At 39.5% G+C, this 57671-nt stretch carries 50 protein-coding genes and 1 pseudogene (2 of these 51 only partly in view); 42 read left to right on the top strand and 9 right to left on the bottom strand.

The window, feature by feature from the left end:
- Positions 1-604: the 5' portion of a stage V sporulation protein B gene (gene spoVB / locus AN619_RS03675; RefSeq protein WP_068555119.1), read on the bottom strand. The gene continues 941 nt to the left of window position 1, outside the view; the window shows 604 of its 1545 coding nt (coding positions 1-604); it begins with the start codon at positions 602-604; its stop codon lies off the left edge, out of view.
- 272 nt (positions 605-876) lie between these two features.
- Between spoVB and AN619_RS03670 the strand changes: the two genes are divergently transcribed.
- From AN619_RS03670 to hisIE, 12 genes and pseudogenes are all read left to right on the top strand, one after another.
- Entirely contained in the window at positions 877-1437 is a 561-nt protein-coding gene (locus tag AN619_RS03670) for a YkuS family protein (RefSeq protein WP_068555118.1), read from the top strand.
- A gap of 124 nt (positions 1438-1561) precedes the next feature.
- Positions 1562-2134, top strand: a complete 573-nt coding sequence (locus AN619_RS03665) for a 2'-5' RNA ligase family protein (protein WP_068555117.1) — start codon at positions 1562-1564, stop codon at positions 2132-2134.
- A gap of 96 nt (positions 2135-2230) precedes the next feature.
- Positions 2231-2473, top strand: coding sequence for a hypothetical protein (locus AN619_RS03660; RefSeq protein WP_068555116.1), 243 nt, complete (start codon positions 2231-2233; stop codon positions 2471-2473).
- Positions 2474-2662: 189 nt separating this feature from the next.
- On the top strand, positions 2663-3952 hold the full coding sequence (gene hisZ / locus AN619_RS03655) for an ATP phosphoribosyltransferase regulatory subunit (protein ID WP_068555115.1): 1290 nt from the start codon (positions 2663-2665) through the stop codon (positions 3950-3952).
- A gap of 12 nt (positions 3953-3964) precedes the next feature.
- A complete protein-coding gene (gene hisG, locus AN619_RS03650; RefSeq protein WP_068555114.1) occupies positions 3965-4609 on the top strand; it encodes an ATP phosphoribosyltransferase in 645 nt (214 codons plus the stop codon).
- Positions 4606-5892 (top strand): histidinol dehydrogenase, encoded by a 1287-nt coding sequence (gene hisD, locus AN619_RS03645; protein WP_068555113.1) that lies wholly within the window; start codon positions 4606-4608, stop codon positions 5890-5892. The genes hisG and hisD overlap by 4 nt, the downstream gene beginning before the upstream one ends.
- Positions 5889-6950, top strand: a complete 1062-nt coding sequence (gene hisC, locus AN619_RS03640; protein WP_068555112.1) for a histidinol-phosphate transaminase — start codon at positions 5889-5891, stop codon at positions 6948-6950. The genes hisD and hisC overlap by 4 nt, the downstream gene beginning before the upstream one ends.
- Positions 6947-7531 carry an imidazoleglycerol-phosphate dehydratase HisB gene (hisB, locus tag AN619_RS03635; RefSeq protein WP_068555111.1) on the top strand — a complete coding sequence of 195 codons (585 nt, stop codon included), beginning with the start codon at positions 6947-6949 and terminating at the stop codon, positions 7529-7531. The genes hisC and hisB overlap by 4 nt, the downstream gene beginning before the upstream one ends.
- Before the next feature lie 38 nt (positions 7532-7569).
- On the top strand, positions 7570-8175 hold the full coding sequence (gene hisH, locus AN619_RS03630; RefSeq protein ID WP_068555110.1) for an imidazole glycerol phosphate synthase subunit HisH: 606 nt from the start codon (positions 7570-7572) through the stop codon (positions 8173-8175).
- Positions 8172-8884 (top strand): annotated as a pseudogene (gene hisA, locus AN619_RS16650) (1-(5-phosphoribosyl)-5-[(5-phosphoribosylamino)methylideneamino]imidazole-4-carboxamide isomerase). Before hisH ends, hisA begins: the two are co-directional and overlap by 4 nt.
- On the top strand, positions 8881-9639 hold the full coding sequence (hisF, locus tag AN619_RS03620) for an imidazole glycerol phosphate synthase subunit HisF (RefSeq protein ID WP_068555109.1): 759 nt from the start codon (positions 8881-8883) through the stop codon (positions 9637-9639). The pseudogene hisA and the gene hisF overlap by 4 nt, the downstream one beginning before the upstream one ends.
- A gap of 4 nt (positions 9640-9643) precedes the next feature.
- Positions 9644-10270 carry a bifunctional phosphoribosyl-AMP cyclohydrolase/phosphoribosyl-ATP diphosphatase HisIE gene (gene hisIE / locus AN619_RS03615; RefSeq protein ID WP_068555108.1) on the top strand — a complete coding sequence of 209 codons (627 nt, stop codon included), beginning with the start codon at positions 9644-9646 and terminating at the stop codon, positions 10268-10270.
- A gap of 11 nt (positions 10271-10281) precedes the next feature.
- On the opposite strand, the gene AN619_RS03610 is transcribed toward hisIE, so the two are convergent.
- A complete protein-coding gene (locus tag AN619_RS03610; RefSeq protein WP_068555107.1) occupies positions 10282-12048 on the bottom strand; it encodes an ABC transporter ATP-binding protein in 1767 nt (588 codons plus the stop codon).
- A gap of 12 nt (positions 12049-12060) precedes the next feature.
- A complete protein-coding gene (locus tag AN619_RS03605; protein ID WP_068555106.1) occupies positions 12061-13809 on the bottom strand; it encodes an ABC transporter ATP-binding protein in 1749 nt (582 codons plus the stop codon).
- A 170-nt stretch (positions 13810-13979) separates the two neighbouring features.
- Here AN619_RS03605 and AN619_RS03600 point away from each other — a divergent pair, with 170 nt between their 5' ends.
- From AN619_RS03600 to AN619_RS03535, 14 genes are all read left to right on the top strand, one after another.
- On the top strand, positions 13980-15167 hold the full coding sequence (locus tag AN619_RS03600) for a M28 family metallopeptidase (RefSeq protein WP_068555105.1): 1188 nt from the start codon (positions 13980-13982) through the stop codon (positions 15165-15167).
- 232 nt (positions 15168-15399) lie between these two features.
- Positions 15400-17124 carry a sensor histidine kinase gene (locus AN619_RS03595; protein ID WP_068555104.1) on the top strand — a complete coding sequence of 575 codons (1725 nt, stop codon included), beginning with the start codon at positions 15400-15402 and terminating at the stop codon, positions 17122-17124.
- Positions 17102-17863 (top strand): LytR/AlgR family response regulator transcription factor, encoded by a 762-nt coding sequence (locus AN619_RS03590; protein WP_068555103.1) that lies wholly within the window; start codon positions 17102-17104, stop codon positions 17861-17863. Before AN619_RS03595 ends, AN619_RS03590 begins: the two co-directional genes overlap by 23 nt.
- 191 nt (positions 17864-18054) lie before the next feature.
- The gene (locus AN619_RS03585; protein ID WP_068555102.1) at positions 18055-19479 is read left to right on the top strand and encodes a carbon starvation CstA family protein; all 1425 of its coding nucleotides are present in this window, start codon (positions 18055-18057) and stop codon (positions 19477-19479) included.
- A gap of 110 nt (positions 19480-19589) precedes the next feature.
- The gene (locus AN619_RS03580) at positions 19590-21785 is read left to right on the top strand and encodes a PAS domain-containing sensor histidine kinase (RefSeq protein WP_068555101.1); all 2196 of its coding nucleotides are present in this window, start codon (positions 19590-19592) and stop codon (positions 21783-21785) included.
- Positions 21766-23112 carry a sigma-54-dependent transcriptional regulator gene (locus AN619_RS03575; RefSeq protein WP_068555100.1) on the top strand — a complete coding sequence of 449 codons (1347 nt, stop codon included), beginning with the start codon at positions 21766-21768 and terminating at the stop codon, positions 23110-23112. Before AN619_RS03580 ends, AN619_RS03575 begins: the two co-directional genes overlap by 20 nt.
- Positions 23113-23496: 384 nt before the next feature.
- Complete coding sequence (locus AN619_RS03570; RefSeq protein WP_068555099.1) at positions 23497-24780, top strand: ArsB/NhaD family transporter; 1284 nt, start codon at positions 23497-23499, stop codon at positions 24778-24780.
- A gap of 329 nt (positions 24781-25109) precedes the next feature.
- On the top strand, positions 25110-26297 hold the full coding sequence (locus AN619_RS03565) for a CaiB/BaiF CoA transferase family protein (RefSeq protein ID WP_068555098.1): 1188 nt from the start codon (positions 25110-25112) through the stop codon (positions 26295-26297).
- 202 nt (positions 26298-26499) lie between these two features.
- Complete coding sequence (locus AN619_RS03560; protein ID WP_068555097.1) at positions 26500-27117, top strand: acetate uptake transporter; 618 nt, start codon at positions 26500-26502, stop codon at positions 27115-27117.
- 225 nt (positions 27118-27342) lie between these two features.
- Positions 27343-27771 (top strand): 4Fe-4S dicluster domain-containing protein, encoded by a 429-nt coding sequence (locus AN619_RS03555; protein WP_068555096.1) that lies wholly within the window; start codon positions 27343-27345, stop codon positions 27769-27771.
- On the top strand, positions 27761-29551 hold the full coding sequence (locus AN619_RS03550; protein WP_068555095.1) for an aldehyde ferredoxin oxidoreductase N-terminal domain-containing protein: 1791 nt from the start codon (positions 27761-27763) through the stop codon (positions 29549-29551). Before AN619_RS03555 ends, AN619_RS03550 begins: the two co-directional genes overlap by 11 nt.
- Before the next feature lie 76 nt (positions 29552-29627).
- Positions 29628-29819, top strand: a complete 192-nt coding sequence (locus tag AN619_RS03545; protein ID WP_068555094.1) for a ferritin family protein — start codon at positions 29628-29630, stop codon at positions 29817-29819.
- Between the two features lie 144 nt (positions 29820-29963).
- On the top strand, positions 29964-31448 hold the full coding sequence (pdxR, locus tag AN619_RS03540; protein WP_198153226.1) for a MocR-like pyridoxine biosynthesis transcription factor PdxR: 1485 nt from the start codon (positions 29964-29966) through the stop codon (positions 31446-31448).
- Between the two features lie 68 nt (positions 31449-31516).
- On the top strand, positions 31517-32641 hold the full coding sequence (locus tag AN619_RS03535) for an alanine dehydrogenase (protein ID WP_068555093.1): 1125 nt from the start codon (positions 31517-31519) through the stop codon (positions 32639-32641).
- A 55-nt stretch (positions 32642-32696) separates the two neighbouring features.
- Here AN619_RS03535 and AN619_RS03530 read toward each other — a convergent pair whose 3' ends face one another.
- The 3 genes from AN619_RS03530 to AN619_RS03520 all read right to left on the bottom strand — a co-directional run bounded on the left by AN619_RS03530 (position 32697) and on the right by AN619_RS03520 (position 34669).
- Positions 32697-33068, bottom strand: coding sequence for a bactofilin family protein (locus tag AN619_RS03530; RefSeq protein ID WP_068555092.1), 372 nt, complete (start codon positions 33066-33068; stop codon positions 32697-32699).
- On the bottom strand, positions 33052-34020 hold the full coding sequence (locus AN619_RS03525) for a M23 family metallopeptidase (protein WP_068555091.1): 969 nt from the start codon (positions 34018-34020) through the stop codon (positions 33052-33054). Before AN619_RS03525 ends, AN619_RS03530 begins: the two co-directional genes overlap by 17 nt.
- 130 nt (positions 34021-34150) lie before the next feature.
- Positions 34151-34669 carry a TDE2712 family protein gene (locus tag AN619_RS03520; protein WP_068555090.1) on the bottom strand — a complete coding sequence of 173 codons (519 nt, stop codon included), beginning with the start codon at positions 34667-34669 and terminating at the stop codon, positions 34151-34153.
- A 115-nt stretch (positions 34670-34784) separates the two neighbouring features.
- Here AN619_RS03520 and AN619_RS03515 point away from each other — a divergent pair, with 115 nt between their 5' ends.
- The 13 genes from AN619_RS03515 to AN619_RS03455 all read left to right on the top strand — a co-directional run bounded on the left by AN619_RS03515 (position 34785) and on the right by AN619_RS03455 (position 52487).
- Positions 34785-35246 carry a MarR family winged helix-turn-helix transcriptional regulator gene (locus tag AN619_RS03515; RefSeq protein WP_068555089.1) on the top strand — a complete coding sequence of 154 codons (462 nt, stop codon included), beginning with the start codon at positions 34785-34787 and terminating at the stop codon, positions 35244-35246.
- A 24-nt stretch (positions 35247-35270) separates the two neighbouring features.
- A complete protein-coding gene (locus AN619_RS03510) occupies positions 35271-40682 on the top strand; it encodes a diguanylate cyclase (protein WP_068555088.1) in 5412 nt (1803 codons plus the stop codon).
- 41 nt (positions 40683-40723) lie between these two features.
- Entirely contained in the window at positions 40724-41734 is a 1011-nt protein-coding gene (locus AN619_RS03505) for a LacI family DNA-binding transcriptional regulator (RefSeq protein ID WP_068555087.1), read from the top strand.
- A 128-nt stretch (positions 41735-41862) separates the two neighbouring features.
- Positions 41863-42108: a YkuS family protein gene (locus AN619_RS03500; protein ID WP_068555086.1), complete on the top strand. Its 246-nt coding sequence runs from the start codon at positions 41863-41865 to the stop codon at positions 42106-42108.
- Between the two features lie 424 nt (positions 42109-42532).
- The gene (locus tag AN619_RS03495) at positions 42533-44461 is read left to right on the top strand and encodes a YgiQ family radical SAM protein (protein WP_068555085.1); all 1929 of its coding nucleotides are present in this window, start codon (positions 42533-42535) and stop codon (positions 44459-44461) included.
- A gap of 395 nt (positions 44462-44856) precedes the next feature.
- Complete coding sequence (gene hutH, locus AN619_RS03490) at positions 44857-46383, top strand: histidine ammonia-lyase (protein WP_068555084.1); 1527 nt, start codon at positions 44857-44859, stop codon at positions 46381-46383.
- 126 nt (positions 46384-46509) lie between these two features.
- Positions 46510-46680 (top strand): DUF896 domain-containing protein, encoded by a 171-nt coding sequence (locus AN619_RS15530; RefSeq protein WP_083524954.1) that lies wholly within the window; start codon positions 46510-46512, stop codon positions 46678-46680.
- A gap of 157 nt (positions 46681-46837) precedes the next feature.
- A complete protein-coding gene (locus AN619_RS03485) occupies positions 46838-47299 on the top strand; it encodes a chemotaxis protein CheW (RefSeq protein WP_068555083.1) in 462 nt (153 codons plus the stop codon).
- Positions 47300-47780: 481 nt separating this feature from the next.
- Complete coding sequence (locus tag AN619_RS03475; RefSeq protein ID WP_068555081.1) at positions 47781-48275, top strand: hypothetical protein; 495 nt, start codon at positions 47781-47783, stop codon at positions 48273-48275.
- 287 nt (positions 48276-48562) lie between these two features.
- Positions 48563-49747, top strand: coding sequence for a sensor histidine kinase (locus tag AN619_RS03470; protein WP_068555080.1), 1185 nt, complete (start codon positions 48563-48565; stop codon positions 49745-49747).
- Entirely contained in the window at positions 49728-50387 is a 660-nt protein-coding gene (locus AN619_RS03465; protein WP_068555079.1) for a response regulator, read from the top strand. Before AN619_RS03470 ends, AN619_RS03465 begins: the two co-directional genes overlap by 20 nt.
- A 78-nt stretch (positions 50388-50465) precedes the next feature.
- Positions 50466-50894 carry a methyl-accepting chemotaxis domain-containing protein gene (locus AN619_RS03460; RefSeq protein WP_068555078.1) on the top strand — a complete coding sequence of 143 codons (429 nt, stop codon included), beginning with the start codon at positions 50466-50468 and terminating at the stop codon, positions 50892-50894.
- 165 nt (positions 50895-51059) lie between these two features.
- Complete coding sequence (locus AN619_RS03455; protein ID WP_068555077.1) at positions 51060-52487, top strand: aminopeptidase; 1428 nt, start codon at positions 51060-51062, stop codon at positions 52485-52487.
- Positions 52488-52501: 14 nt separating this feature from the next.
- Here AN619_RS03455 and AN619_RS03450 read toward each other — a convergent pair whose 3' ends face one another.
- On the bottom strand, positions 52502-53413 hold the full coding sequence (locus AN619_RS03450; protein ID WP_068555076.1) for a selenium metabolism-associated LysR family transcriptional regulator: 912 nt from the start codon (positions 53411-53413) through the stop codon (positions 52502-52504).
- Between the two features lie 200 nt (positions 53414-53613).
- Here AN619_RS03450 and AN619_RS03445 point away from each other — a divergent pair, with 200 nt between their 5' ends.
- A complete protein-coding gene (locus AN619_RS03445) occupies positions 53614-54783 on the top strand; it encodes an RNA-binding domain-containing protein (protein WP_068555075.1) in 1170 nt (389 codons plus the stop codon).
- A gap of 3 nt (positions 54784-54786) precedes the next feature.
- On the opposite strand, the gene AN619_RS03440 is transcribed toward AN619_RS03445, so the two are convergent.
- A complete protein-coding gene (locus tag AN619_RS03440) occupies positions 54787-55707 on the bottom strand; it encodes a cation diffusion facilitator family transporter (protein ID WP_068555074.1) in 921 nt (306 codons plus the stop codon).
- A 331-nt stretch (positions 55708-56038) separates the two neighbouring features.
- Positions 56039-56242, bottom strand: coding sequence for a hypothetical protein (locus tag AN619_RS03435; protein ID WP_068555073.1), 204 nt, complete (start codon positions 56240-56242; stop codon positions 56039-56041).
- A 521-nt stretch (positions 56243-56763) separates the two neighbouring features.
- Here AN619_RS03435 and AN619_RS03430 point away from each other — a divergent pair.
- Positions 56764-57006, top strand: coding sequence for a DNA-binding protein (locus AN619_RS03430; RefSeq protein ID WP_242867302.1), 243 nt, complete (start codon positions 56764-56766; stop codon positions 57004-57006).
- A 502-nt stretch (positions 57007-57508) separates the two neighbouring features.
- Positions 57509-57671: the 5' portion of a helix-turn-helix transcriptional regulator gene (locus AN619_RS03425; protein WP_068555071.1), read on the top strand. 26 nt of this gene lie beyond the right edge of the window; only the first 163 of its 189 coding nucleotides appear in the window; its start codon is at positions 57509-57511; its stop codon lies beyond the right edge, outside the window.

The raw sequence follows: 57671 nt of genomic DNA, 5'->3' as shown, positions 1-57671 counted from the left end.
AAAGCCATAGCAGTCCCACGAACTCTCCAAAGGAAATACCAATAACGGCAATGGTGGCTGCATATTTTGGGTCTTGGGGTTTTAGTACGAATAAAATGCCCATGACAAATGCAATTCGAAAAATCTGTTCAAGGATTTGAGCTACACCGGGAGGACCCACATCTTTTAAACCATAATAATATCCTCGGAGAATAGAGGATATGCTGATCAAAGGAATAGCTGGAACAAGGGCAAGCAGGAGGATGTAGGTATCCCTATTTTCAATAATGATGCTGATATATTTTGCATAATAAAATAGAATGAGGGACAAAAATGTGCTAATCAAGAGCCCCATCCATAGGGAGAGCCCCAAAACCTTATTGCATCCCCTTTTGTTGTGCAGGGAGATATAATGGGCCGTGAGTTTCGACACGGCTACAGGAATGCCGGCAGTGGTAAAAGTGATGAAAATCATGAGTACAGGAAATACTAGGTGGAATAAGCCGATGGCCTCGGGGCCGATCCACCGGGACAATATGATTTTATATGCAAATCCTAGGAAGCGTACGATAAAATTAACGAAAATGAGCAGCACGGTACCGTATAAAAAAGAATTTTTTTTCAATTTTTCACCTTCTTTTTATTTATGGTACTATCTATAAATATTCCCGGATAGGTATTGATATTACTTTTCCAAATAGATAGAAATGATATGGCGTTTTTTAAAAACATTATAAGTTTTCAATATATTTTGTTATGCGTGTATGATTTATGGGTATAAAATTTTAAAAATAGGGATAAGTAGTCTAATCCACAAATATAATGTAAACAAATGCATTGCAAAAGTATGGATGTTTGGGCATGAAAACAAGTGGAAAGAGGAAAAGGAGGGATATCATGGGAAGAAAAATGACAATTTCGGTGCAAGGTGATCTGGTAGATATCATAGAACCGCTGAGGTCTAGGGGACACAGGGTCATCACCAATCATGAGGTAAGCAAAGATACCTCCGTTTTTATCTTGTCAAACGTGGATGAAGATTGGGAAGAAATAAAATCACTGGAATGGATGGATTTTGGCAACAATCAGTATATTTTGACCATCAATGCGTCGAAGATTGCAACCGATGAAATATTAGATGTGATAGACCGCTTGGCTTCTAAAGACATTGAAATCATAGAGAAGCCGGCAAGGGTAAAAATATCTGTGGAAGAATCACTGGTCGAGCTGAGGGAGTTGTTAAAATCCAACGGCTATGAGGTGATTTCCTCTTATAAGGTGGATCCGGATGTTTCTGCAATTATATTTTCGGGCGTCGACGAGATTTGGGAGACCATTGATACCTACCAGATGAGAGAATATGGGGACGCAAAGTATGTGCTTACCATGAATGCTTCCAATATGACTTCAGAGGAAATACTAAAAACATTAAACCGTTTGTATGGAGAACAAAGCTAAGGAATTCCTTAGCTTTGTTACTGTTCGGGAACCAATAAATGTTTTTGGCACATTTGAAAACCATGTTCATACAGGGGAAAAAGAGATATAATATATTTAAAACTGTATACGATGGAGGCTAATCATGGAAAATTTAGTATATCTGGTGGCAGTACCCACGGGAAAATTACTGCATTGCAGCCGAAAAATACAAAAATTTCTTTGGGATAAATATAATTTACATATCGATCAACAGCCCGAAATTCATCTGACCATGGATGCCGTCTATTATGAAAATTCACTGGAACTGGAGAAGCTAACAAATGCATTGCAAGAAATTTTAAAAGACATTCCGTCTTTTGAGGTTATGGCAAATGGTTTTAGTTATATTCCATGTCCCTATAACTGTATTACCATTCATATCGTGAAAACAAAAGAGCTGAAAAGCATATATGAACATATTCATGAAGGTTTAATCCGTAAGGGTTTTCGCGTAAGGGCCTTTCATTCCCATGAGATTATATTTCATATCAGCTTGGCCGGCATTTACGGCAGACCGTGGACGGAAGAGGAAAGCCAAAATGCTTGGCAGGATGTGAAGGATTTTCAGTTTCAATGTCATTCACGAATCAATGAATTACAATTATGGTATCCCGATGTGCATTCGGACAAAAAAGTCATTGCGAAATTTCAACTTTTCGAAAGCAAGGATCAGTAGGAAATACAGGTGCTGTTGCATAAATTTGACTGAATTTTTTTTCATGGGCAACGAACAATATCTATAAATATAGAAATTCGACTGGAGGCGTTGAAAATGGAACAGGTTTGCCCAATATGCAATGCCATGGCGGTGTATTTGCTGAAATGCCCTGTTTGCGGAAATCAAATGGAAAATATTGGAGCCCTACAGGAATTTTTTGATGATTATAGTCCTTATTTGCCCATGGATATAACCCAACGAATCGATGATGCTCCCCACAGTCAATGTGTTCATTTGTTTTATTGCAAAACATGCCATTATGACAAACGTATTCCTATTGACAGGGTAATCATGTAAATCATCGAATTGTACGATGCTTTCTTTTCCAAGCTGCTTCTATACAAAGAGCGGCTTTTTTGTTTTTCATTTTTGAAAAAATACATAAAAAAATTTATTTATCCTATTGACGGGAGGCAAAACTACAATTAGAATAAATATATGCTTTAATATGATAAAGTGATAAACTAGTAAAGCGGAGGTGATTGGATGGAGAAAGGGATTGATTTTATGCCGGAAGGGGTTGCGGATATTCACTGCAATGCCTATGTAGCCAAGGAAAGTGTCATGGGGAGGATAAAAAGTATTTTTCGAAGTTTTGGGTATCGTCAAATTTCGACACCTACCTTTGAATATTATGATTCCTTTTCCATGGTGGAGGGGGGCATGAACAAGGATGAGATGTTCAAATTGATAGACCCCAGTGGCAAGATTTTGGTATTGCGCCCCGACATGACAATACCGATTGCCCGCGTGGCAGCAAGATGCCAGAAGAATGGGGGATATCAGAAGTACAGCTATGTTTCCAATGTATTCCGGATGAATGATGAACAAAACGGAATGCGAAGGGAGTTTACGCAAGGGGGAATTGAGTATTTAGGCAACGAAAAAGCAGATGCCGATGGGGAAGTTATTGTCCTAGCGGTGAAAATATTGGAAGAATGTGATATTGCCAATTTTCAAATTGATTTGGGCCATGCCGGTTTCTATCAAGGACTTATGGATGAATTCAACTTATCCAAAAAGGAAGGGGAGCAAATCCGTCTGTTGATAGAAAACAAAAATTTTGCTGAATTGGCCCATCAGCTGAAAACTTTTCATATATGTGATGCACTGAGGGAAGCTGTTTTGCAGATGCCTTACCTGTATGGGAAGCCTGAAAAGGTGATGGATGCAGCAAAGACATATGTTCAGAATGCTAGGATGGAAAAGTCCCTTCAAAACCTAGAGCGTGTATATTGTATCCTGAAAGATTATGGATATGAAAAATATATTTCCATTGATCTGGGGATGATCGGCCATATGGATTATTATACGGGTGTAATCTTTAAAGGTTATATTATGAATTATGGAAAAGCAATATTGAGGGGAGGCAGGTATGATCAGCTTACGAAATACTATGGTTGCAGCATGCCTGCTACGGGCTTCGGCATCAATATTGATGCATTGATGGAGGTGTTGGAAATGTACAATATGAAAAAAGCCCCAAGCTGTTATACAGATTATCTTGTTTTATATAAGGATGCAAATAGGGTCAAAGCATTAAGGCTGGCAAGTGAATTGAGGGAACAAGGGTTTATTGTAGAATGCGATGTGGTTGAAAATGATCTCAAAAGACATATCGGCAATGCAAGTTATAGGGATATAAAAGAAATTATTGAGGTAAGGGAAGATGCATTAAAAATTATCAATCTAAGAAACAATGAAATCTATGGAAGTACTGTCCCCGAGTTTTTCAAAAACTTAGGGATGGGAGAAGCATATATTTCGATCCATTAGGGAGGATTTTGAATGGATTATGTAACCATAGCCCTAGCAAAGGGAAGGTTGGCAGATATCACCGTGGAATTATTTGAAAAGATTGGTATTTCCTTTACAGATTATTTTTCAAATAGCAGGAAATTGATTTTTGCCAATGAAGAGGAAGGGATGAGGCTGGTCTTGGTGAAGGCAAGGGATGTACCTATTTATGTGGAACAAGGGGCTGCGGATATAGGCATCGTGGGAAAGGATACGCTTTTGGATACCAAAGCCAATGTGTATGAGATGATGGATCTGAAGTTTGGGAAGTGCAGATTTGCAGTAGCCGCCTTGGAAGAATATACAGGCAATATAGATCGGAAGACGAGGGTTGCCACCAAGTATGTCAATGTAGCAAAAAACTTTTTTCAAAAAAAGGGAGAACCTATAGAAATTATTAAATTAAGCGGGTCCGTAGAATTGGCACCCATCATGGGGTTATCCGATGTCATCGTAGATATTGTGGAAACGGGGACCACATTGAAGGAAAACGGCCTGGTGATACTGGAGAATATTTGTGAAGTAAGTGCAAGGCTCATTGCAAATAAAGCAAGTTTTAAAACGAAGGCAGATCAGGTGGAAAAAATCATAAAAGCACTGGAATGCACAGTACAGGAAAGGAAGTATAGCCCATGAAAATCATATCGGCGGATCTCAACGAGATCGATGGAATATTGGATCAATATTTGAAAAGGCAAGGGGAAGTCATTTCTTCCGCAGATGAAGTTGTGGAAGAAATTTTATACGATGTACAAAAAAAAGGTGATGAAGCCCTCAAGGCTTATACGGCAAAGTTTGACGGTGTTCAACTGGACTGCATTCAGGTATTGTCGGGAGAAATTGAGGAAGCAGTAAATTTTGTGGAGAAGGAATTCCTGGAGATCTTAGAAGAAGCAAAAAAGAATATTTTGGATTATCATATGCGGCAAAAACAAAATTCTTGGATGACCCATAAAGATGACGGCATTATTTTAGGGCAAATGGTTACACCCATCGAGAGGGTAGGGATCTATGTTCCGGGAGGAAAGGCGGCGTATCCTTCGTCGGTGCTGATGAATGCCATTCCTGCCCAAGTAGCAGGTGTTCCATCCATTGCCATGGTAACACCGCCGGGAAAGGACGGAAAAATCCATCCCTATATATTGGCTGCGGCCTATGTCTGCGGGATAACAGAGATATATAAGGTGGGGGGAGCCCAATCCATTGGTGCTCTTGCCTTTGGAACCCAGACCATACCACCTGTATGCAAAATCGTGGGACCGGGAAATATGTATGTGGCCAGGGCAAAAAGGAAAGTGTTTGGGATGGTGGATATTGATATGATTGCCGGCCCCAGCGAGATCTGCATTGTGGCCGATGAAGATGCCGATCCCCGATTTGTGGCGGCTGACCTGCTTTCCCAAGGGGAACATGATGAGGAGGCCTCTTCCATACTGATTACAACTTCTGTGGCATTAGGAAAAAAGGTAATGGAGGAAATAAGCAGGCAAATGGCATGTTTGGACAGAAGGGATATCATGAAAAAATCGATTGAAGACCGGGGGCTTATATTTATCGTTTCTGATATGGATGCAGCCATTCAACTGGCCAATAAGATTGCCCCGGAACACTTAGAGATTATGGCAGAGAATCCTTTTTTGATGCTGCCGAAGATTAAAAATGCCGGAGCCATATTTCTGGGGAATTATACCCCGGAACCCTTGGGAGATTATTTTGCAGGACCCAATCATACATTGCCTACCCAGGGGACGGCCAGATTTTCTTCTCCCTTGGGAGTAGATGATTTTATGAAAAAATCCAGCATTATTTATTATCACAAAAATGCTTTGGAGAAAGTTCAGGAAAAAGTGATTTATTTTGCCGAAAAAGAAGGATTAACGGCCCATGCAAATTCTATCAAGGTGAGGGTTGAAAGATGAATAATTTGATAAAGGATGCTGTACGCTCTTTAAGACCTTACAAAACAGGGCAAAAGGTATTGAATGTAAAACTGGATGCCAATGAAAGTCCTTATGCCATTTTTCATGAAATCAAAGATGACTTTCTGGAAATGATAGGGAAGGCGGTGTTCCACCGGTACCCTGATTCAGACAGCGTACAATTAAGGAAGGCCCTGGCGAACTATACAAATGTGAAAAAAGAAAATATCATCTGCGGCAACGGATCTGATGAAATCATTCAGATGATTGTCCACAGCTTCATTGATAAAGATGATTGTATAGTGATCCATAAGCCTACTTTTTCCATGTATCAAATATTTACTCAGATGGTGGGGGGAAAAACCATAGAAGTCCCTTGTTTGGAAGGTTTTGGGATAGATATCGGGGGAATCATTGAAGGAGCAAACAAGAACAAGGCAAAGGTAATTTTTCTTTGTAATCCCAACAACCCTACGGGAGCCACCCTATCTAGGGATGCAATTATGGAGATATTGATGAACACAAAGGCCTTGGTGGTCGTGGACGAAGCTTATTACGAATTTTTTGGGGAAACGGTTGTGCCCCTGGTGAGGGAATGGAAGCGTCTTGTCGTCTTGAGGACATTGTCGAAGGCGTTTGGTTTGGCGGGGCTGCGCATCGGCTATGGCATTGCCCATGAAGAAACCATGGAGATTTTATATCGGGTGAAACCGCCTTATAATCTCAATATTTTATCTCAAGCTGCCGGAGAATTCATCATGAAGGAGATAAACCGGATTCAACCCTACATTCAAAGAATAAAGCTGGAGCGGGATTATTTGGCGGAGGAATTAAGCAAAGTAGAAAATATCAAAGTATTTCCTTCTGCTGCCAATTTTCTATGGATTCAAGTGAAAGGGGCAAGGGAAGTAGCTAAAGCCATGGAGGAGAAAGGTATCGGCATAAAGATATTTTCCAATGGGCCGGAGCTGGAAAACTTCATAAGGATTACTGTAGGCAGCAGATACGAGAATGATCAATTGTTAGAAATGCTTAGGGGGGTGGTGAAGAATACATGAGAAAGGCAAATGTGGAAAGAAAGACTTTAGAAACAGATATAAAGCTTTTGTTTCAGATGGATGGCCAAGGAAAATATGAGATTGATACAGGTATCGGTTTTTTTGACCATATGCTGCAGTTGATGTGCAAGCACGGCTTTTTTGATATGGATCTGGCGTGCAAGGGAGATCTGGCGGTAGATAATCATCATACGGTGGAGGATGTGGGGATTGTGCTGGGAAAAGCCTTTGCCGAAGCGTTGGGAGATAAAGCAGGCATTGCCCGGTATGGGACGGCATATACACCTATGGATGAATCTTTATCCATGGTTTCAGTGGATATCAGCGGAAGGCCCTATTTGCATTATAATGTATCCTTTCAAAATCCCTATGCAGGAAAATTTGAAACAGAGTTGGTGGAGGAATTTTTCAGGGCTTTCGTAAATCATGCCCGTATTACCCTCCATATCCATCTGATCTGTGGAAAGAATACCCATCATATTATAGAATCGATTTTTAAGGGATTTGGAAGGGCATTGGACCAGGCTTCCGCTATACAAGGACGGATCCATGGCATTTTATCTTCCAAAGGACTGATTTGAGTGGAAGGGAGAACAGATCTCTGGCGAGGAGGAAAAAAATGATTGCAATTATTGATTATGGTGTAGGAAATCTAAAAAGTGTCTACAAGGCTTTTTACAACTTGGATGATACTGTAAAAATTACGTCGAAGGAAAAAGACATTTATGACAGCAAAGCGCTGATTTTGCCTGGAGTAGGGGCCTTCAAGGATGCCATGGACCGTCTGAAGACCAGTGGATTGGTGGGCAGTTTGAAGGAGAATATGTCCAAGGGAAAGCCTACCTTAGGCATTTGTCTAGGAATGCAATTGCTTTATGAAAAGAGTTATGAAGACGGGGAATGGGAAGGTCTTGGTGTGCTGCAGGGAGAAATTGTGGCCTTGAATACTTCTTTGAAGGTCCCCCATATGGGATGGAACCGGTTGAAAAAATGGAAGGAAGATCCACTGGGAGAAGGTATCGGTGACGAAGAATATGTATACTTTGTACATTCCTATTGCCTACAGCCAAAGAATAAAGAAGAAATCTTATTTTGTGCAGAGTATGGCGTGGATATACCAGCGGTTGTCAGGAAAGAAAATATCGTAGGAATGCAATTCCACCCGGAAAAAAGCGGGAAAACTGGTTTGCGATTGCTAAAAAATTTTTGGGAGATGATAAAATGATAATTTTTCCCGCCATCGATATACGGAAGGGCAAATGTGTAAGGTTAGAACAGGGGAATTTTGCTAAGGAACAAATATACGGTGAAGATCCCGTGGAGGTTGCAAGAAAATGGGAAAATCAAGGGGCCCGGTATCTGCATTTGGTCGACTTGGACGGAGCTTGCCGAGGAATGCCGCAGCATAGAGAAATCATCGGTCAGATTGTCCGGGTCGTCAAGATACCTGTACAGGCAGGGGGGGGATCAGAACCATCCAAGATATAAAAAATATGCTGGATTTGGGGGTAGAAAGGGTCATTCTTGGCACGTCGGCAGTGGCAGAGGACGGTTTCATCGAAAAAGCTGTTGCACGGTTCGGGGAAAAAATTGTTGTCTCCATTGATGCAAAAAACGGCTATGTGGCTGTAGACGGCTGGACAAAAACTTCCGGCCTGAAAGCGGTAGAATTTGCAAAAAAACTGGAGGAAAAAGGCCTTACCACCATCATATATACGGACATAGCCAAAGATGGAATGCTTTCGGGACCCAACGATGCAGCATTGGCGCTGCTGAAGAAAAACATCTCCATGAAATTAATTGCTTCAGGGGGAATTGGCAGTATAGAGGATGTGAGAAAATTAGAAAAATTAGGTATTGATGGCGCAATCATCGGCAAAGCATTATATACGGGACACATTGCGTTAAAAACACTGCAGGAGGGATTGAAATGATAACCAAGAGAATCATTCCTTGTCTTGACGTAGATGGCGGACGGGTGGTGAAGGGAAAGAAGTTCCAAGGTCTTGCCGATGTAAATGACCCTGTAGTATTGGCAAAGTACTATGATGAGGAGGGGGCAGATGAGCTGGTGTTTTATGATATTACGGCCACCAGCGATGGGCGGAAAATATTTTTGGGAGTGGTGGAAAGGACGGCGGAAGCAGTATACATTCCCCTTACGGTAGGCGGCGGCATCCGGACAGTGGAAGATTTTACTGCCGTATTGCGGGCTGGAGCAGATAAGGTTTCTGTGAATTCCGCTGCCGTGAAAAATCCCTATCTGATTACGGAAGCGGCTTTAAAATTTGGCAAGCAATGCGTGGTACTGTCCATGGATATAAAGAGGAATCAGGAAAAGGAATGGACAGTATATATTCAGGGAGGAAGGATAGACACAGGGATGGATGCATTGGCATGGGCAAAAAGGGGAGAAGCATTGGGCGCAGGAGAAATTGTAGTAAACTGCATAGATACTGACGGGATGAAAGAAGGATATGACCTCGAGGTGACAAGGATGATCTCTGAAAAGGTGAAAATTCCTGTGGTGGCTTCAGGAGGAGCCGGAAAAAAGGAAGACTTTGCTCGGGTTTTCACCGAAGGAAAGGCTGACGCTGCCTTGGCGGCTTCCGTATTTCACTACGGGGATGTAAAAATTAGAGAATTAAAAAATTATCTTTATGGGCAAGGAATCGAGGTAAGGAGATGAGCATATGGAGAATAATCTGTCAAACCTTCAATTCGATGACAGGGGACTGATTCCTGCTATCATACAGGATATTGTCACCGGCAAGGTATTGATGCTGGCTTATATGAATCGGGAGGCCCTTCTCAAAACCATAGAAAGCAAAAAAACATGGTTTTACAGTAGAAGTAGAAAACAGTTGTGGAATAAAGGAGAGACCTCGGGAAATTACCAAATCGTCAAAAAAATTTCCTATGATTGCGATAAAGATGCGTTGCTTGTGGAAGTAGTACCTATGGGGAATGCCTGCCATACCGGAGAAGAGACCTGTTTTTTTTCAACAATTCTTCAAGATATGGAAGGCTATGAAAAAAAAGAAATTCTCCCTATGCTGTATGCCAGGATTCAACATCGAAAGAAAAATCCTGTGGAAGGTTCCTATACCAATTATTTATTTGAAAAAGGGATCGATAAAATTTTAAAAAAAATTGGAGAGGAAAGCAGTGAAGTGATCATTGGTGCCAAAAATGAAAGCAAATCGGAAGTCATTTATGAGATCAGCGATCTGATTTATCATATTCTTGTATTAATGGTTGAAAAAGGGATAGATATGGAGGAAATCAAAACAGAATTGCATAGAAGATATAATCAATAAAAACAAAGGGTCTATTCTTTATACTGCAACTGATAAAGGCGATAATAAATTCCCCTTTTCTCCAGAAGTTCTTGATGCGTTCCAGTTTCTCGAATCTGTCCTTTGTGCATTACAATAATCCGGTGAGCATGCTGGATCGTAGATAGGCGATGGGCGATCATGATGCTGGTTCTTCCCTGCAGTATTTTTTTGATAGCGTCCTGTATGAGGGACTCTGTTTCTGTATCAATATTGGACGTGGCTTCGTCTAAAATCAAAATAGAAGGCTGATACGCCAAGACCCGAGCCAAAGCTATGAGCTGCCTTTGGCCCAAAGATAAAGTAGAACCTCTTTCTTGAACTTCTTCATAGTACTGTTTTGGAAGCTTTTGAATAAAATCATGGGCATTGACGTATTTTGCAATATTTTGGACGGCCTCATCGGTGATGGACGGATTGTTTAATCGAATATTGGAAATCATGTGGCCGGAGAACAAAAAGGTGTCCTGCAGTACCATTCCCATATTGCACCGCAAGCTGTTCAGGTCCATGTCTTTAATGTTAATTCCATCGATGAGGATTTCCCCTTGTTGAATATCATAAAAACGCCCTAGAAGATGAATGATGGTGGATTTGCCGGAGCCGGTAGCGCCTACAATGGCAATGGTTTCCCCGGGATTGATTTTGAAACTTACATCTTTCAGCACCCATTCTCCGGGCTGATAAGCAAACCAAACATTCTTAAATTCAATGACACCTTCCAGTGTATCCATGACAACGGGATGATGGGGCTGGGGGATATCTGCAGGGGTATCCAACAGCTCGAATATTCTTTCCGATGAAGTCATAGCAGCTTGGAGAATATTGTATTTTTCAGACATGTCTGCGATGGGGCGGAAAAAATCCTTCAAATAGCTGATAAATGCAAATAATACACCAAACTCCATGGCATGTTGCAGCACCTGATTTCCTCCATACCAGAGAATAGCCGTAAGCCCAAGGGTACTCAACAGTTCTATGCCAGGGTGGAATAGGGCATAAATTTTTAACTGTTGATTGGATGCATCTAAATATTCCCTATTCATTTTGTTGAATTCTCGGTAGATGTATCCTTCCTTTCGAAAGATTTGAATGGTTTTTATACCGGCGATATTCTCATTGAGGGCAGAATTTATTTTGGCTAATTTCGTACGTACTTCCCGGTAGATGGGGCGTACAGTTCGAGCAAATAAGATCGTACCTGCCACAAGAAAAGGAAAGATGGAAAAAACGATCAAAGATAAAGAAAAACTCAGCTTTATCATAACAATGATGGCACCGGAAATTATAAACAAATCTTTGAACAAATTTACCAGTACGCTTGTATACATTTCACTGAGGGCTTCCGTATCATTGGTAACCCTTGTTACAAGACGTCCCACGGTATTTTTATCGAAAAAAGAAAGGGACATTTTTTGAAGATGGGAAAATACCTCCTGGCGAATGTTGAAAATAATTTTATTGCTGGTATATTGCAGTAAATACACTTGAAAATAGTTCAACATAAAGGCAGAAAAAATAATGAACAGATACAGCAGGCCCATGCGATGGATCCCAGGGATATCTTTTTTTGGAATATAGTCATCAATCAAAAGCTTTATTAAATATGGTCTGGAAAGGTCCAGAAAAGCAATCAAAAGAAGCAGGACAATGCAGATGATCAGCTGTCCTTGAAAAGGTTTTGCGTATGTCAAAAGACGTTTCAACAACATAGCATCATAATTTTTGTAAATTCGTTCTTCATGGAAGAAATTGTGCATACTATCCACCCGCTATTCTATGGAAATTTGTTCTTCTAACAGTTGCTTTTCATAAATTTGCCGATATAACCCATCTTTTTGGATCAATGTCTCGTGGGTACCCCTCTCTACAATTTTTCCTTCGTCTAAAACAATGATTTCATCACAATGCTTTATAGTAGAAATGCGATGGGCAATAATGATATTTGTCTTTTGCTTCATGATTTCCTGCAAACCCTGCAAAATTTTTTCTTCCGTCTGTGTATCTACGGCTGACAGGCAATCATCCAGGAACAATAGCCGGGGTTTTCTGATAATAGTTCTGGCAATGCAGGTTCTTTGTTTTTGGCCTCCCGAAAGGGTAACACCCCGTTCACCTACAAGGGTATCATACTGATGGGGAAAATTCATTATATTGTCATGAATTTGAGCAATTTTTGCTGCGGCAACCACATCTTCCATCTTGAAGTTTGGATCACCAAAGGTGATATTGTCTTTGATGCTGGTGGAGAATAAAAAGCTTTCCTGCTCTACAACTCCTATATGTTTTCTCAGGGTATCCAGTGAAAGGTCTTTGATGTTGATGCCGTCAATTTGAATGATCCCTTCTTCTATTTCATACAAACGGAGGATTAAATGCAGCAGGGTAGACTTGCCTGATCCCGTTCTGCCGATAATACCTAAGGAATTACCGGGGGGAATGTGGATGTTTATGTCCCTTAGTACGTAACGGGAGGTGCCGGGATAGCGAAAATGCAAATTTTCTATAGAAATTTCTCCTTCCAATGTTTCTTTATGGATAGCATTTTTTCCCTCAATGATGTCTGGTTTTGCATGGAGAATCTCGTTGATTCTGGACATGGAGGCGGAACCCCTTTGCAGTATGTTGATGACCCATCCCAAGGCCATGATAGGCCATGCCAGGATTGCCAGATAACTGTTGAAAGCTACAAAATCGCCTAAAGTAATGATATTTTTGACAACTAAAATACTGCCATACCAGAGGACAATGCCATAGCTGAGGGATGTGATGAGTGCTATCAGAGGATGGAAAAGTCCGTGAATTTTTACCAGATCCATGTTTTTATTGAAAAGATATTGATTGGCATCTGTAAATTTTTGGATTTCAAAGGATTCCTGGACGAAGGATTTGACAACCCGTATGCCGGAGATGTTTTCTTGCACCTTCTCCGTCAGCTTGGAAAAGGCCTCCTGAACTGCTCGAAATCTGTTGTGGATGGATTTTCCGAAATACAGCACCACGACAACCAACAAGGGGAGGGGCAGCAAGGCCGATATCACCAGTTTCATATCAATGGTTGCAACCATTCTGAACAGGATTGCAGCGGTTAAGAAGAAAGCATCGGTAATCATGACGACACCCATTCCCATAGCCATCTTTACCGCGTTGATGTCATTGGTGGCCCTAGCCATGAGATCTCCTGCCTTATGATGATGAAAGTAGTCAATAGAGAGATGCTGCAGATGTTTGAACATACGGTCCCGCAAGTAGTATTCCATATGTCTCGAAGTACCCATGATGAGCATTCTCCAAAAATATCGAAGAATTGCAATGATGATTGCCAGAGAGAGTAACCCTATGCAGTAGCGGATGAATAAATCCGTTGTGATCTCTCCTCTGCTGAGGGTATCTGTAAAATTCCTTAATATTTCGGGGATGAACAGTTGAAGGCCATCCACTAGGAGAAGACTCACAATACCGAATATATAAAACCATTTATGTCGTAGGATAAAGTCTTTTAAGGTCTTGAAATTTTCCATATCATACTCCCGGATTCATCGAATAAATTCCAACTGGAAAGTTGTACATCTATATTATAATTCTATCCAGTTTTTCACATACCTTTCTTCTATAGATAAAATATTTGAACAAAGGTATAAGGGGCGTGGAGAATGGGCATGCTCATGGAAAAAGAAAAAGGTGGAGAGCAATGCTTCAAGAACTGACAAGCTACGAACGCACTAGCCGGGAAGGGAAAGAAAAATTTATCCGTTGGGTGCAAAGGATGAAAGAAGAAAAACTGAATCATTTTGAACTAATAATTGAAAAAAATCAATTTCTTTGGGACTACAAGGAGCAGATAAGGTTGATTTTATATTCCTTTCTATATGTGTGGGGAATATATGTCTGTTTTGTATCGAAATACAGCAGTTTTTTTACTTTTGTTTATACAGGTGCTTCTCTTTTTTTTATTCAATATCAAATGTTTTTGACAATGCTTCCCTTCCTTTATCACTCTAAAAATATTATCTTAGAAAAAAAAAGCAGGCGGGTAGGAAACAGGCAAGTGATCGTATGTGCCCATTATGATACAGTGTTTCGGGACAAGGGGTGTCTGATGATCAAGCCTTTGAGAAATTTCACTTTGTCTATGATGCGCATGATGATGCCTTGGCTGAAAGAAGCTAAAAAAATAACGGATGCCGTAACCCTGTTGATGATTTTAAAATTTACCGCCGATTGCATCTTGACGGAAGGACTTTTACAAATGGAAACCCTGTGGATGCTTATGAAAGAATGGACGAAAATAAGTATTGCAGGGCAGGGAGGAGTTATGGCTTTTTTTATATTATGGAATTATTCCTTCAAAAAAACAGATCAAAATCCTCCCTTGGATGATAACACCAGTGGTTTGGTATGTGCCTTGATGCTTGCAGAGGAGATCAATGGCTTAGATTTGGATGATGACGTAAAAATCATTTTATTTGACAATGAAGAAAAGGGACTCATCGGCAGCAGGCATTATATTCGGAAGCATAAAAAGGAGCTGAAGTCCAAGGAAACCCATGTCATCAATATAGATTGCATCGGAAGGGGAAAAGATTTATTTGTAAGCGGATGCAAGAAGGAAATTTTATTTCAAAAAATCATATATGAAGTGCAAAAAAACAACAAAGGCGTCTATTGGAACAATTATGACATTAGTGATTTTGCCAGCTTTTTGGAAGAAAATATCCCTGCAGTTTCCCTGAGCAAATGTGATGCCGTTTATTTTATGAAAAAACCATATTTTCCAAGGCTGGATTGGGTTCACAGTATAGAAGACGACCGGATAGATCTAAAAAATGTTGAGGAACTAAAGGCATATATTTTAAAGGCATTGTTGGATTATTCATGACGGATGGAAAGACAATTCTTTGTGGATTGTTTTTTTCCTGTTATAATAGTGTATATAGACATGCAACGCTAAAGGTGACTATGCCTTTACAGGGAAAAAATTTTTGTACAGCGGCCACCTTGTTGTCAGCTGCCAGTTACCAGCTGCCGGCTATCATCTATTAGCCATCGGCCATCAGCCATCAGCTATTAACCATTAAACCATTAGCCTTCATGAAAAGAGGTATAAAACCATGGTAATCGATTTGTTGAACAGCCTCATGAACCGGGGGGCAATCATTATTATATTGGCTTTTTTGTTATCGAAAATTCCACTATTTAAAAAGCTTGTACTGAAAAAGGATATTTCCCTGCTGGAAAAATTGGCGATGGGGATTTTATTCGGTATCTTTGGAATTATAGGGACTTATTCCGGTATCCCTGTCCATGGTGCCATTGCAAATTCCAGGGTAATCGGCGTATTCGTGGGAGGATGGCTGGGAGGACCCGTTGTGGGGATTTTAAGCGGCCTGATTGCCGGAGGACACAGATGGGCCATCGACATAGGGGGCTTTACGGCCTTTGCCTGTGCCCTTTCTACCTTTGTGGAGGGGGCCATAGGGGGATTTGGAAGCCGCATGATTAAAAACATGAAAATCAGTTGGCTGGGCGCATTGGCCCTGGGGGCTATGGCTGAAATTGTCCAGATGATCATTATTCTACTGGTGGCAAAGCCTTTCGCCGATGCCCTCAATCTTGTGGAGCTGATTTGGTTTCCCATGGTATTTGTAAACTCTATAGGCATTGGGATCTTTATTGCAATGACGCAAAATATATTTATTGAGCATGAACGTATTGGTGCGGCCCAGGCCCAATTGGCCTTGAATATTGCCAATAAAACCCTGCCTGTTTTAAGAAAGGGTTTCCATATGGAGTCTATTCAAAAAACAGCAGAAATCATCTATGAAATGACCAATGTAGCTGCCGCAGCCATCACAGATACGGAAAGGATCCTTGCCCATGTGGGGGAAGGTTGCGACCATCATTTGACGGGAAATCCGCTGATGACAAAGATCACGAAGGAAGTGATTGCATCGGGAGAATACCGCGTTGCGAAAAGGCCGGAAGAGATTGACTGCAACGAAAAAGGGTGCAAATTAATGTCGGCTGTGATTGTGCCACTATTTGATCGGGATAAGGTTGTGGGGACATTAAAGCTGTATAAGTCGGATAAAATGGGAATAACCAGCGTAGATATACAACTGGCCCTAGGGTTAGCCCAATTATTTTCTACGCAAATTGAGTTGAGCAAATTAGAGTATCAGAACAAATTGTTGGCCAAAGCAGAATTGAAAGCTCTACAAGCCCAGATTAATCCTCATTTTCTATTTAATGCATTAAATACCATCGTCTCTTTTGTTCGCACGAAGCCGGAAGAAGCCCGGGAACTGATTATCCATTTGAGCGATTATTTTCGACAAAGCTTGCAGTTTAACAGCGGCGATATTGATTTAAAAAGGGAAATAAAAAATATTGAATCTTATTTGGCTTTGGAGAGGGCCCGATTTGGCGAAAAATTGAAAATTATTTATGATTTGCCAGAGAATATTGATTGTATGATTCCTCCTTTAATCCTTCAGCCTGTGGTAGAAAATGCCGTCAAGCACGGAGTTTTTAACAAGGATGAAGGTGGGACCGTGATCATTAGGGCAGTGGAAAAAGATGAATATGTAGAACTTTCTGTAGAGGATGACGGGATTGGCATAGATCCTTCAGAGCTACAAGATCTGCTGCAGGAAGAAAAAAAGACGGATCACATAGGACTGATCAATGTGGACAAGCGGCTCAAAGCCCAATATGGAATAGAATATGGTTTGCATATTGCCAGCGAGGTTGGCGTGGGAACCATCGTGAAAATGAAAATACCGAAGGAATGTCATGAAAGGAGGGAAAAGGATGCGGTGTATGATTGTAGATGACGAAGCACCTGCCCGTGAGGAAATCAAATATCTGTTGCAAAAATATGGTGGGGTAGAAGTTGTGGCCGAGGCGGAAGAAGGAAAAAAGGCCTTTGAAATTATTAAAAGAGAGAAGCCCGATGTGATATTTTTAGACATACAAATGAGGGGTATGAGCGGATTTGATGTGGCAGATGAATTGATGAAACTGGAAAGTTGCCCTCTCATTGTATTCATCACGGCCTATGATCAGTATGCCATCAAGGCCTTTGAAATCAATGCTGTAGATTATATATTGAAGCCTATTTCATCGGAAAGGCTCAAAAGCACCATGGACCGGCTGTCCAATCTATTAAAGCGTGGAAGCGGGGATATGGGGAAGGTGAATATTGAAGAGCTTCTGAAGTATATATCAAAGCCCAGGCAGATTCAGAAGATATCCGTCTACAGCAATGGCAAGCATATTCCTTTAGATCCCTATGAGATTATTTATATAAGTGTAGAAGGCAGGAATACTGTTATCAAATCAAAGAAGGGGGAGTTTATCTCCAATCTGAATCTGGGCGAGCTGGAAGAAAAATTAAAGGATTTTCCCTTTTTTAGAAGCCACCGTAGTTTTTTGATTAACCTGGAGGAGATTCAAGAAATCGACAACTGGTTTCATGGTACATATCAAATCACCATGAGGGGATTGCCAGAGGAAAAAATCCCAGTAAGCAGAAGCAATGCCCAAAAATTTAGGGAAATGATGAATTTATAAGAAATAAGGAATCCGTTGATTGGGATTCTTTTTTTTGCAAATAAAAAGCATTCTTAGGGTAGCAAAATACATCTTTATTTTACATTTCATACAAAAAATTCGACAATTCAGCCCGATATGGTTTTCAGAAAAACGTTCTCCCTATATAATCAGTAAAAAAGAATTATAACTTAGGAAAGGGAGGAGAAATTGTGCTAAGTTTTATGATTGCAATTATTGTTCTTGTCTTAGGCTATTTTACCTATGGTAAGTTTGTAGAGCGTGTTTTTGGTGCAGATGAGCATCGTCCGACGCCGGCTGTGAAAATGCAAGATGGTGTGGACTATGTGCCCATGAATTGGAAACAGATCTTTTTGATTCAATTTTTGAATATTGCGGGCTTGGGTCCAATATTTGGTGCTATCATGGGTGCTTTGTACGGACCGGCAGCCTTCCTGTGGATTGTGTTGGGAAGCATATTCGCAGGAGCAGTCCACGATTATTTCTCAGGAATGTTGTCTGTTCGACATAAGGGTGAGAGTATATCAGAGATTGTGGGATACTATCTGGGTGTACCTGCCCAAAAAGTCATGAGGGTTTTCTCTGTGATTCTGTTAATTCTTGTGGGTACTGTATTTATGACGGGACCGGCAGGACTTTTGAGCAGCATCAAATTGTTTGGCATTGAAAACAAAAACATTTGGTTGGCAATTATTATCGTATATTATTTCCTGGCTACCATTATGCCCGTGGATAAAATTATCGGCAGAATATATCCTTTATTCGGCGCAGCTTTATTGATTATGGCTGTGGGGATTGGAAGCACGATGGTGATCAAAGGGTATCAAATTCCTGAAATTACACTGACAAGTATGCATCCGAAGGGATTGCCGCTGTGGCCTATGTTGTTTGTTACCATTGCTTGCGGTGCCATCAGTGGATTCCATGCAACCCAATCCCCGATGATGGCCCGTTGTATTACTAATGAAAAGTATGGAAGGCAAGTATTTTATGGTGCTATGATTGCAGAGGGAATCATTGCCTTAATATGGGCGGCGGCAGCGATGACATTCTTCCATGGCATACCTGGATTAAACGAAGCCTTAGGGAATGGTGGTGCAGGGGCCGTTGTCAATACCATATCCAAGTCTTTATTAGGCCCCATCGGCGGTTTATTGGCGGTCTTGGGCGTAATTGCCTGTCCAATTACTTCAGGAGATACTGCCTTTAGAAGTGCAAGGCTTGTCATTGCCGATGCCCTCGGATTTGAACAGGGAAAGATCAAAAGCAGACTCCTGCTGGCGTTACCTCTGTTTGCCGTTGGATTTGCACTAACCAGAATTGATTTTAATATTGTATGGAGATATTTCGCATGGTCAAATCAGACCTTAGCAATGATTGTTCTTTGGGCCGCTGCAGTTTATCTGGCATCGAAGGCGAAGCTTCACTGGATTGCTACGGTACCGGCAACCTTCATGACTGCGGTAAGTGTCACCTATATACTGATGGCCCCTGAAGGTTTTCGACTTCCGGCAGCTGTTGCCTATCCAGCAGGGGGCGGTGCAGCACTATTAGCCGTGATCTTATTTATGATTAAAATACGAAGCGGTGTTACAGCTTTAAATCAGGAAGCGTAGAAAAAAATGGGAATCGATAGATTCCCATTCTATTTATTTTTGGGGGTATGGCAGAAAAGACGGATTTCATGTAAAATGAATAGAAAGGGTATGATTTTGTGGAGGTTTCTATGTTGAATACAAGGAGCTTAAAGTTTAAAATTCCCCTATTGATTATTATCCTGGTGATTATTACAATTGCCGGCGCCAGCTATATGTCTTACAACATTTTTACCCAGAATATCAAGGAACAGATTATACAAAAAAATGCTGTGATTACAGAAATGATTTCGGACCAGATAAGTCAATACTTGTCGGCTGCCCAGGATACGGTGGAATATGTGGCAAAATATGCTTCTTATAATGATATGCCTTCCATCCAAAGAAGTATTGACAGAATTTACAACAGTTACAAATGGATGGATTTAATGTTTTACATGACAACTGACGGAAGAATTACCTACAGCAATCCCCATAATGATATCATTTACAAAAGGAATTATATAGACAGAGAATATTATCAATATATGATGAAGCATAAAGAAACCTATATTAGCAAAGTATTTATCAGCAGCATACTGAATCAACCCCATATCATTGTGGTGGCTCCAATTATGGACCAACAGACGGGAGAAATAAAGGGAATTATTGGTGGGGGCGTACCCCTAAACAGCCTAAAGAAAATTGTAGAAAAAACACAGCAGTCCTTTGATGGGAAGATCTATGTGGTAGATATGGATGGAACCCTTTTGGTGAGTCCCCATGAAGAGGACATGCGCAACAGCAAAGTGCTAACTCGCAGGGTTATGGTGAAAGGCGAGGAACGTGAAATCCCCGATACGATGGAAACATATGGGGAGGGCATCGGAGAATATAAAAGTGATTCGGGCGTGGTATATGTATCTTACAGTAAAATTCCCAACTATAGGGGTATGGTAATTGTAGAGCAAGACGAGCAATATATTACGGGACAAATCGGAAAAATAAAATCGCGTTTTTTTTCCGGGATTGTCTTTGTATTGATTACGGTTTTGATTTTGAGCATGTATTTTGCACATACCATCACCAGCCCCATTGAAAAATTAGTAAGTCTTGTAAGAGGTATGGGCAAAGATTTGGATGAGGGAACCAAAGAAATGGAAATTACGTTCATGGATGAATTCGGAGAATTGGAACAGGCTTTTCATCATATGCGCAAAGAGTTGGGCCTAAAGATGGAAGCTTTAAAGAATCTGCATAAAAGAGAATATGATATAAAGAAATACCTGAATAGCATCTTAAAGAGTGCCGCTAGCGGAATTATTGTCATTGATTACTACAATAGAATCTCTATTTTCAATACGGCTGCAGAAGAAATCACCGGTTACAGAAGCCAATTCTTTATTAACAAAAGCTTGGAATTTTTGTCCTCCCATACGGAATTACCTCTGGATATATTCAAAAATTACATCAGTGGAGAAGAGAATACAGTTATGGAACGGGAGTGCAGCATCCGCAGAAGTGATGGGACAATGGTTCCCCTGAGCATCTCATTATCTCCAGTGTATAATGACGAAGGGAAGGTAATCAGCACAGTGTGCTTGATCAAGGACTTGACCAGAATAAAAATACTGGAGGAACATCTGCGGAGGGAAGACAGACTAAAGACCATCGGGGAAATGTCTTCTTCCATTATTCATGAAATTGGAAATCCATTGGCGGGTATGTCCAATCTTTTGGAAGTATTAAAGGATAACTTGGATGACGAAAATCTGAGGAATGAATTGTTAATGGCATTAAGGGAAGAAGTGAACATGCTGAATAACCTTGTCATCAATTTCTTAGACTTTACAAGAACCCATAAAAATGTGCCTGTTACTACAAACATATTGAGCGTTATCCATAGTGCATTGAATATTTTGAACTCTGAAATCAGCAATAAAAATGTCCGCATTATCAAAAAATTTCCAAATGCCGTGCCTTTGGTCAAAATTGATCCTGCTACTGTACGGCAGGCCTTTGTAAATATTTTCAAGAATAGTATTCAAGCGGTGGACCAAAATGGAAAAATTACGATTGAAGTGAAGATATTAGAGAAGGATTATAAAAGAGTTTTATATATCTCTGTGCTGGATAATGGGGTTGGGATACCAGAGGATAAGATAGAGCAGATTTTTAATCCCTTCTATACTACAAAACAAGACGGGACAGGTCTTGGGTTATCGATCGTTCACAAAATTATTCGAGATAATCATGGGACCATCTCCGTAAGGAGCCAGGTAGGGAAGTATACGGAGTTTATTATTTGTTTCGAGGGGGAGATCATAGATGAAGCTGTTAATTATTGACGATGAAAAAAGTATCCGTTTGTCTCTTCAGGTGGGGTTGAACAAAACAGGAGTAAAAATATTTACGGCAGCTTCTGGAGAAGAGGGGTTGTCAATATTTCATGAAATAAAACCGGATATTGCTATTATTGATATCAAACTGCCGGGTATTGATGGCATTGAGGTACTAAGGAGAATCAGAAAAGAAAATCAAAACTGCATCATCATTATGATTACCTATATCAGTGAAGTAAGATTGGCGGTGGAGGCCATGAAACTGGGCGCTAACGACTATTTTACAAAGCCCTTCAACATAGAAGAAATTAAAGATACCATTGAAAACAATTTGAAATATATTCGAATGAAGAAGGAATTGATTCAAGATAAGTATGAAAATTTTACGGAAATTATAGGCGTCAGCGAACAAATTCATGAGATAAAAAAAATTGTGGATAAGGTAACGAATCTATCTTATAATACGTATATTCTCATACAAGGAGAAAGCGGCACGGGAAAAGAAATCATTGCGAGGGCGATTCATTATAATGGCATTAGGAAAAATAAACCCTACGTTGCTTTAAATTGTGCTGCAATTCCTCAAAATTTGCAGGAAAGCGAATTGTTCGGTTATGAAAAAGGGGCTTTCACGGAAGCAAAAACATCCAAGAAAGGATTGATTGAAGAGGCCCATGGAGGAACCCTGTTTTTAGATGAAATCGGAGATATGGATATTCTTTTGCAGGCCAAACTGCTAAGGGTTTTGCAAGAGAAGAAATTTAGGAGATTGGGTGGAGTAAAAGAGATTGAATTTAATGCCAATATTATTGCGGCTACAAATAAAAATCTACTCCAGGAAATTCAAAATGGAGCTTTTCGGGAGGATTTATATTACAGGCTGAATGTAGTCCCTATTTATACCGTACCTTTACGAGAACGTACGGAGGATATTCCTGTATTAATTGATTCCTTCATTCAATTTTATAATCATCAGCTGAAAAAAAATATCAAAGGGATGACGGAAGGTGCCATGGAAATATGTAAGGCTCATGAATGGAAGGGAAATGTGAGAGAATTAAAAAATGTAATTGAAAGAATCATGATTTTTCAAGAGAATGAATGGATTGGTGTGGAGGATCTGCCTCACAATATATTGAGTGATAAAAATATATTCCATGATAAAAATATTGGAGGCATAGGAAATAGTATGAATCTTGAAACTGTGGAAATGGAGACCATCAGCAGGGTATTAAAACAAAATAACTGGAATATTTCCAGAACTGCCCAGGAGTTGGGGATTTCCCGCCTGACTCTGAGGAGAAAAATAGAAAAGTATAGCCTTACAAAATAGTCTAAGCTGGTAACTTTTGATATGCTCTGTGGTAACTATATTACCTCCTTGGAATATCAGGGCAAGGGATGTATTCTTTTATGGAATCAATTTATATGCACAGGTATTTTCAAGAAAATAAAAAATCTATTGCATGAAGGAAAAATGAAAAATAAGCGGTAATATTTTTACCGCTTTTTCTAATTTTTAAAATATTGTGTTTTTTATTATTTCATATATTCAAGTTTTTACGGCAGATTACAATGCTGGCATGATCCTTGCTATATTGAAAAGTAAGTTTATCCTGTGGAGGGAGGTTGATGAAGAAAACGTTTTTATCCGATACTTTTATTTTTTAAAAATTTTTATGGAAGCAATTTTATATTGAAAAGGAGGACAAAAAGTATGAATATGGGACTTATATCCTTATTGGTATTGGTGCTGGCTATATTTATAGGCTTTAAGAAAGGTGTGAATACCGGCCTTGTAAGTATTGCCTTTGCATTTTTACTAGGTTTCTTTGTTTTGACCAATATCTCCAAAGATCCTGCAGTACCCCAAATGGTAGCCATGTCTTCTGCTGCGGCAAAGGGTACTGACTTGGTAAAAGGTTGGAATACATCCTTGTTTTTCATTCTTGTGGGGATGACCTTTCTATTTGCTGTTGCAAAGGTAAACGGGACTTTGGAATTATTGGCTAGAAAAGCTGCCTATCTGGCCAAAGGAAATAGAAAACTGATTCCTATCTTATTCTTTATCTTTTCCACAGTTTTGGCAGCCATCGGACCTGGCAACATTGCCGTTTGTGCATTGGTACTGCCTATTGCAATGGCTGTAGCTCGGGAAGAACAAATCAGCTCATTATTAATGGCGGCAATGGTGATTGCCGGATCCAATGCCGGTGGACTTTCGCCGATCGCTCCTACAGGAATCATTGGAACACAGTTGGCTGAAAAAATAGGATATAATACTTCGATGCATGTATTTATCAATATGGTTATTGCCCAGGTTGTTATTGCAGTGGTGTGCTACGTAGTTCTGGGAGGATTTAAACTTCAATCCGATACAGTAGCAGCAAAAGAAAAGCCTGTGCCCTTTAATACTATTCAGATTCAAACCCTTGTGGTCATTTCCCTTGTGGTTGCCGCCATCATTGTATTAAAACTGCACATCGGTATGGTGGCATTCTTAGGTGGTACAGTCTTATTGCTATTAGGTGCTGCCGATGAAAGAAAAACAATTGCATCTATGCCATGGAGTACCCTATTGCTGGTATGCGGCGTAGGTGTATTGGTAAATGTAGTGGATAAAGCCGGCGGTATTTCATATCTTACCGATACGCTATCGGCGTTTATGAACACAAAAACTGCAGCGCCTATCATGACTATCGTCGGGGGATTGATGTCGGCAGTATCTTCTGCATCGGGCGTTGTGATGCCTACCCTTATTCCTACGGTACCCGGCATTGTTGAGACCATGGGTGGTGCCGTAAAGGGCGAAACATTGATTTCTGCCATTATCTTAGGCGCCCATTTTGTTACAAATTCGCCGCTATCAACCTTAGGAGCATTGGCCATGGCTTCTGCCCACGAATCAGAATCAGATAAGTTGTTCAGACAATTGCTTATATTGGGCTTTGGCGGTGTATTGTTCGGGGCATTGCTAGTATTTGTGGGGATCGTGCGATAATATTTTTGATAAAATAAAGAGGCCTGCCATGCCTCTTTATTTTGTCAAAGAGAATTGTACTTTCTATACTTTTCCGATAAAATAATCATAAGAATATTCTTAAAATTACAACATATCATATAGCTGGAATTTCAAATTTGAATAGCAACTGGTCGCCAGTTATCAGCTACTAGCTGACAGCTACCAGTACTGATGGCTGATGACTGGTAATAGGCAACAAAACATTTGCTGCACAAAAAGTTTATCTTCATAAAAAGACATAAATCCAGCTTTAGTGTTGTATGTCTATAATAAAACATAAAAAATATCTGGGGAGGGGATTGTGAAATATGAGGCAAGCATTGGAAGGTATCAAAGTACTGGATTTGACGAGAGTATTAGCAGGACCTTATGCTACCATGGTGATGGCAGATCTAGGTGCCGATGTCATAAAAATTGAAGCACCGGGTATTGGCGATGACTCTAGGCAGTTTGGTCCCTATGTAGGGGATGAAAGTGCATATTTTATGAGCTTGAACCGCAATAAAAGAAGTATAACGCTCAACCTGAAGGAAGAAAAGGCCAAGGAAATATTTCAAGAAATGGTAAAAAAGGCGGATGTGGTAGTGGAAAATTATAGGCCGGGAACCATGGAAAAACTGGGTTTAGGCTATGAGGAATTGAAAAAAATTAATCCTGGCATTATTTATGCCGCTTGTTCCGGTTTTGGACATTCAGGGCCATACAGCAAAAGAGCAGCTTATGATGCGGTTGTTCAAGGCATGGGGGGCATTATGAGCATTACGGGAGAAAAAGGAGGAAGGCCCACCAGGGTAGGACCCTCCATTGGTGATATTACAGCGGGACTGTTTTCTGCCATCGGCATATTGGCAGCCCTCCACTATCGCAATCAAACAGGGATAGGACAGAAGGTAGATGTAGCTATGCTGGACTGCCAAGTGGCGATTCTGGAAAATGCCATAGCCAGGTATGTGGTAACAGGCGTTGTGCCAAAGCCGGCAGGAAACAGGCATACTTCCATAACTCCTTTCGAACCCTTTGAAACAGCCGACGGAGAGGTAATGATTGCTGCAGGGAATGATGCTTTATGGGAAAAACTTTGTGAAGCCCTTGGAAAAGAAGAATGGATTCAAGATGAAAGATTTCAAACAAATCCGCTGCGAACAAAGCATGTGGAAGAATTGGTCCCGATGATTCAAGAAATTACCAGAACAAAAACTACAGCAGAGTGGCTAAAGATTTTAGACCAGGCAGGGGTGCCCAACGGGCCAATCAATACAATTGATAAAGTGATAGAGGATCCCCAGGTATTGGCAAGGGAGATGATCGTAGAGGTAGAGCATCCGGTGGCAGGAAAATTGAAAATGGCTGGTACGCCCATCAAAATGAGCGAAACCCAGGGTGGAGTGAGGGCGCCTGCACCGCTATTAGGTCAGCATACGGAAGAAATATTAAAGGAACTGTTAGGCTATAGTGATGAAGAAATTGAAGATTTAAAAAAGGAGAATATTTTTTAACTATATATAACGGTTATATCCTTTTGAAAAATATCAAAACAAGAAGAATTCTTGAGCAAAGCAAGGATTCTTCTTGTTTTTTTGACATTTTTCGTCATTAATAAGGATGAACAGAGAAAATATCATAGAAAATGCAAATTGACTTGTCGAAACTTTTTTGATATCTTCTTACAGTATGTATCAATTTATTAGGAGGGTTCTTATGAATACACAAGAAACACAACATGTAAAGATTACCAATGCGGATCCATCGGCCTTAGGATTATTCGGACTGGCGATGGTAACTTTGGTGGCATCATCCCAAAAGCTCGGATGGACAGGGGGTTTGTCTTTTGTCATTCCGTGGGCTATTTTTTTAGGCGGGTTTGCTCAATTATTTGCCTGTATTGAAGATTCAAAAAGGCATAATTTATTTGGTACCACTGCTTTTGGTGCCTATGGTTTGTTTTGGGTTGCAGTAGCCGCTTCATGGTTGACCAAATTGGGCTTTTTTGGAGAAGCTCTGGCAGCAAATATTGATGGAAGGCAGCTGGGATTTGCATTTATAGGCTATTTGATTTTTTCAATTTATATGACTGTGGCAGCTACGGAAACCAACAGGGTATTATTTTATATTCTTTTCCTAATTGATATTTTATTTTTGGGACTTTCCATGAATACATTTGGAATATTACCGGAATTTTCCCATAAGCTTGCTGCTTATACAGAACTTTTGATCTCAATGCTGGGATTCTATGCTTCGGCGGCGGCAGTTTTGAATGGACATTTTGGCAGAATATTTTTGCCTGTTGGAAAACCTATGGGTATTTTTAAAAAATAACAAAGACTTCCGCTGGAAAATTGAAAAGAAGACTTTGTTGAAATACAGATGATTGGACATAAAGGGGCTATGGAAATAGATCTTCCGTTATGCTATTACGATACAAAAGAGGTGATTTCATCATCTCTTTTTTTTAAACTTTTTGACGAAGGGAGGATGAAAAAGAATAAGGATGCTGTTCGACGGTAATAATGGAAATAGTTAAAGAAAAACTGGGGTGTGATGATGGAAAGGGAAAGAAAAAAGATTTTAAAAATAGGGGAAATGAATCAATGTATAGGGTGTTGTTCTTGTATGCTGGCCTGTGCCAGAACAGTCCATGGGGATTATTCTCCTGTGAAAAGTGCTATACAGATAAGAAGCAGCGGGGGACTTCAAGGGAAGTTTGTCGCTGATATTTGCAGGGGTTGCATCCATCCTCCTTGTGCACAAGCGTGTGCCACCGGGGCTTTAACTGCCAGGAAAGGCGGCGGAGTTGGTTTACATAGGGAAAAATGCATAGGTTGCAAGAAATGCATTGATGCCTGTTTGGTGGGTGCAATCCGCTTTGATCAAAGGGAAGGGATCCCCATTATCTGCATACAATGCGGTGCATGTACAAAAAACTGTCCCCATGGCGTCCTAAGGATGGAGGTAAGTTCTTATGCAGAATAGGAAATTTATTAAGGTTTTGGAAATTGATCTGACGGCAAAAAAAACCAATCTTGAAAAAAGAAAGGATTTGGTTCCGTTTTTAGGCGGCGTAGGAACGGGAATAAAGTTATTGGAGGAAAAAATCAAACCTGAATTCGACTGTTTTCATGAAGCACAGCCCATTATTTTTTCCATAGGGCCTATGGAAACCATATATCCGGCCGTGACCAAGGTGGTAGCTTTGTTTCGTTCACCACTTACGGGGGAATTGGGAGAAAGTCATGCAGGATTGCGGTTGGGCATGGCCATGCGATTCGCAGGGTATGATGCCATTGTCATTTCAGGGAAGGCAAAAACACCTGTCTACCTCTATATTAGCAATGAGCAGGTGGAGTTTAAAAATGCCGAAGCCTTATGGGGACTGGATACAGAAGAAACAGGGAGGCTTTTGAGGGAAAAGGAACCAGGGACAGGTTTACGGTCAATTCTGCGGATTGGTCCTGCCGGTGAAAAGTTAATCTCCTTTGCAGGCGTGAATGTGGATACCTACCGCCATTTTGGACGATTAGGGTTAGGGGCTTTGTTTGGAAGTAAAGGCTTGAAAGGAATGATTGTCCATGGAGATGAAAGTGAGTCTATTCCTGACAAAAAAGAATATCCTAAGGTGTATAGGGAAATTTATCATAAAGTAATGGAAACAGACCTTATGGAAAAATATCATGGCATCGGCACGTCCATCAATATATTGTCTTTACACCATATGAATTCCTTGCCTACAAGAAATCTGCAGGAAAGCAGTTTTGAATTTGCCCAAGAAATCAGCGGGGAATCTTTTGCGGAGGAAAAGCTGGTAAGAAAACTGGCATGTTCAGGGTGTCCCGTGGGATGTATTCACATAGGCATTCACAGAAAGAGGTTTGCTGATCCCTATGAATATGCGTGGAGCGGTATTTCCTATGACCATGAGCTGATATTTGCTCTGGGCTCTTTCCTGGGTATCGGCAGCAAAGATGATATCCTCTCCCTTATCGAGATCATTGAGCGATATGGACTGGATTGCATCAGCATGGGGGTCCTGTTGGGTTGGATTACGGAAGCATATCAAAAAGGTCTGATTTCAAAAGAACAGTTAGGGAGATCCATTGATTTTGGGGATACAGAGGGATATAAATTTATTATTGAAAATGTCATAAAGGGAACCAATGAATTTTATAAAACCGTGTCGAAAGGAACCCATTATGCAGCAGAGACCTATGGAGGAAAAGATTTTGCAGCGGTTTTAGGGAAACATGAGATTGCAGGTTACCATACGGGCTATGGCCATCTGCTGGGTATGTCCGTAGGAGCCAGACACTCCCATTTGGATAATGGGGGCTATGCTTTGGATCAAAGTTTGCAGGAGCCGGATGGGGAAAAACTTGTGGATGATTTGATCCTAGAAGAAATGGAAAGGAATGTTCAAAATTGTTTGGTTATTTGTCTTTTTTCTCGAAAAGTTTATGATCTTGATACCATCGTGAAGGCCTTGAAGGCCATTGGAATCGACTATAGTTCTGAAAAGCTCATGGATTTGGGGAGAGATATTTTTCGGAGGAAGATAGCCTTGAAAAAGAAACTTGGTTTTGATTATAGAAAACTAGAATTTCCAAAAAGGTTTTTTGAAACGAAAACCCTTCATGGTCTGTTGAAGGAGGATAAAGCAAAAGATTTATTGAGCATATATATGGAAAGGGCGGAAAAAATATGTGCGGAAAGTGTAGATTTGTTCGCCCGTACTGATGATGAAAAAAAGTCCATTTAATATATTTATCATATTTGTACATAATAAATAGTGTTAAGGCAAAACTAATACTGAATCAATGAGGAGGTGTACAAGGATGGAAATGAATACACGGGATACAATTATGAAAAAATTATTGGATGCACAGGAAAGCGTACGTGACTATGAAATGTTTTCTAAACAAGTAAACGACAAAGAGGTGGCAGGATTATTCAAGCAATTTGCAGAGGAATGCGGCATGCAGGCCAGAAAACTGCAAGCATTGATCGATAAATACGATAGACATTAAAAGGTGCGGAAATTCCGCACTTTTTCTTATTGTATTGCTTTGTCTTCCGTCTGGGATTTGCTTTTGTCTATAGTAATGCAGGTGCAGATTTTGTATAATGAATATAGGAAGAATGCACAAGAAAGGTTAATTCAGGAGGTTATAATGGATCTGTTTGCAAAGATATGCATTGACAAGAATTCACTGGAACATATGTATATTCAATTATTTAAATCTATCAAAAATATGATAGAGCAGGGAGTGCTGAAAGCCAATGATAAGCTTCCACCCATTCGACAACTGGCAGATTTGCTGGGGGTCAACAATGTGACCATTGTAAAGGCCTATGATTTGCTGGAAGAGGAGGGATATGTCTATAAAAAAATAGGCAGCGGCACCTTTGTCAAACCCTCGGGAAATTACCGCTATCTAAATGAACAACATAAATATCCCGTTGATGAAGATTTTCGCCAAATGGATCGAGGACAGATTCAAATTAGAAACAATATGATCAGCTTTGCCAGTGCTACCCCTACGCCCGATTTATTTCCCGTGGAGGATTTTAAAAATCTTTTGATCGAAGTATTGGATAGGGATAAAGGAAGTGCTTTCGGCTATCAGGAAAGTCAAGGGTACTATCCTTTAAGGGAGTCATTGGTTTCTTATTTGAGTGCCTATGGTATTTTTACCCATGCAGAGAATGTGCAAATTATTTCCGGGGCCCAGCAGGGTATCGATGTGATTTCTAAAGCCTTTGTGCAGTTTGGTGATTCCGTTATTGTAGAAAGCCCTACCTATACCGGTGCAATTGCCACATTCAAGTCCAGAGGTGCCAAGATCATTGATGTTCCCATATTTGAGGACGGAATGGATATGGCTGATTTGGAAGGGAAAATTTTAACCCATCGACCTAAACTGATTTATGCAATGCCTAATTTCCAAAATCCCACTGGATATTCTTATAGTCAGCAAAAAAAACAGAAGCTATTGGAGCTGGCCAGCCGGTACAATGTTTTGATTGTTGAGGACGATTATTTAAGCGAATTGAGTTTTCATGGCTATGAATCTGCTACACTGAAAAGTTTGGATATTCAGGATATGATTATATATGTAAAAAGTTTTTCTAAAATTTTTATGCCCGGTCTGCGATTGGGGTTTCTAGTCATTCCACAAAAGCTGCATCACCAAATTTTAGCGGCAAAGCATGCATCGGACATATCCACATCGGGTTTGAACCAGCGGGCCTTTGATTTATACCTGAGAAAGGGCATTTGGAAACAGCATATTCACTATATGAAAAATATTTATGAAGAACGTTTCGAGATCATGGTCCATTGTCTCGAAAAATATATGGCACCTTTGGGGGTATCCTATACCTTGCCAAAGGGAGGATTGAATTTTTGGCTTTGTCTGCCGGAAGGATATTCCTCCAATGATTTGTATCATGAATGTGAAAGAAATAATATTCTGATTCTGCCAGGATCTATCTTTTTTACCTCCCAAGGGGAGAGCCGGTATTTTCGATTGAGCATTGCTGCCGTTTATCCTCATGAAATAGACTTCGGAATGAAAAAATTATCGGAAATTATGGAAAAGTTTCTGAAAGCAAAGGCAACATCCAATATCAATGCTTATTTTCCTATTTTATAATGAGGTATATTGAGGGTTTTTTTCTAATAAAATATAGCACCACAAAATTGGTAAAGGGGGCTATATGAATGAAAATCGGAGTACCGAAGGAAACGGCCAACCGGGAATATAGAGTAGGCATGACTCATTTGGGGGTGAAGCAGGCCGTCAGTGCAGGGAATGAAGTATATGTTAGCAGGGGAGCAGGCATTCCCAGCGGCATTACCGATGCAATGTATGAAGAAGCTGGCGCAGTGCTCGTGGAAGACGTTCGGAAGGTATATGAGTTTGCAGATTTGATTGTAAAGGTAAAACCACCCATAGATATAGAATTGGCATGGTTGCAGCGGAAACAGGTAATTTTTTCCTATGTGCTGCCGGAAAGAAACAAGGAGCTTTGCTATGCTTTTATTCAAAAAGAGATTACAGCCTTTGGTTATGAAAGCGTAGAAGATCAGGAAGGCCGCAGGCCCCTGCTGATTCCCATGAGTGAGATTGCAGGGAAGATGGCTGTAATGATGGGAAGCAGATTTTTTCATACCATCCATGGGGGAAAGGGATTGATGCTAGGCTGTATGCCCGGGATTTCGCCGGTAGAAGTGGCTATTCTTGGGGCAGGAGCCGCTGCGGAAGGAGCAGCTTTCATTGCTGCCGGGATAGGCTGCAATGTGACGATTCTCAATAGAAGCATGCACAGGCTCCGTGGAATGGAGCAAAGACTTGGCAGAAAAGCAACGTATCTGATTCTTACCGAAGAAAATCTTGTAAAGGTCCTGAAGACGACGGATATGATTATCAATACAATTGATCAGATGGGGGAAAAGGATACCCATTTGATTCCCAGAGATATGCTGAAGGAGATGAAGGAAGGAACCATCATTTTTGATGTAGCCTGTGACACAAATGGAACCATTGAAACTTCACGCCCTACGACCCATGATGATCCTATCTATGTTGTTGACGGCATTATTCACTGTGCTATTCCCAATTTGCCGGGAATTGTTCCCAGGACAGCAACGATGGTTTTAACAGAGGCAACCCTTCCTTATATTATGAAACTGGCGGAGCATGGATATAAAAAGGCTGTATTGAACCATTCGAGCTTAAGAAAAGGGATGTGTTTCTATGAAGGCTGGCTGCTGCATAAAAAGGCAGCAGAAAATTTTGGGCTGGGCTATAAGCCCTTTGAAAGCTGTTTTTACCCATGCAAATGAGGAAAAATTGTGTATGGAAATCTCCCTGTCTTGTCCACAGGATATGGAGGTGAGACTAGATCTCATTTTGTCCTATTTCCTTCATTGAACATTTTCCTTCGAAAATGGCCTTTTCCTCCACTATAAAGCTTGAGACCTGTATATCTCCCAGCAGTTTGCCTGTTGCTGCGATTTTGAGCTGACCCGATGCCGTTGCATTTCCTTCGATGGTACCGGCATTGAAAATATTATTTGCAAGAATATTGCCGCATACCTTGCCTTCTTCACCGATAATAACATTTCCCTTTGATTGGATGTCCCCTTTGAACAGCCCGTCGATGCGGATGGTTCCTTCTGCTGTCAAAGTTCCTTCAAAATGGGAATTACTGCCGATGAGGGTATCGAATTTTTCATGATTTGCCACGGGAACATCATTTTTTTTGAACACCTGTTCCACCTCCCAATCTATTCTTTAGGACATTTTCAGGATCGATTTGCTCGCCCTTATAGTGAATTTCGAAATGAAGATGAGGTCCGGTACTGCGTCCCGTACTTCCCATCTTTGCAATCATATCTCCTTTTTTTACTTTTTGCCCTACTTCCACTAGATTTTCGCTGTTGTGGGCATATACACTCCGATATCCGTTTCCGTGGGATATGATGATGGTTTTGCCATATCCTGTATTCCAGCCGGAAAAGGTAACAATACCTGTACCGGCTGCTACAATATGGGTTCCTTGATCATTGGCAATATCAATCCCGTGATGAAACTGTCTCCTGCCTGTAAAGGGGGAAATTCTATAGCCGAATTTTGATGTAATTTTTCCTTCAGCAGGCATGGCGTCAGGAAGAGCATCGATGGCTTTCAACTGGCCATCTACATCATGAATAAGCTCCGCCAAATTTTCAATTTTGCTGTCCATTTCGGCAGCCAAAATATCTAAATCAATATCTGTATCTTCCAATGGCAATGGAGATAGGTCTGAACTTGGAATATTTCTATAAAAGGAGCGGGACGTAGGTTTTAAGCTGGAAGAATTAACGGACATTTTTAATCCCACCATGGATCGTATTTTTTGCTCCAGTTCACTCAGGATGTTTAGTTTTTCATGGATTGTGCTGGTGCGATTTTTTAGCTCAGAAATTTCCAATGCCTGCTTTTCGTTGATTTCTTGTAGCTGTTGCAAATGATTTAGATTGGCATAAAGGGCATATTTGGTGCTTATGAAGGTATAAGAAAGCACCACAAGGGATATGCAAAGTATGGCGAAGGAAGTAAAAATAGAATACAGCAGAAATTTATTCAATTGAAACTGCTTTGTTCCCTTACCAGAATGGGGGATTACTACAAAAGTAAGGTGTTCTTTGCGAAGCTGTTTCAAATATTGAAAAAAGCTCATGGATAAAATACCTCCAAAAAACTAGTGGTAGTATACTTCGACATGATTTTGTGAAATCCTTTCAAAAAAGAAAAACTTTTTATCTGCTGTGCAAGGGGCTGATAAAAAAAAGCAAGCATATGGCTTGCGTTTAAGAGGTTAGGGCTGTTTTTAGGATTTCCTCTATAGGCATATCATCTGCTTTGAGTATGCCGTCTACCAAGTGAAATTTGAAGAAATTTAAAATAATTTTATTTTCATGGCATTGGAATGTATCAAAGGGAGTAGGGACAACCACTACCTCTAGGTGATCCATGTCCTTTATGTTCCATGTTCTATTAAGATGCTCAATAATGTCCTTGAGCCGGACTCCTTTGAAAGCATTAATCTTGTCGTGCAATGTATCCATATATTCTAAAATCATGAGATTTCTGCTGTAAAACCTGTTTTCCGCTTTATTGCCGGTGAACGGTTCGCGATTTGATAATGCACTCAGGCTTCTTCTTACGGATTCCGAAGTGAATTCATCATTATATATCCACTGAAAGGGTTCTGTATTTGCAATATCAATAATAAATTTTTCTGTAAGTTTGTCCTTGGAAGAAATGGACGTCCATAGGAACTGCATTGCTTCTATGGCATTCAGATTTAAAGAACCATGCTGGATCATATGTTTACCTCCTCATAAAATAGTTATATAATAATGATAAATGAAAATTTGGCATCACTCATTACTTATTATAGCATAATAAGCAGAATAATAAAGTGAATTTATGGAGGTACCAATGAGCAAAGAAAAATTTCCTCAAGATATCGTAGAAATTGAAAGATTGTTACGATGGGTATGTACATCTATCAAAAGAAAGGGGAGAGATATATTAGCAGATTTTGAGATTACGCCGCCGCAGTTCGATGCTTTGCTGCAGTTGATTAAATACGGGGATTTGACTATAGGCGAATTAAGCAGCAAAATGTTTTTGGCCTGCAGCACCATAACGGATCTGATTGACCGGATGGAAAAAAACGGCTTAGTAGAAAGAATCCGGGACACAAAGGACCGAAGGGTAGTAAGAATAAGCGTTCTTGATAAGGGACACAAGCTGATTGAAGAAGTTCTTGATACAAGAAGGGCGTACTTAGATAGGGTATTGCTTGATTTAACTTTAGAACAGAAAAATGATTTGATTCTGGCGTTAAAAATGATACATGAAAGAACAGAAGCAGAATGTGATTGCATAAAAGATTAATCATCTTCATGGGGATGTGTGGGAATGGAGTTAGTAAATGGAAGGTATAAAATTTTGCATTATGTAGATAAAGATTTTTATGCTACATCTTATATTGCCATGGATTTATATAATCATAACGAAAAAATACTCATAAAAATATTTGAGCCGGAATTTTCAAAAAGTGACCTAATTCAGCATTACATTGATGAATATATCTATTTTACTTCTTTTGAACACGAAACATTGTTGCAAAATAAATCTTTTGATATTATACAAACCATTGACAATAAAACGCCATCGACAAAGCAATTTTTCTACACCAGGGAATATGTGCCCTATAATCCTATAAAATATACGGATTTATCCCAACAAGAGGCGATGGAAGCATTCGTGAAAATCTGTAGCGGCATCAGGTATTTGCATTTTCGAGGGATATGCTATAAATATTTAACTCTGGATAATATCTTCTTATATAAAGAAAATAATCAGATTCAAGTGAAATTGAAGGATCTTGCCTATGTCAAACAGATAGAATTTGACAGGGGAAAAATTGCCCATTACAATCAACAATTTATTGCTCCAGAGTGCCAGATGGGATTGGAAGTAGATTTTAGAAGCGACATTTTTTCTCTGGGTGTTCTTCTGTTTTACCTATACTATGGCGCCTCCTATAAGAACAATGAATTTAAGTATTTATATGATAGTCTGAAAAATAATCGAAATGAAAAATTAGATAAGATGATTAAGGAAATGACTTCTTTTGAAATGGATGAAAGGTACAGAAATATAGGGCAGGTGATTTCCGCTGTTCGAGAGTTGGGTGAAGGCGAGTTTATGCCCATCGAAGATAGAGGAAATTACGAAAGGCTCAATTTTAATATAAAGCTGATCCATAGAGAAAATGAGGTCAATAAAGTGCTGAAGACTTTCAATGACTTCAACAAGGCTCACATGGGTCCAAGGGCAATACTGGTTGAAGGAGAGGCCGGAATCGGCAAAAGCCGGTTCATCAAAGAAGTATTGTACCGCTTCCGGATGGACAATGTGCATGCATACTTTTCAGAATACCTTGAACCCAATGCTGTTCAGCATAAAGCATTAAAAGAGATTTTAAAACAAATGTTGAAAAATGCACATTATGATCTTGTAAAAAAATATGGGCCGGAATTGGTAAAGATTCTACCCAGCATAGGAAATATCTGGGACATCACCCCCTCTCCCGTGCTTTCAGCACAAAAAGAAAAGCTAAGACTGTATGACAGAGTCTTTCACTTTATCCATGATGCTGTATCCTTGAAGCCTGCGGTAATGATATTGGAAAATATTCATTTGGCAGATGAAAGTACTTTAGAATTCATTAGCTTTGTGTTGAAAAACAAGAAAAAATTTCCTGTTTTTTTTATAATGACCTGCAGAACGGAAGAACAAGATGGAATTTCAAGATTTTTGAAAGAATGGGAAACAACAGAAAAAATCAGCCAAATTCATTTAAGTAAATTTAATTTGGAAGAGACGGCTGCCCTTATCCAGAACATTTTGGGTATGGCATGGAAACCCTTAAAGCTGGCTACCCGAATTATGAAATTAACAGACGGCAATCCCCGATATATAGAGGAAGTGATTAAAAATTTATTTATTGAAGGAACCCTGGTTGTAAATCAAGACAATAAATGGATGATCAAGGGAGAAGGCATCGGGATAGACAATGTGAAACTTCCTTCTACCATTGGTGAGGCTTTGCTCAATCAGGTAAAATCTTTGGATGAAAATACATTGCATGTGCTAAAGACCATCTCTATATTCAACGCTCCAGTTTCTCCAGAGATTATAAGCAATATGATGGATATGGATCTGTCTGAGGCGAAGGACATACTTTGCAAATTGGTGGAAATGAAAATATTGGGGGAAAAACTGGAGGATTGGGGTTATACCTACGATTATGAGAATCGTCAACTGAAAAACCATATCTACAGAGCCATTGGAAAAGAAGAAAAAGCAGAGTGCCATCGGAAAGCTGCAATGATATTGGAAATTTCGTATGATCGGGAGGGCAGAGAGAATAAAGATGAATTAATTCACCATTTAACAAAATGTGGAAATGTCAGCAAGGCCATTGATTACTGTTTAGAATCTGCCCAAAAGATGTTTTCCTTAAATATTTATACCCAATCATTGGATTTTTTGGAAAAGATAATAGAGTTATTTGGCAATTGTGCGGAAGATCACCGGAAGACTACAGCTTTATTGATTATGGGAGAAATATATTTCAATATGGGGGAAACCGATAAGTCTTTGTACTATTATGAAGAAGCGGTCAAAATTGCCGAGAAATTTTATCAGAAAAGGGAAATAGTGGATGGTAAAAATAAAATATCCTCCATCTACCTTATAAAAAATATGATAGAGCCCGCAAAGAAGATGATTTTAGAAGTTATCCGAATTGCCAAGGAAATCGAATATATTGATGGATATCTGGAGGCAGGCCATTTATTAAGCCGAACGTTTTTTGAACAAGAGGATTTAGAAAATGCATCTCGGATCACCGACGAATTTTTGAAAAAAAGCATTACCTTTGGCAGCTATCGCTATATAGGTAGCTTTCTGAATCGCAAGGGCAATTTATTGGGATTTCTGGGAAAATATGATGAAGCTATGTTGGCTTATATCAAAAGCGTAGAATATTTAGAAAAATCCGGATACCATATAGAGACGATGAAGCCCATCAACAATATGGGCGTACTCTTTATGGAGGCCATGCAAAACACAAAAATGGCCAGAAAATATTATGAAAAAGCTTTAAAACTGGCTGAAAAATATAATTTTATTGCGGGAACATCCATATATTACTTAAATATTGGTGAAACCTATCTGGTAGAAGATGAATATCAGCTTGCCATCGAATATTTCAATAAGGTCATACATCTAGATGAATTAACGGGAGATAAAATAAGTTTGTCTTGGGCTTACCTGTATCTTTCTGAAGCCTATATGAAATTAAATGAATATCTAAAGGCTTACAACTACCTGAAGAAGGCTGAAGGGGAGATGGGGAATTGTTCTGAGCCAAGCAGGATGTATATATATTATCATATTCTGAAAGTGAATTTTTATTTTCAAGTAGGCTCCGAGAAACTGGCAACGCAATGGCTTTCCCAAGAAGAGGCTTTGCTCTCCCAAACCGATAAAATCAGTGGGTTTGAGATTTGCTCGCTGAAACTGCTCTCTCAACTGGATCATATGAAAAATGAAGGTGTACAAAATATTCTTGCATTGATTGAAAAGTTTCAAAGGGAAGGTTTCGTAAAGGAAAAGCGAAGATTGCTGTTGGATGCCGCCCTTTATTTTGTAGAAGAGGGCCTGCTGCATGAAGCTGCAGAAATGCTGCAATATGATGAGAAACTGTCGCAGACCTTTGACAGTAAAATGCTGCAGCATAAAAGAAATTATATTTTGGGCTACTTTACGGAGGACAAGATCCGTTATTTTGAAAACATGCTGAAAGAAGTTAGTCAGAGGGAATTCTTGGAGCTGGAATGGAGGATTTATCAAATATTAGGGGATGCTTTTTTAAAAGAAAAGGAATACTATAAGGCCATCAATAGCTATATCTTTTCTTTAGATATACTGAGAAGGCTTACAAACAAGATCCCTAACGACTTGCGGCTGGATTATATGAACAGCAGCAAGGTCAAAAAGGCGATAAAACCAAAGATTTTGATGTTGAAAAAGATGATTTTGGAGGAGAATTATGAAGAGGATAATTCTCAAGAATGGAATTCCTCCATGGAGATTGAGGATTTAAATGCTTATTTTGATTTTTCAGATTTACAGAGGCTATTCCATAACGAGAAATTCTTGGAATCAGCATTAAGGGAATATGAGTCTCTGCTGCCGATGAAAATAGCAAGTTTGAGAGATTTAATTCAATTTTTATCTTCTGATCATGCTGAAAACCTGGAAATAGTCTTGAAATATTGTGTGAAAGTATCCTTAGCCACCAGAGGTTTTATTATTCTTGTGGACGAAGGAGGAAACGTTAGGGATACGATGAAACTATACAAGCACCATAAACTGCCTGATATACGTTACATATTGGAGAGGGTAAGCCAAAAACAGGATGGCATACTGCTTAAAGAAACTTTTAGCACTGGGTTGAAAAGTGATTATGGATATTTGCCCGATAATGCGAAGGCTGTCATTTGTATCCCCATTACAGCAAAGCAGAAGATGGGGAACATGACAGCTCCAGGGAAAAGAAAAAATTGGGGCAAGGACGAGACCGATCGCATCCTGGGATATCTTTATCTGGATACCAATAAAATTTTTAATAATTTTGACTGGAGTGCGTATAAAACCTGCGATGCCCTATGCAATTTGCTGTATGTGCTGATAGAAAATTATCATTTAAAGGTTACCGCTTCCATCGATAAGCTGACGAATGTTTTTATGAGAAAATATATTGAAAAAGCATTCAACAATGAGCTGATAAAAGCCGAAACAAATCATAGCCAACTTTCTATTGTCATGTGTGATATCGATAAGTTTAAATTTGTAAATGATTTTTATGGGCATCGGCAAGGTGATGATGTGCTTAGGCAAGTAGCTGAAATCTTAAGATCCAATGTGAGGGAAGGGGATCTGATAGGAAGATATGGCGGTGAAGAATTTATTCTCATCCTTCCACGTACAAATTTAACAGAGGCCAAGACGGTTTGCGAAAGATTAAGAAAAACCATAGAACATGCCAGCCTGTTAGGAGACGACCATGCTGTAACCATGAGTTTCGGCATAGCTGCATATCCAGAACATGGAAATACCCAGGAGGAATTGATTGAAAAGGCAGACCAGGCTTTATATCATGCAAAGGAAACCGGCAGAAACAAGTCTGTGATTTGGGATAAAAATATTGGAAGTCACAGAAAGAGAGTAGATAAGCTGGCCGGAATTATTTCAGGGAATATTGCCCAAGACCATAGAAATGTTCAAGTAATTGTAGAAATTATAGAATTGCTGAAAGAACGCAAAGGAAAGAGGAAAAAAATATTTGAAATATTAGGAAGGCTGATTGAAATTATAGAAGCAAAACAGGGGATTTTAATAGAATTGGCGGAAGATGAAATAAAGCATATATATTGCAGGGAACGCTTTAAGGAAGAATGGATAGAGAATGTAAAGATAAACGAAAAATTAATATCCCATGTCCTTGAAACAAAAACAGGAGATTACTTGATTGATTGGGAAAGCATACAGGATGTAGACACTTTTGCGGGAACACCGGATTGGCAGTCTCTAATTATACTTCCCATCATAAATCAAGGAAAGACAAAGGGAGTTTTACAGCTGAATGTTCCTATCAAAGAAAAAGAATTTGATTTTAAGACATTTAACTTTGTAAATTCCATAACAGGTGTCATCGGCGCCGTGTTTTATGAGAATGAAGAAGTAAAAAATTGAAGTAGGCATGGAAGCTTACAAGATCAATCGAGGTGAATGATATGAGCGTAACGATTAAAGATGTGGCAAAAAAAGCCGGTGTTTCTATTTCTACTGTTTCCCGTGTGATTAACAATTCAAAACCGGTGAGCAATGAAATTAGGCAAAAAGTATTGCAGATTATTGAAGAAACCGGTTATACGCCAAATCCCGTGGCCAGAAGTTTAGTGATGAAAAAAAGCCAACTGATAGGCGTCATTGTACCGGATATATCCAGCTTTTTTATCGGAGAAATATTAAACGGGATAGAGGAAATTGGAAAGATGTATGCTTATGATATACTGCTTTGCAATACTTATGGCAGTTTGGAGCAAGAATTGAGGTATCTGAAACTTTTAAAAGGGAAGCAGGTAGAGGGAATTGTCTTGATGACTTGGGAGCTTCAAGACAAATTGATTGAGTATTTGGCTGAAATTGAAATTCCAGTTGTGTTGATTAACAGAAATACAAGCAAATTGGACATTCCTTCCGTATCGATTGATAATTTTCAAGCCTCTTATGACATGACCAACTATTTGATTAAGCATGGCCATAAAAGAATTGCATTGATACGAAGCAATTTGGACAGCAATGCATTTTGCCAAGATCAATACAGGGGATACAAAAAGGCCCTGGAGGAGAATGGAATTCCCATCGATGAAAGGTTGGTCCAATTTGGAAATTTCAAGTTGGAAAATTCCTATGAAATCGTGAAAAATTTTATTAAGGAAGACATATTGCCTACGGCCATATTTGCTACTAGTGATACCATGGCCATCGGTGCGATCAATTGTTTGCTGGATCATGGGTATAAGGTGCCGGAGGATGTATCTGTTACAGGATTCCATGATACGAAACCGGCATCCTTTTATAGACCCAGTCTTACAACGATTCGACAACCTTTATATGATATCGGTGCGGTGGCCATCAGAATGATTATTAAGAAAATCAATCATATAGAAGTCCATGAAAAAATTGTTATTTTGCCTCATGAATTAATTGTGCGGAAAAGTACCGGACCTGCACCTGCTTAAACAATAGAAAACATGAACCATATCAAATCCTATGGAATATGCAGCAGGCGGAGGAATGTAGTATAATTTGCCCCCATTGTACAAATAATAAGAATGCGAGAGTGTACATGGAGGAGGTATTTATAAAAATGAAAAAGATAGCCGTTGAAAAATCCTTAGGCAATGTAAAAAACTATTTGCGGCAGCAGGGTTTTGCAGTTATGGATCTTGATCCCGGTCATACGGATTATAAAAACTGCGATGCAATCGTTGTATCCGGCCAGAGCAGCAATTTTCTCGGTATAGAGGATACCGAAACAAAGGCTCCGGTAATCAAAGCAAGGGGCATGACGGTAGAAGACATATATCAACAATTAAAGAATAGGCTTAGTTAAAGCAGACAGATCTCCTAGGTGGAGGACTCAGTCTGTAGAAAAAGTAATGGGATTAAGCAAGAACCCTTGAGATTTATGCTTCGTCGCGAATCAGCACGCCGCTTTTTTCCTTATAACCCATAGGAAATTATGTACTTTCCTAAATTGTAGATAAGTCATAATTTCCGTCATGGGTTTCAACAAAGTTTTCCTTTCAATCTTCCAACGGAAGGCTTTGTTTTTTTTTATTTAGAAAAGGGGCGCAGGTCTGAGCAGGAAGCCAAATCTCAAGGGTTTGTCTACAAGCTAAGACCTTCCGGGTGGAGGTCTTTTCGCTTCTGATTCGTGAAGAGAATACACCTTCATATGAAGAGAAATCATTTTGTAACAGATGCAATTATCTGGTACAATATATCTATTGAAAACATGAGAGAGAGTGAAAACAATGAATCATCATCAATTTTTACCCATAAGCCGGAAAGATATGGATGCACGAGGCTGGGAGCGATTGGATTTTATCCTTGTATCCGGTGATGCCTATGTGGACCACCCCAGCTTTGGCGCGGCGGTCATTGGACGGGTACTGGAAGATGCGGGATATAAAGTTGGGATCATTCCACAGCCTAACTGGCGGGATGGAAAAGAATTCAAAAAGCTGGGAAGACCCCGACTGGCTTTTCTTGTAACAGCAGGAAACATTGATTCTATGGTAAATCATTATACGGTAAGCAAACGAAGGAGAGAAAAGGATTATTATTCTCCCGGCGGGAAAATGGGATTAAGACCGGACAGGGCAACCATCGTATACTGCAATATGATCAAGCAGGCCTATAAAGGAGTACCTATTGTCATAGGGGGAATCGAGGCCAGTTTAAGAAGATTTGCCCACTATGATTACTGGAGTGACAAGGTGCGCAGATCCATCCTATATGACAGTGAAGCAGATTTGCTTGTCTTTGGTATGGGAGAAAGACAAATTTTAGAAATTGCAGATTATCTGAACAGCGGTTTTGATACGAAATATATGCACCATATTCCAGGAACTACCTATAAAACAAATACAATAGAAAATCTCTATGATTATATTGAAATTCCTTCTTTTGAGGAGGTATCCCGGGATAAGATTGCCTACGCAAGGGCTTTCAAAGTGCAATACGAGGAGCAGGATGCTTTACGTGGCAGAGTAATTGTGCAAAAACATGGTGATCAGTTTATTGTTCAAAATCCACCGGCGATGCCCCTAAGTCAGGTGGAAATGGACCGTATCTATCACTTGCCCTATCTACGGGATTACCATCCCGTTTATGAAAAGGATGGAGGCGTTCCTGCCATTGAAGAGGTGAAATACAGCATCATCAGCACAAGAGGCTGTTTTGGAAGCTGCTCTTTTTGTGCCTTGACTTTTCACCAAGGAAGAATCATTCAAAGTAGAAGTCATGATTCCATCATAGAAGAAGCGAAGAAAATAGTCAATGATAAGAATTTTAAAGGATATATCCATGATGTGGGAGGACCAACGGCAAATTTCCGTCATATGGCCTGTGAAAAACAACGAAAAGAAGGCACATGCAAAAACAAACAGTGTCTATTCCCCAATCCTTGCAAGAATCTAAAGATAGATCATGAAGAATATTTGCAGCTTTTACGAAAATTGAGAAATATAGAAGGCGTGAAAAAGGTATTTATCAGATCAGGATTAAGATATGATTATATTATGGCGGATAAAAATGATGCCTTTTTAAGGGAACTATGTGAATATCATGTCAGCGGACAACTGAAAGTAGCGCCGGAACATATATCTTCCAAAGTCCTAGACCTTATGGGCAAGCCCAGACGAGAAGTTTACGAAAAATTTGCAGATAAATATTATCGAATCAATGAGAAGATTGGAAAGGAACAATATCTGGTTCCCTATTTGATGTCAAGCCATCCCGGCAGTGATCTAAAGGCTGCTGTCGAAATGGCAGAATATTTGAGGGATATCAAATACAATCCGGAGCAGGTGCAGGATTTTTATCCTACGCCGGGAACGCTATCCACCTGCATGTATTATACAGGACTAGATCCCAGAAATATGAAACCCGTTTATGTCCCCAAAGATAGAATGGAAAAGGCGATGCAAAGAGCATTGCTCCAATACCGAAATCCCAAAAACTATGATCTTGTTCGCAAGGCGCTGATCTTAGCAGGCAGAGAAGATTTGATCGGCTATGGGCCGAAGTGCCTTATCAAGCCAGAGGAAAACAGGGCGGATATAGAAAGCAGAAAAAGGGTGGAAAAGCACAAGGAGAGCAAAGGAAAAAAGGATAGAAAAAAAACAGTATTGCAAAACAAACAAAAAAGCAAAAGGAAGAGAGAAAGGGGCAGAAAGTAAACTGCTTCTTCTTTTTTGGAAACATAGACATACAACGCTAAAGTTTGATTTATGCCTTTATGAAGATAAGCTTTTTATGCAGCAAATGTTTTGTTGCCAGCTACCCGTCATCAGCCACCAGTACTGGTAGCAGGCAACTGGTAACTGATAACTGGCGGCCGAACTGCTATTCAAAAAATATAACTTTTTTAAGTAAATTCAATTTTGAAGTTGTAAATCTATATAAGATTCTTGAAGTAATGCCATCGCTTTAACTTGATAAATTTATAAAATACTAAAATAATTTGAAGGGTTAAAAATTTTTTGTAAAATCAAGAGGGAAAATGAACAATAGCAAGAATATTTATTATATAATAGATACAAAAATAGAAATATAGTGTAAAGGAGAGAGAAGGATGCATACGATTTTTATAGATGGAAATCATCTGACCATTGAAGATGTGGTGAAAGTTGCAAGAAATCATTTTCAGGTAAAAATTACGGAAGAAGCGGCAGAAAGAGTAAAAAAATCAAGGGCTGTAGTGGATGAATTTATTGAGAAAGAGAAGGTGGTATACGGCATTACCACGGGTTTTGGCAAATTTAGCGATGTGGTTATTACAAAAGAGGAAACAAGGGATTTGCAGAGAAACCTCATTATCAGCCATGCCTGCGGCGTAGGAAATCCTTTTTCGGAAGAAATTGTTCGTGCCATCATGCTTTTGCGGGCCAATGCATTATCAAAAGGATTTTCCGGTGTGCGATTAAGTACCCTGCAAACACTGATCGAAATGCTAAACAAAGGCGTTCATCCCGTAATTCCTGAAAAGGGTTCTTTGGGTGCCAGCGGTGATTTGGCGCCATTATCCCATATGGTTTTAGTGATGTTGGGAGAAGGGGAGGCCTTCTATAAGGGCAAAAGATTGCCGGGCAGGACAGCCATGGAAGAAGCTGGGATAGAGCCTATCCATTTAACCTCAAAAGAAGGTCTGGCGTTAATTAATGGAACGCAAGTTATGACAGCCGTGGGAGCATTAACTGCTTATGATGCCGTGAAGTTAGTGAAGCTGGCAGATATTGGTGCAGCTTTAACCTTAGAGGCATTGACTGGTATTACAGATGCCTTTGATTCCCGTGTCCATGAAGTAAGACCCCACTGTGGGCAAATAAATTGTGCCCAAAATCTATTGAAATTGACAGAAGAAAGTAGATTAACCACAAGGCAAGGGCAGATTCGGGTGCAAGATGCCTATACGCTAAGGTGCATACCTCAAATTCACGGAGCCAGCAGAGATGCCCTTGATTATGTAATCAATAAGATCAATATCGAAATCAATGCAGCTACGGACAATCCGTTAATTTTTGCCGAGGATCAAACGGTGATTTCAGGAGGGAATTTCCATGGGCAGCCAATGGCTCTGGCCTTTGACTTTTTAGGCATAGCCCTAGCTGAATTAGCCAATGTTTCAGAACGGAGAATAGAAAGATTGGTAAATCCGCAGTTAAGCGGTTTACCGGCATTCTTGACGGAAAAAGGGGGACTGCATTCCGGATTTATGATTGCCCAATATGCAGCTGCTGCCCTAGTATCGGAAAATAAAGTATTAGCACACCCGGCCAGTGTTGACTCTATCCCATCTTCAGCAAATCAAGAAGATCATGTGAGTATGGGTACGATTGCTGCAAGAAAAGCGAGGGAAATACTGCTCAATACCACAAACGTATTGGCCATAGAGTTGATGGCGGCAGCACAAGCCATCGATTTCAGGGGAGCAGAAGGATTAGGCAAGGGTACCCGGGTTGCCTATGATAAGATTCGAGAACAAGTGGCTACCCTTCATGAGGATCGCATCATGTATGTGGATATCAACAAATGCGCCGATTTAATATCGGGACATGCCATTGTGAATGCGGTGGAAGGTGCCGTAGGTGAATTGCTATAAATGGGAAAAATGAGGTGATACACCTCATTTTTCGTTATAGGGGCACCCCAATGGAGAGCATTTGACGAAAGTATGCCTTTTCTGTATAATGGGTACTTGGGAAGACAGGATAAAGGAGTGTAGAAAATGCTGGATAAAGAAAAGATGGATAGAATCAATTTTCTTGCAAGAAAGGCAAAGGCGACAGGTCTTACGGAGGCAGAAAAAAAGGAGCAAAACCAGTTAAGGGAAGAATATTTGGCGGTTTTTCGCGAAAATTTTAGAAGGCAGTTGGAGAAGATAGAAATTGTTGATTGATGCCATGGCAAGGAGAGAAGAAGAATAAATTGAAACTTCTTCTTCTTTTTTTATAAAAAGAGAGGAAAATATTTCAACACCTAGAATATAATATATGAAAGTTTGACAAAAATGGAGAAGCTTCATATATAACCAATAAGCAAAAGGAGGGTCATGCATGGCAGAAAAGCAGTATGTCATATTTAAGCTAGGCAATGAAGAGTATGGGGTCGATATTATGAATGTGAAGGAAATCAGTGAGTATAAGCCAAGTGTAAAAGTACCCAATACCCCAAAGTTTGTTGATGGGATCATCAATCTCAGGGGAGATATTACGCCCATCATCAATCTAAAGAAAAGATTTAATTTGGAGGAGACAGAAATAAATTCAGACACGAGAATTATTGTTATTCATGTAAAAAACAGACAGGTAGGATTTGTTGTCGATGAAGCCTCCCAGGTATTAAGATTGAGTGAAGAGAATATAGAGCAGGCTCCCGAGCTGATTGCCGGAGTAGATAAGAAGTACATAACGGGTGTAGGAAAATTGAAGGATCGGATTGTGCTGTTGCTGAATTTGGAAGAAGTTCTATCCGATGATGAAAAAGAAAAAATTCAACATATACAACAAAATATATAAGATTGCAACAAAATCCCCCTGATGGCAGGGGGATTTGAGTTTGCAGACAAACCCTTGAGATTTGGCTTCCTGCTCGGACCTGCACCCCTTTTCTAAATAAAAAAATAACAAAGTCTTCCGTTGGAAGATTGAAAGAAAGACTTTGTTGAAACCCATGACAGAAATTATGACTTATCTACAATTTAGGAAAGTCCATAATTTCCTACGGGTTATAAGGAAAAAAGCGGATTGCTGATTCGTGACGAAGCCTAAATCCCAAGGGTTTATGAAGATTGTTTTGCTTTGTTTTCAGCCAGAAATCCTCCTGATAGCCATTGGATTTTTTGTACAATTGTATGTCTATGCATCCCATGTAGGAAAAAAACAAAAAATAGAGTTTTCTGTAGAGAAAAAAATTGATTTGACAACAGCAAAAACCAAATTTCATACCATAAATAGTATATAATTTATTTCAAGATACAATATATAGGGGGATGAACATATGAAAAAGGTTTTGCTGTTATTTTTAGCATTGATTGCATTAATGATGCATGTGCATTCAATTTTTGCAAATGAAAGGGTGGAGCATTTAAAAACCGAAGCAAAAGCCCGAGAATTTGAAAAGGAAAAACAAATCATACAGCATCTTTTTGCAGAAAGAGCAGTCTTATGGAATAAATTATACCAAGAGCCAAAAAATCTCATAAAATATTCTCAAAAACTTGAAGAAATTGTTGCAGAACCTTTGCTAACTTTTGATAAGAAAGCATTTCAAGATGCTGTGGCATTTCCGACAGATCTGGAGAAAATAATGGGCGTAGAGGTTTTCAATATAGAAAATGTAGCATATGGCAGGACAGGGATGGAGGCAGAGATAGATGTATTGTGGAAAATGGAAGGTTTATATGGAAATTATGAAGAACAGATTCGCTATCGTGTAATTTTGAAAAAAGAAAATGAATCATGGAAATTGAGTGATTATACGGTGAGCCAGTAGGGACGTAATCCATACGATCCCTTTTTTTATAGCATATAGGCAACGATATATTTTCATACATTGGGGATAAGTCATAATTTTCATCAAAAGATATTTCAACAAAGTCTTCCTTTACATCCTTCAAGGGAAGACTTTGTTTTTCTCAGAAAAGGTAGTTCTATAGATAAAAAGTACTATTTTCATAATTTTACAGTAAGCTGGAGAAGGATAATTAAAAGATCATGCAGAAATAAAGGTATTAGCATGTGTGAAATACTGCAAATGAAGGAATGGTTTGAGGTGTGGCTATGAATTATCGGCATCAGATGGATATAAAAAAGATCAATGAGATTGTCAGAAATACGATTGACGCAATCGAAAAAGGAAAGAATGAGATATTTGAAATTGCTGAGCGTGCAAGGAGCGAGTGCAAAAATCTGGAGCAGCAAGTGGAGGAAATCAAAAAAAAGACTGCAATGGTGATTCAGGAAGTGGATCGGCTGGAAATTTTAGAAAAAGAAAGTAGAAAAAAGCTTGTCAATGTCAGCAGAAACTTTTCTCTATACAGCGAGAAAGATATTAAGACTGCCTATGAAAATGCAAAAGATCTGCAGGTCAAGATTACTTTAAAGAGGCAGGAGGAAAAAGAATTAATCAAACAAAGAACAGATCTGGAGAAAAGACTGAAAAGTTCCTATGAAGTTGTAAAAAAAGCTGAAAATCTTGTTTCACAGGTTGGTGTTGTGATGGGGTATCTCAGCGGAAATCTGCAAGATGTGGTAGGACATCTGGAGGATATGCAGCAAAGGCAGATCATGGGAATCAAGGTATTAAAAGCCCAAGAGGAAGAACGGCAGCGGATTGCCAGGGATATTCATGACGGACCGGCGCAATTGATGGCCAATTTGGTGATCAAAGCAGAAATATGTGAGAGACTTATTGATCGAGATATTGAAAAAGCTAAATTTGAACTGAGTCAGTTGAGAAATATCGGCAGGGAGTGTCTAAGGGATGTGAGAAAGATTATCTATGATTTACGTCCCATGTCCTTGGATGACTTGGGCTTGGTCCCAACGATTCAGCGTTTTATATTGAATTTCGAAGAGGAAACAAAAATTAATGTAGACTTTTCCGTTATTGCAAAAAATGAGGTGATGGATTCAACGATTCAGCTTTCTTTATTCAGAATTGTACAGGAAGCATTGAACAATGTAAGGAAGTATGCCCGGGCCACAACGGTTGTGATTAAGCTTGAAATTATTCATAAAACCATTCATATGCTGATTTTCGATGATGGCATTGGATTTGATGTGGAAAAACAGCTAAAATCCGGCAGAGAAGAAGGGGGCTTTGGCTTGCTGGCTATGCGGGAAAGGGTAGAGCTGCTGAAAGGAACAATGGACATTGACAGTAATTTAGGAACAGGCACGCGAATCAAAATATCAATTCCTTTAGGAGATGAGGAGGAAAATTATGATGAAGTCGAAAATTAAGGTACTTATTGCAGATGATCATTCACTAATGCGGCAAGGGTTAAAGCAGATTTTAGAGTTAGAAGAAGATATGGAAGTCATAGAACTTGCCGTTGACGGGGAAGACGCCATTAAAAAATCCCAGCAGTTGAAACCCCATGTTATCTTGATGGATATCAACATGCCCAAGATGAACGGAATACAGGCCTTGAGAAGGCTGAAGGATATGGGGTTAGACAGCAAAATCATCATGCTCACCATCCATGAGGATAGGGAATATTTATTTGAAACCATCAATATTGGTGCATCGGGATATGTGTTAAAGGATGCAGAGTCTTCCAGTTTAATTAAAGCCATCCGCGATGTCCATAGTGGAGAGTCTTATATTCATCCGTCTTTAGCGGCTTCCTTGGTAAAAGAATTTAACAAAAAAGGAAGATTAGATGATGACGAATTTAAAAAAGAACGGCTCACAAGAAGAGAATATGAAGTTTTAGGCCTTATTGCAGAAGGGAAGAATAATAAGGAGATTGCCGATACTTTGTTTATCAGTGAAAAAACCGTCAAAAATCATGTTTCCAATATTTTTAAAAAGATTGATGTCAATGATAGGACCCAAGCCGCCATCTATGCGTATAAGCATAATATAAAAAAGATTTAGGGGAAACCTAAATCTTTTTCTATTTTGTTGACATTTTAAATATATATTAACCATAAACCTTGTTTGAGGTGAGATGAAATGAAAAATGAACATATATCTTGCAGAGATTTGAAGACTTATATAGAGATTACAAGGCTGAGGAGAGAATGTTTGGCTGGCGAAGTGGAGCAATTATCATCCATATTGAACGGGTTGACAACTTCTTACCGGGTATTGGTGGATGCGGCTGAAGAATTCAATCACATTGCTTTTTCCAGCAAAGATGATGTAAAGGATGCAGTAGACAGAGCCGATGATTTGGGAGAATTGATCGATGAGGTCATCGATACATTAGGTTATAAGCTGAAAGAGTACTTGAGGGACATCAAAAAATCCAATGTATGTAGAGAAGAATTTTTTGTTTTTCATAGAAAAGAAGATAATGGATACTACAGCAATAATTATGAAGCTGCTGGAGAAGAATATAACTATCCGGAAGATGTCACTTCACAAGAGGAGAAACAATGACGTTGACAAACATTGCTAGGATGGGTATGATATAGTTAATTCAATTGCACATATAATTTTTTTTATAGAACATGGGAAATGATGAACATTGGAAAATAGAAAACAGCTTCATAATTTCTGTCATGGGCTTTTAAGAGATTTTTGATATGAAGGAGAGGGATTCGTTTGACGGAGCAAACAAAAATACAGGAATGTCAAGATAGGATCATCTATGAATTTAAAAATGGATGGGATCAACTCAGTGCCGATGAAAGGGAAAAAGTATATGCACTCAATGATGTTTATAAGCAATTTTTGGACAAAGGAAAAACTGAGAGAGAATGTATTGAAGAGATTATTCGATTGGCAGAAGAAAGGGGCTTTGTAAATATAGCGGATGTGATCAAGGGTAAAATTGAGGTGAAAGAAGGCTTAAAAGTCTATGCCAACAATAAGGGAAAAGCTGCCGCCCTTTTTATTCTTGGCAAGGAAGCCCTGGAATATGGCATGAATATTGTGGGTGCCCATGTGGATGTGCCAAGATTAGACCTTAAGCCTTTTCCATTATATGAAGATGGGGGGTTGGCCTTGCTGAAAACCCATTATTATGGCGGAATTAAGAAGTATCAATGGACTGCCATACCTCTGGCTTTGCATGGGGTTGTAACGAGAAAAGACGGTAAAAAATTGAGAATTGTTATTGGAGAAGATGAAAATGATCCGACATTCTTTATTACAGATTTACTTCCCCACTTGTCGAAGGATCAGATAGAAAAAAAATTAAGTGAAGGAATCACGGGAGAAGGTTTAAATGTTCTTATCGGCAGTATTCCCTATGAGGATGCATCGGTCAAAGAGAGAGTAAAGTATCAAGTGATGAAGCTGCTTCATGAGAAATATGGAATCGAAGAAGATGATTTTCTAGTTGCAGAAATTGAAGTTGTTCCTGCGGGAAAAGCAAGGGATGTAGGAATTGATAGAAGTATGGTAGGGGCGTATGGCCACGACGATAGAGTATGTTCTTTTGCTGCTTTGCAGGCGATTGTAGAAATGGAGAATCCGGTTAGAACAGCTGTGGCCCTATTTGTAGATAAGGAAGAAGTTGGAAGTATGGGGAATACAGGGATGGAATCCAGATTTTTTGAAAATGCCGTTGCTGAACTGATTGCAGCCCAGAGCAAGGATTATAGTGAATTAAAGGTAAGAAGAGCTATGGCCAATTCCAAAGTGTTGTCAGGGGATGTGGGGGCAGGTTTTGATCCGAATTTTCCAGATGTCATGGATAAGAGAAATGCCGCCTTTCTTGGAAAGGGTGTTATCCTGGTGAAGTATACCGGTGTCAGAGGAAAGTCAGGGTCTAATGATGCCAATGCTGAATTTTTAGCTGAGGTACGAAGGATATTCCATGACAATGGCGTTATATGGCAGATTGGAGAATTGGGAAAGGTTGATCAGGGCGGTGGTGGGACCATTGCATATATACTGGCGAATTATGGTGCTGAGGTTGTGGATTGTGGCGTACCGGTGCTGAGCATGCACGCTCCCATGGAGATCGTGAGCAAAGTAGATGTCTATATGACCTATAAGGCTTATAAAGCGTTTTTCAAAGCATAAAAAATCGGGAATTTTCACTCCCGATTTTTTATAATATCTTTATTCCCTACAACAAAATTTTTGAAAGTTTCAGCCAAGGGAGACAATGCCCTATATTTATGATAGACAAAATAGAAGCTTCGTTTGATCTTCAAATCTTTGATGGTTATGGCTTTTAGCAGTTGAAATTTTATTTCGTCCACGACAGCCAGCTGTGAAATAATAGAAACACCAAGGCCTTTTCTCACACATTGTTTGATGGATTCAATGCTTTCGATATATGCGATGATATGAAAGTCCTCCATAGAAAGATTGCGGGCTGCCAGGGCCTTCTCAAAAATTTTTCTTGTACCGGATCCTTCTTCCCGAAGGATAATTTTTTCATGGAGCAGTTGGTCTAAGGTGATTTCATTTATATTTTTATAAGCATCGGTATAGGGAGCGATCATCAGCAGAGTATCTTCCATGATCTCTATATAGCTTAAGTGCTTGGTATCATTTTTGGCCCCTACGATGCCGAAGTCTATTTCACCGTTGCATATGCTGTCTACAACCTGTTCCGAGTCATAATGCAGCAAATGAAACTTTACATCGGGGTATAATGTATGAAAGGAATTTAGCAACGAAGGAAGAATATATTGTTCAGGGATACTGCTGGAGGCAATCTCCAAGGTTCCTTCGATTTTTCCTTGAAATGATTTTAAAGAAAACAAAGTTTGTTCTTTTTTGTTTAAAATATCCATTGCATGGGCAAACAGAATTTCCCCTGCTTTTGTCAGGGTCACCTTTTTATTGGAACGATTGATGAGGATTGTTCCCAATTCTTTTTCTAAATTTTGTATATGATTGCTAATGGTGGGCTGTGTTAAAAACAGATGATCTGCAGCTTTAGAAAAACTTTTTAGTTTTGCGATTGTTACAAAGGTTTCCAGTTGTCTAAAATCCATACGATCACTCCAAATTGATTTCTAATAAGCTAATCTTATCATTTTCGCATATGAGAATCAAATATTTCAATGACTTTTGCATAAAGCTATAGAAATAATTTATCATGTTTCGCGTATGATTCATAAAATAAATATAAAGTATATTTCATGAAAAGCGCCGGCAGATACAAATTTGCTCTGACATTGAAAGGAATGATCCCATGGATATTCAAAGGTTGAAAATGCTTCTAAAACAAGAGGAAGGAAGCAAATTGGACTTTAAAGAAAGTTTAAACTTAAAAACAGATTCGGAAAAGAAAGAATTTACTAAGGATGTGATTGCTATTGCCAACAGCGTAGGGGGCAGGGGACATATAATCATAGGGGTCAGGGATAAGACCAAGGAGATCATTGGCATTCATCCGGAGGAATTCAGCGAGGAGAGAATTCAACAAATTGTGAGTTTTCGATGCGATCCTCCGATTCACCTAAGAGTGGAATGTGTAAACATAAAAGATAAATGGGTTGGGGTAATTACCATATTTAAAAGTTATCAAAGACCCCATCAGATGAGACAAACGGGTACTTTTTATATCAGAAGGGGGTCCACGACAGATTTTGCTAGGAGAGATGAAATTGCCAGAATGTTTCAAGAGGTGGGATTGGTTAGCAACGAATTGGTTCCCCTGTACAATTTGGACATTGATGTGCTAGACAGAAAATTGGTGAGAAACTATCTGAATAAAATCAGCTTATTTCCCAAAGAAGATATGGAAAAAAATGTATGGCACAATCTGGGCATTATTCATCATGATCCGGAAACCGGAAAATTTCACCCAACTATCGGAGGTCTGCTGTTGTTTTGCAATCATCCTCAACTGTATTTGCCCCACTGTTCTATCCAAATTACCCACTATGTGGGAAGTGAACAAGTTATCCAATTGATCCATGGGGACATGATGCAAATGCTGAACCGATGTCACGCATATATAAGCAAACTGTTGGAGGGAACCAATTATCCGGTAGAGGCCATATTTGAGGGGATTGCCAATGCAGTGCTTCATCGGGACTATTTTGACTTAACACGGAATATTGGGGTATTTATCGGAGATCATAAGATCGAGATCAGCAACCCCGGCAACCTGCCCAGGGGTCAAAACATGCATACCATGCTGAGAGAACGCAATCCTTCTCGAAGGAATAGTTGGCTTTATGATCGGCTTTTGATTTTAGATGAAAGCAGCAGATTTTTAAAGACAGGTTTTGGACTCCGGGGAATCAATAAAGTTTTTGCAGGAGTAGGAAATATACAGCTATTAAATATTGAAAAGAGAAGCATGTTTAAGATTGTGATGCCTGGAATGAAAAAGTATAAAAAGCAAGGAGGGTAAGATTTAAGTCTTATCTTCCTTGCCTTGATTTTGCATACTTTCCTTTTCATAGATGGGACAGGGGTTTACATGGATCAATACATCCCTGATGTTTTCAATATGCTTTAGAATAGCGTGTTTGGCTTTTCCCGCCAAGGCGTGTCCTTCTTCTACTGTAATTAATTTGTCAACACAGATTTTCATATCCACGAAAATCTGATTGCCCGTTTTTCTAGCCTTTATATCCTGAATATCATGGATGCCCTCAATTTCCGTGGTCAATTTTTTAATAGCTTCGATGATTTCTTTTGGAGGAGCAGAATCCATCAGCTCATGGACTGCATCCCAATAAATCGAAATGGCCGCTTTCATAATCATGACCGCTACGATGATACCGGCCAAAGGGTCTAAGATTGGATAGCCTAGTACAGCACCGGTGATACCAATCAATGCGGCAACGGAAGAAAAGGCATCGGTGCGATGATGCCAAGCATCGGCGATCAGGGCCCGACTGTCTATCTTTTTTCCTATACTGACTGTATATCGGTACATCCATTCTTTAAAGATGATGGAGATAACAGCAGGCCAAATGGCTATAGAACTTGGTGCTTTCAACTCAGGGCTTCTAAGGGTTTTCAAAGCAGATATGCCGATGCCAAAGGCAGTAGCAAATAATAGTATGGCTATAATTTTGGCTACGATGGATTCAGCCTTTCCGTGGCCGTAATGATGTTCTTCATCGGGAGGTTGATGGGAAATCTTTAGGCCCTGGAGTACGATGGCGGTTCCGACAATATCTGTACCGGAATGCAGTGCGTCCGCAATCATCGCTGTACTTCCGGCAATATAGCCGATAAAAGCCTTCACGGATGTGAGGGCTATATTTCCAATAATACCGATCCAAGAAGCTTTTTTCCCTAAATTCAATCGCTCATTATTTGACATGATAAGCATTCCCTTCTTTTTCAGAGTCCCTTTTGTATATTCATTAATTATTATTTGCATGGGTTTTCGATTGTATGAGAAAATAATATAAGTTGAAAATCTATGTATATAAAATACCCCATGCTAGCTCCATGAAAACAGATTCAGAGGGGGCCGAAGGGTGGGATATAATTTTTTTATGCCATGACCAGGGGATTTGAATACAATGGAGAAGATAAAGAAAAAATCTATGGGAAAATAAGAGAAATCCTAGAAAAGGTGAATTCATACAACAGGCCAGTATATGTTTTTTTATGTATCAAGGGTGGGGAAAGGCCCCACCTCTTTTGTCCTAGCAAGCTGTGCCTTTGAAAAAGCCGCCACAGAACAATACAACCAGCAACAGGAAGAAGAAGAGTAAACTATCGTCATCGCCGAAACCCCATCCCTTTCCGAAGAAAGGACCTCCGAATAAAACTACTAACAGCAGGAAAAAGAAAAGTAAACTAGCGTCTGTGCCAAACAATCCGCCAAATCCAGTTTGTTTTTCTGTCATGTATTCCACCTCCTTTACAAAGAATAAATTCTGGCAAAGCTCCCATCATTTTTTTCTAATATACACTATGAAAGGAGGGGAATAAGTGTTACAGAGCCTATTAACAAATACTACAAAGCAAGTAAAAAATAATAAAACCTAGGCATAATAGCCTAGGTTTTCAACTGGTGCCGAAGGCGGGAGTCGAACCCGCACGGGTTTGAGGCCCGCCGGATTTTGAGTTTTGCAGCATAACCGGAAACATCGGGAATGTAATGCACTTTAGCGGAAGTTACAGACCGCCGGAAACCTTGTAAAATCGGCTTTTCCGGCACTTCAACCCCTGAAAATCCCACCGTTTCAAAGCTTATACAAAAAACTGATTTTGGAACAAATTTTGGACGTTGGAGGGATATTGGAGGGATGTGGGGGGATGATCAGATAACTCACCATCCACATAATAACTACAACAAATGTTAATTAAAAACTAATATTGTAACAGTCACTCCTACCACTGACTAATAATTTAGGAGTTGATGACCGTGAGAAATGAAGAATATTATAAACGAATTTTTGAGCCATATCCTGACGTAGTTACCCTGGAACAATTCAGGACTATGTTAGGCGGCATTGGTGATAGTACAGCGCGAAAACTTTTAAGAGGAAACCATGTAAAGCATTTTTATATTCGTGATACATATATGATACCTAAAGTATGGGTTATTGAGTATATACTAAGCGATCATTATGCTGAATACCGGCAAAAGTTAAAAGTGCAGGTTTAGCAGTAATAAAAACGAATGAACAAGAGGACATGGCTTTTCGGCTTATGTTCTCTTTTCATATATAAATCAAGCCACGTGGAGTGCGTAATAGGAATGCAAAGGAAAGATACTTAGAAATACTGAGTTTTCAACACTTTGCGAGATTTACTACTTTTACAACAGACGGTGACGATTTCAGGAATAAGGTGCTGAGAGATAAAATTGATGTTTCCGTTGTGTTGGATAAAAATTACGCAGTGAGAAGCATATTTAAGACTGGACAATAATGAGAGAATGTCGGTTTTTAGCTGGCGTTCTCTTTTTATATAGTTGATAAAAATCTCAAAAATTATTTGGGAATGAATATTCAATAGTATTATTCAGAATAAATCAATATTAATCTTAATAAACCTCAATAAATATTCATAAATTGTATTACAATCTGTCGTTTTTAGGTGTATAATAAAGAAACATGGGAATTACATACAGGCGTTGTTATTTTCGGCCAGAAGGGAGATTTATGATGGGGGAAACTGAAAATAGGTGGCTTTCGATGACTGAAATATGTCAACATCTCGGAATTAGTCGTGATACTGCTATAAAATGGATTAATAAAAATAATATGCCTGCTCACAAAATTGGCCGTTTGTGGAAATTTAAAATTTCAGAAGTAGATGAATGGGTTA

The sequence above is a fragment of the Thermotalea metallivorans genome (genome assembly GCF_001562415.1).
GTDB classification, from domain to species: Bacteria; Bacillota; Clostridia; order Peptostreptococcales; family Thermotaleaceae; genus Thermotalea; species Thermotalea metallivorans.
This window is presented reverse-complemented; position numbering and strand designations above follow the sequence as displayed.

Coding starts and splice junctions, on each gene's coding strand:
- AN619_RS03545 (WP_068555094.1), top strand. CDS start 29,628: ATGGAAATGAATACACGGGATACAATTATGAAAAAATTATTGGATGCA.
- AN619_RS15530 (WP_083524954.1), top strand. CDS start 46,510: ATGCTGGATAAAGAAAAGATGGATAGAATCAATTTTCTTGCAAGAAAG.
- pdxR (WP_198153226.1), top strand. CDS start 29,964: ATGGATCTGTTTGCAAAGATATGCATTGACAAGAATTCACTGGAACAT.
- AN619_RS03445 (WP_068555075.1), top strand. CDS start 53,614: ATGGATATTCAAAGGTTGAAAATGCTTCTAAAACAAGAGGAAGGAAGC.
- AN619_RS03505 (WP_068555087.1), top strand. CDS start 40,724: ATGAGCGTAACGATTAAAGATGTGGCAAAAAAAGCCGGTGTTTCTATT.
- hisG (WP_068555114.1), top strand. CDS start 3,965: ATGGATTATGTAACCATAGCCCTAGCAAAGGGAAGGTTGGCAGATATC.
- AN619_RS03605 (WP_068555106.1), bottom strand. CDS start 13,809: ATGGAAAATTTCAAGACCTTAAAAGACTTTATCCTACGACATAAATGG.
- AN619_RS03670 (WP_068555118.1), top strand. CDS start 877: ATGGGAAGAAAAATGACAATTTCGGTGCAAGGTGATCTGGTAGATATC.
- hutH (WP_068555084.1), top strand. CDS start 44,857: ATGCATACGATTTTTATAGATGGAAATCATCTGACCATTGAAGATGTG.
- AN619_RS03470 (WP_068555080.1), top strand. CDS start 48,563: ATGAATTATCGGCATCAGATGGATATAAAAAAGATCAATGAGATTGTC.
- hisIE (WP_068555108.1), top strand. CDS start 9,644: ATGGAGAATAATCTGTCAAACCTTCAATTCGATGACAGGGGACTGATT.
- AN619_RS03495 (WP_068555085.1), top strand. CDS start 42,533: ATGAATCATCATCAATTTTTACCCATAAGCCGGAAAGATATGGATGCA.
- hisC (WP_068555112.1), top strand. CDS start 5,889: ATGAATAATTTGATAAAGGATGCTGTACGCTCTTTAAGACCTTACAAA.
- AN619_RS03500 (WP_068555086.1), top strand. CDS start 41,863: ATGAAAAAGATAGCCGTTGAAAAATCCTTAGGCAATGTAAAAAACTAT.
- AN619_RS03550 (WP_068555095.1), top strand. CDS start 27,761: ATGCAGAATAGGAAATTTATTAAGGTTTTGGAAATTGATCTGACGGCA.
- hisD (WP_068555113.1), top strand. CDS start 4,606: ATGAAAATCATATCGGCGGATCTCAACGAGATCGATGGAATATTGGAT.
- AN619_RS03665 (WP_068555117.1), top strand. CDS start 1,562: ATGGAAAATTTAGTATATCTGGTGGCAGTACCCACGGGAAAATTACTG.
- AN619_RS03535 (WP_068555093.1), top strand. CDS start 31,517: ATGAAAATCGGAGTACCGAAGGAAACGGCCAACCGGGAATATAGAGTA.
- AN619_RS03560 (WP_068555097.1), top strand. CDS start 26,500: ATGAATACACAAGAAACACAACATGTAAAGATTACCAATGCGGATCCA.
- AN619_RS03575 (WP_068555100.1), top strand. CDS start 21,766: ATGAAGCTGTTAATTATTGACGATGAAAAAAGTATCCGTTTGTCTCTT.
- AN619_RS03660 (WP_068555116.1), top strand. CDS start 2,231: ATGGAACAGGTTTGCCCAATATGCAATGCCATGGCGGTGTATTTGCTG.
- hisZ (WP_068555115.1), top strand. CDS start 2,663: ATGGAGAAAGGGATTGATTTTATGCCGGAAGGGGTTGCGGATATTCAC.
- AN619_RS03485 (WP_068555083.1), top strand. CDS start 46,838: ATGGCAGAAAAGCAGTATGTCATATTTAAGCTAGGCAATGAAGAGTAT.
- AN619_RS03580 (WP_068555101.1), top strand. CDS start 19,590: ATGTTGAATACAAGGAGCTTAAAGTTTAAAATTCCCCTATTGATTATT.
- AN619_RS03510 (WP_068555088.1), top strand. CDS start 35,271: ATGGAGTTAGTAAATGGAAGGTATAAAATTTTGCATTATGTAGATAAA.
- AN619_RS03600 (WP_068555105.1), top strand. CDS start 13,980: ATGCTTCAAGAACTGACAAGCTACGAACGCACTAGCCGGGAAGGGAAA.
- AN619_RS03475 (WP_068555081.1), top strand. CDS start 47,781: ATGAAAAAGGTTTTGCTGTTATTTTTAGCATTGATTGCATTAATGATG.
- AN619_RS03590 (WP_068555103.1), top strand. CDS start 17,102: ATGCGGTGTATGATTGTAGATGACGAAGCACCTGCCCGTGAGGAAATC.
- AN619_RS03565 (WP_068555098.1), top strand. CDS start 25,110: ATGAGGCAAGCATTGGAAGGTATCAAAGTACTGGATTTGACGAGAGTA.
- AN619_RS03520 (WP_068555090.1), bottom strand. CDS start 34,669: ATGATCCAGCATGGTTCTTTAAATCTGAATGCCATAGAAGCAATGCAG.
- AN619_RS03595 (WP_068555104.1), top strand. CDS start 15,400: ATGGTAATCGATTTGTTGAACAGCCTCATGAACCGGGGGGCAATCATT.
- AN619_RS03525 (WP_068555091.1), bottom strand. CDS start 34,020: ATGAGCTTTTTTCAATATTTGAAACAGCTTCGCAAAGAACACCTTACT.
- AN619_RS03465 (WP_068555079.1), top strand. CDS start 49,728: ATGATGAAGTCGAAAATTAAGGTACTTATTGCAGATGATCATTCACTA.
- AN619_RS03515 (WP_068555089.1), top strand. CDS start 34,785: ATGAGCAAAGAAAAATTTCCTCAAGATATCGTAGAAATTGAAAGATTG.
- hisF (WP_068555109.1), top strand. CDS start 8,881: ATGATAACCAAGAGAATCATTCCTTGTCTTGACGTAGATGGCGGACGG.
- hisB (WP_068555111.1), top strand. CDS start 6,947: ATGAGAAAGGCAAATGTGGAAAGAAAGACTTTAGAAACAGATATAAAG.
- AN619_RS03610 (WP_068555107.1), bottom strand. CDS start 12,048: ATGCACAATTTCTTCCATGAAGAACGAATTTACAAAAATTATGATGCT.
- hisH (WP_068555110.1), top strand. CDS start 7,570: ATGATTGCAATTATTGATTATGGTGTAGGAAATCTAAAAAGTGTCTAC.
- AN619_RS03555 (WP_068555096.1), top strand. CDS start 27,343: ATGGAAAGGGAAAGAAAAAAGATTTTAAAAATAGGGGAAATGAATCAA.
- AN619_RS03450 (WP_068555076.1), bottom strand. CDS start 53,413: ATGGATTTTAGACAACTGGAAACCTTTGTAACAATCGCAAAACTAAAA.
- AN619_RS03440 (WP_068555074.1), bottom strand. CDS start 55,707: ATGTCAAATAATGAGCGATTGAATTTAGGGAAAAAAGCTTCTTGGATC.
- AN619_RS03460 (WP_068555078.1), top strand. CDS start 50,466: ATGAAAAATGAACATATATCTTGCAGAGATTTGAAGACTTATATAGAG.
- AN619_RS03570 (WP_068555099.1), top strand. CDS start 23,497: ATGAATATGGGACTTATATCCTTATTGGTATTGGTGCTGGCTATATTT.
- AN619_RS03435 (WP_068555073.1), bottom strand. CDS start 56,242: ATGACAGAAAAACAAACTGGATTTGGCGGATTGTTTGGCACAGACGCT.